This window comes from Brevundimonas huaxiensis, from assembly GCF_014218725.1.
GTDB classification, from domain to species: Bacteria; Pseudomonadota; Alphaproteobacteria; order Caulobacterales; family Caulobacteraceae; genus Brevundimonas; species Brevundimonas huaxiensis.
The window spans coordinates 111,638-166,845 of the sequence record NZ_JABBJE010000006.1; the positions used below are offsets into that span (position 1 = coordinate 111,638).

Below are 55,208 nucleotides of genomic sequence, written 5' to 3' on the forward strand. Positions count from 1 at the left end.
AGGTCGTGCGTCCGCCCTGTGAGCGCGGGATGACGTGGTCGAAGGTCAGTTCGGCCGACTGACCGCAGTACTGACAGGCGAAACCGTCGCGCAGAAAGACGTTGAAGCGAGTGAAGGCGGGGCTGCGGTCCTGATCCACATAGCTGCGCAGCGCGATCACGCTGGGCAGCTGCATCTCCATCGATGGCGAGCGGACGACCTTGTCATACAGGGACACCACGTCCACGCGGTCCTGATAGACAGCCTTGACCGCCTCCTCCCACGGCCACAGCGACAGCGGATAATAGGACAGCGGCCGGAAGTCGGCGTTCAGCACCAACGCGGGAAAACCGGAGGGCGGTCGATGGAGAACCTGCATCAGGCCCTCCCGCTCAGACGGGGGGATTTTGAGGCGACAGAGGTGAGGACACGTCTCCTTCCCTAGTCTTGGCCTTGGTCTTGTCGATTTAACCTAACCCTGATTCCCGCTCATCGCCATGACCAGTGTGCAGCGTTTTCGTGACGTCTTGTCTCAGACCCCGCGCGCGTGGGTTGGAAACCCCGGCAGGGTCCAGCCCCAGCGCAGGGCGGCCGCGCGCAGCAGGAAGCCGGACAGCGCCGCGACGATGGCGGCGGGCCAGACGCCGACGCCCGGCGCCCTCAGCACCATATAGACCGTCGCCGCCAGGATCGCGGCTGTGACGTTGATCTCTCGCCGCAGCAGGATCGACGGCTGGCCCGCCAGGGTGTCGCGCACCACCCCGCCGAAACAGGCCGTCAGCGTGCCCATGACGATGCAGATCAGGGCCGGCGCCCCGGCCGCCTCGGCCTTGGCCGCGCCCATCACGCCATAGGCCGCCAGCCCCACCGCATCCAGCCACAGCAGGGCGCGGAACCGCCAGTCGCGCTGCCCCACCAGCCACAGGGCCGTCGAGGCGAACAGGCAGACCGCCAGATAGCGCCAGTCCTGCACCCAGAAGACCGGAAGGCCCAGCAACAGGTCACGCAGCGTCCCGCCGCCCACGCCGGTGATGGCGCCGAAGAAGGCGAAGGTGACCACATCGTGCTTCTCGCGCGCGGCGGCCAAGGCGCCGGTGGCGGCGAAGACCGCCACGCCGGCGAAATCCAGCGCGGTCAGCACGGTCTGCGGATTGCGCAGCGGTTCGGTCAGAGCCGGATCGAGCGGGGTCATGCCTGCGCATCCAGCGCGATCTCGCCGCGCTTCACGCCCGTGTACCAGGCCCACAGCAGGTGCGTGGCGACCGCACGATAAGGCCGCCAGACCTCGGCGCGGGCATAGGCGCCCTTCTGATCGGGTCGCACCTCTGCGCCGTCCGCCCAGCGGATCGCCTCCTGCAAGGCCACGTCGCCGCCGGGAAAGACATCCAACCGCCCCTCGCACATCATCAGATAGGCCTCGGCCGTCCACAGGCCCACGCCCTTCAGCGCCGTCAGGGACGCAATCGCCGCCTCGTCATCGAGGTTGGCCAGATGCTCCAGATCGATCTCGCCCGCGATCTGCGCCCGCGCGATCCCCTGACCATAGGTCGCCTTCTGTCGCGACAGGCCCATGCCGCGCAGTTGGTCCAGATCGTGCGCCAGCAACAGCTCGGGCGTGATCCCGCCCATGCCTTCGCGCAGTCGCGCCCAGACCGAAGCGGCCGAGGCCACCGACACCTGCTGCTCCACGATCATGCGGAACAAGCCTTCGAACCCGCCCACTCTCAGCCGCCATTCCAGCGGCGGCGTCTGCGCGTCCACGCGCACGAGCGCCGGATCGGCGGCGACCAGCGCGCGACGCGCGGCGGCGATGTCATCAGGCGTGGGGGCGAACGGCATTCGCCATGCTTACGGCCCGTCGCGCTTGTCGGAAAGAGCGGGGGCGCCGTTGAGGGCCGCAAACCGCTAAGGAGCGTCTTGATGTTCGCCACCCGCTTCGCCCCCTCGCCGACCGGCCGCCTGCACAAGGGCCACGCTTTCTCGGCCCTGACCGCCTGGACGGCGGCGAAGACGGCGGGCGGGCGGTTCGTGCTGCGCATTGAGGATATCGATCCGACGCGATGCCGACTGGAACATGAGGCGGGCATTCTGGAAGATTTGGCCTGGTTGGGTCTGGACTGGGACACGCCGGTCCGGCGCCAGTCGGATCATCTGGACGACTACGCCGCCGTGATCGAGGGCCTGCGGGCGCGCGGCTTGCTCTATCGGTGTTTCCGCACGCGCAAGGATATCCTGAACGCCATCGGCGGCGCGCCACACGGGGCGATGGAGGCGGCGAGGCCCGGCCCGCATTCAGCGGACGAGGAGGCGCGTCTGCTGGCCGCGGGTGCGGCCTTCGCCTGGCGGCTGTCGCTGGACCGGGCGCGGGAGGCCTTGGGCGAGGCGACCTGGAACGGCCTGAGTTTCGTCGAGGAGGGCGAGGGCCCGAACGGCGAAACCGGCGTCATCGCCGTCGATCCCGAGGCGGCGGGTGATGTCGTCCTGGCGCGCAAGGATACGGGCGTCGCCTATCATCTGGCCGTGGCCCACGACGACGCATTGCAGGGGATCACCCATGTCATCCGGGGCCAGGACCTGTTCCAGGCGACCCATGTGCAGCGGCTGATACAGACCCTGATGGGCTGGCCGGCGCCGACCTATCGTCACCACGCCTTGCTGACAGGGCCGGACGGGCGGCGCTACGCCAAGCGCGATCGCTCGATCACTCTTGCCGAGCTGAGAGCCAGCGGACTAACGGCCGAAGGCCTGCGCGCCGAGTTGGGATTCAGCTCCGCCGGCTGAAGATGCGCGAGGCGCCGTAGCCGGTCAGGGCGGCCAGCACGACGCAAAGCACGCCGTACAGCCACGGCCGACGGTGGGCGAACTCATAGATGTCGCGCTCCAGCCCGACCTTTTCGACCGTCAGGGTCAGGTTCGACACCGACTGCGGCTCGCCGTCCTGAAACAGCCAGACCTCGGCGTAGTATTTGCCGGTGGGCGCCACGGTCGGCAGTTTGACCTCGGCGCGGAACAGGCCCCGGTCGACGAACTCGACCCCTTGGGAATCGGTGTCATAGAGGGCGGCGGCCTCCTTCAGCCGGATCACGGCGCGGCGCCAGTCCAGATAGTCGTCGCCCAGACGGCTGACGACCACGTCGCGCACGCCGTAGCGGGTGACGGTGCGGCTTTCCTCCGGCGCATCGATGCGCAGGTGATCGACGCCGACACCCAGGCGGCGCAGCTGGCCGAAGTCGGCGATGTCGCTGAGCGGGCGGGTCGAGGCCGTCATGTAGAAGCCGGGCGCGCCCTCGAACAGCACGGGCCGGCTGTTCAGCCAGACACCCGAGGTGCGCGTCTTCTTGACCAGGCGGATCGGCGCGTCCGGCCCCCGCACCACGACCACCACATCCGCCGGTTCAGGCGTCGGATTGAATACGGCGCCGTAGAGGACGATCGACGCGCCCCGGAAACTGCTGTCGACCCGGACCTGGGCGTCGGTCAGGGCGGCGGCGACGCGCAGGTCGCCGGTCGTCGCTTCGGACCGATCGAGCGGCGGGGCCGCAACAGCGGGCGGAGGGGGAGGAAGCGCCTGCATCAGTCGGCGATCCCCGGCGCGATCATGAAGATGTCGTTGGGCCGCACGAACAGATCCAGCCCCATCTGGATCCCGACCAGAAGCACGATCAAGCCCAGCGCCGCGCGCAGTTCCTCGGCGCGGAACCGCCCGGCGAACCGCGCGCCGACCTGGGCGCCGACGACGCCGCCGAGCAGCAGGATGGTGGACAGGACGATGTCGACCGTTTGGTTCCGCCCGGCCTGAAGGATGGTGGTGATGGCGGTGGTGATGATGATCTGGAACAGACTGGTGCCCACCACCGCGCCCGCCCGCATGCGCAGGATATAGAGCATGGCCGGCACCAGGATGAAGCCGCCGCCCACCCCCATGATGGCCGAAAGCACGCCCGCAAAGACGCCCAGGCCGAACGGCGGCAGGGCGCTGATATAGAGGCCTGACTTGGGGAACTTCATCTTCAGCGGCAGGCCATACAGCCACATCGGCCGCCGACGCTGCTTGTGCGGCGCGGGCAGCCCCCGGCGGCGGCGCAGGATTTCCGTCAGGCTCTCGTTCAGCATCAGAATGCCGATGGCGCCCAGGAAGACGAGATAGGACAGGGCCACGACCAGATCGGCCTGGCCCAGCAGGCGCAGGTAGCGAAACAGCTCGACCCCCGCCAGGGCGCCGGCCGCGCCGCCGGCCGCCATCACCGACCCCATCTTGAAATCGACCGAACCCGCCCCGGCATAGCGGATGACGCCCGACGTCGAGGAGGCCACGACATGGCTGGCCTGGCTGGCGACGGCGACGGTCGGCGGGATGCCCAGGAACACCAGGATCGGCGCCATCAGGAAGCCGCCGCCGATGCCGAACAGGCCGGACACGAATCCGACCACCGCCCCCAGAATCACCAGGGTCGGCCAGTTCACCGAAACCTCGGCGATCGGCAGATAGATGTCCAAAGGACGCGCCTTCGGCTGGAGCGGACACAAGAATCGCCGTCAGGCGGGCGAGGTCGGGGACGACCGGGCGACCGATAGCCGCCCGGCGCCTGGGAATCTAGCCTGTCGCTTGAGTCTGGGCCTGCGACTGGGCCACGAAGGCGTCGGCGGCGGTGCGGGCTGCGCGCTGGGCCGTGGCGCTGGCCGTCGGGCGCAGGCGCGTCACGGCGGCCTGGGCCTCCGCATCGCCGCCGCGTGCGGCGATCATGTACCACTTCAGCGCTTCGGTCGGATTCTTGGCCACGCCGTCGGCGCCGGTCTCATAGATGCGCGCGACGTTGTACTGGCTGTCCGGCAGGCCGCGCTCGGCCGCGTTCAGCAGCCAGGTCAGGGCCTCGGCCTGATTGGTCGCGCCGCCGTCGCCTTCATAGAGCTGCATCCCATACAGATGCATTCCGCGCGGATCGCCGCCCTCGGCCGCGCGACGGCCCCACTGACGGCTTTGGACTGGATCGGCGGGCACGCCATTGGCGCCGTCCAGATACAGCTGACCCAGATAGGTCTGGGCAGGGGCGTAACCCAGGTTGGCGGCGCGCTTCATCCCTTCCAGGCCTGAGTTGTCGCCGGCCTCCAGCTTGCCGATCGCCGCCTCATAGTCCGCCGCACCGGGGCCGCCGATGTCGAAGGTCGCCTTCGGGCCGGTCGGCGTCACAGCCGACGCGGCCAGCGGCACTGCGCCGTTTGTCGTCGAGCCGCCGCCGAAGCTGGGCATCTCGAAGTCCGGGGCGCCGCCGTCGGTCAGGGACAGATAGCCATAGACGCCCCCGGTCAGGGCGACCGCCGTGACCGAAGCCAGAAAGGTCTTCTTGACCGTCGAGCCGTCTTTTGACGCCTGCCGGTCCAACCGCTCCTGCAGCTTGGACTTGCCGCCGCGCTTCAGGCCGAAGCCCGACCGGGGCGCAGGTTCCGGCTCGGACGGCGCGGTGATCGCGGCGCGGGCGGCGTCGATGGTGCTGCGGGTCGAGGCGGCGCGGCCGGCGGCGGCGGCGGCTTCCATGCTGGAGCGCAGCCGGCGCGGATCCACGAACTCGGTCTCGCCGCCGAAATCGTCATCGTCCGCGTCCAGGGCAGCCGCGCTGCGCTTTTCGGCCGGTGCGGTCGAGAAACCCGGCGACGTGGCCTCCAGCGCATCCTCGACGTCGGCGCCGCCGAAACCGCTGAAGGGCTGGATGATGGGCTCGACGCCGTCGGGATCGACCTGGCGCATCGGCATGTCGTCGGCCAGCGCCTCGACGGGCTCGGCCTCGGTCTGGGCGACGGGCGACGAGGGGAAGGGCGCGGCGGTCGCGACTTCGGGCGTCACCGGATCGCTGGACCAGGCGTCCTGGTCGGTGAAGGTTTCATCGGGGAAGGCGGCGGCGCGCCAGTCGCCTTCGATGGATGCGGACTGGATCGGCGCCGAGGCGGCGCGTTCCAGCACCTGTCGCGCCGGGGTCCACGCGGGCTCATTGTCCAGCGGCTTGTCGCGGATCGGCGTGGGCGCGCGGGCGTCGATGCTTTCGCGGGCCTCGGCCAGCAGACGGGCGGTGCGCTCCTCGCTCAGACGCATCCGCTCGGCCAGTTCGCCGGAGGCGCGGTCGTAGCGCTGCTCGATCTTGTCCGAGCTTTCCGACAGGCGTCGGCCGATGTCTTCCAGCGCCTGCTGCGAGCGGCGCTCGGACTGGGCGATGCGATCGCTCAGCTGGTCCGAGATGCGCGTGATCTCGCCGCCCAGCTTCTCCAGGGCGATGGCGTGGCGATCGTCGCTCGCGGTCAGGCGTTGGTCGACGCGGTCGACGTGGCGGGCGAACTCCTGGTCCAGACGCGCGGCGCGGCGGGCGACCTCGGTTTCGATAGTCTGGCTGACGACGTCGGCGGCGGCGCGGGCGACGGCTTCGGTGCGACCGTCGTTGTCCGTCTCGACCTTCTTGACCCGCGCATTCAGGTTGCGGGCAATGCGCAGGACCTCGCGGCCCATGGCCTCAAGGCCAATGGCGCCCTTCTCTTCGGACGCCTTCAACTGATCGCCGACGGCCTGGACGGCGCGTTCGATACGGTCGATGCGCGCGCCCGTTTCGGCGGCGTCCAGGCGCTGCATCATCTCGGCGCGATTGTTGTCGATCTGACGCGACAGGCTTTCGGCCAGTTTCTCGAAACGGGCCAGGTCGCGCGTGCCTTCCGGCTCGACGCGGCTTTCGGCCGTCCGCATGCGCTGGTCCAGGGCGGCGAACGAGCGTTCCAGCGTCTTCAGGGCTTCGGTCGTGCGGTTCTGGGCCTCGTCCAGACGCGCGCTGACCTGGGCCAGCATTTCCGTGCCGACGCCGGGGCCGGCGGCCTTCTCGACCGCCTCCATCCGCTCGCGCAGATCGCTGACGCCCAGACGCTGGCGTTCCTCGATGTCGTACAGGCGCCCGGTCAGCGCGCCCAGGGAAGTCTCGATCTTGCCGAAGGCTTCCCGGGTCGATGGGCCGGTGTCGCGTTCGAAGGCGCGCAGGCGGCGATGCCCTTCGCGCAGTTCCTCGGCGATGTCGTCGATGCGGCGGGCGGCGCCCTGGGCCTCGGCCTCCTGGCCGTCCAGCCGGCGCATCAGGCCCGCGACGGCCTGATCCACGCCCTGAATGGCCACGGTCGAGCGACGTTCGGCGGCTTCCAGCCGCGCGGCGATCACGTCGATGGAGGCGCTGATCCGCTGCTGGCTGTCTTCGACCTCATAGGCGTCGTCCAGACGGCGGCTGCGGTTGCGGCGTTCGTATTCGGCGGCCTGGGAGCGACGCGGCAGGGTGGCGTAGCCCTCCTCCTCGTCTTCCATGATCATGGAGTTGAGCCATTCGCCCAGAGTCATGCCGGACCGGCGCGCCAGATCCTTGGCGACCTCGCGTGCTTTGGGATCGATTCCCTTAACGCTCCACGGCGCTGCAGCGCTCACTGATTCGTCTCCCAGCCCATGCGACGAAGGCTATACCGTCAATATCGAGGGTGTAAACTGATGGTTAACCGCAATATCTAGCAGCGATATTCCAATCCTGTGGACATCGCGCCAGACAGCGGGATTTGTGAATCATCTCGGTTAACGCGGCATGAAGATTAACCTCCCGGCAAGGGTTCGCTTGCCAAGCGGCGCGGCTTTCGCCACCTGCGGCGCATGAGCCTGACCACCACCCTCGTCCTGCTGGGCGTCGCCCTCGCCGTCATGGTCTTTTGCGGATGGCGCGGCGCCCGGCCGCCGGATCCGTTCAAGGGGCCGCGCCTGATGCCGTGGCGGTTCCTGATGGTCGGCGCGGCGGCGATCGCCATGCTGCTGCTGATCCACCTGGCGACGCTGTTCGGCGCCGAGCGTGCGCCCTGGATACCTGGCGCCTAGAGACGGGAACCCGATGACGGCCGGTCGGTTGAACCTTGCGAACCACTCAAGGAGAGACCGCGTGTCCGACAAACTGACCCCCGCCGAGGCCGAGAAGGAATTCTGGAAGAGCCTGAAGGAGTCCAACACCGGCATGCTGGGCATCGATCGCCCCGGCTATCACCACCAGCCCATGACCGGTTTCGGCGAGGACGAGACGGGGACTATCTGGTTCTTCACCCGCGATGATACCGATTTCGCCCGTGACATCGCCGGCGGCGGCCAGAACGGCATGTTCTGTTACCAGGCCAAGGACGGCAAGGTTCAGGCTTGCATCCACGGCCGTCTGGCGATCGATCAGGACCGCAGCCGCATCGAGAAATACTGGAACCCCGTCGTCGCCGCCTGGTATCCGGACGGCAAGGACGATCCCCACCTGACCCTGATCCGCTTCGACGCCGACGACGGCCGCGTCTGGGTCTCCGACAAGGGCGCTCTCGGCTTCGGCTATGAAGTTCTCAAGGCCAACCTGACCAAGAGCGTCCCGGATGTCGGCGGCGTGTCGGACGTGAAGCTCTAGCAGACTGATCACTAGTCCGTGGTGATCTGGAAAGGCCGGGGAGCGATCCCCGGCCTTTTACAGTCAGCAGCCAGATACCCGCTCGACTCTGGATATTCGCGAGCGGTCCACTCCCAACGCATTGAGCCGATCGGCACACTCAAGAAATACATGATCGTTCGAGGCCAAGCGGACGATCGCGTCTTCGGCTAACGGCCAGAACTTGGCTCTTATAAATCCGACGCTGACCTGCTGGCCTTGGCGCAGCCCTCTGACCAGCGCCAAATCAACGCAGGCCTGGTCACGAGCATAAGGGTTGCATCGCGACGCATGATTGCGGCCCACTCCGTCAGTGATCACGAGCACCGGCAGCGCCTTGTAAGACGATATGCTGACGCGACCTTCGATGGTGACGGCTTCATACGAGAACTTGCCGGGATCAAGCGTCGGCGCCGCCGCGGTGAAGAGCGCGAAGGCGCCAACCGAAACAGCCAGCAGCATTACAACGACAAACCAGAAGCGCGACGCGGTCGACATCGCCTTCCAGTCATCCAACGTCATCCCCCGAAGCACCAGGCCAGGACGGCCTTCTGGGCGTGGATGCGGTTTTCGGCCTCGTCCCAGACCAGAGAGCGCGGCCCGTCGATGACGGCGTCGGTGACTTCCTCGCCACGGTGGGCGGGAAGGCAATGCAGGAAGACCGCTTCGGGATCGGCGAGATTCATAAGGGCTTCGTCGACGCCGTAGTGTTCGAACGCCGCCAGCCGCGCCTCATAGTCCTGGTCCCCCATGGAGACCCAGGTGTCGGTGACGACGACGTCGGCGCCCTTGACCGCCTCGCGCGGATCGCTGGTCAGGGTGACGGCGTCGCCGCCCTTGGCCAGGTCGCGAAGGTCGGGGTGGTATTCCGCCGGGCAGGCGACGTTCAGATGGAAGCCGAACTTGGGCGCCGCGTGCATGAAGCTGTGGCAGACGTTGTTGCCGTCGCCGATCCAGGCGATCGTCTTGCCGGCGATCGGCCCGCGATGCTCCTCGATCGTCTGCAGATCGGCCAGGATCTGACACGGGTGCGACCGGTCGGTCAGGCCGTTGACCACCGGCACGGTGGAGACGCGGGCGAACCGCTCGACATCCTCGTGATCGTTGGCGCGGATCATCACCGCATCGACCATGCGTGACAGAACGCGGGCGGTGTCCTCCACCGGCTCGCCGCGCCCCAACTGCATGTCCGAGGCCGTGGCGATGATGGACGAGCCGCCCAACTGGCGGATCGCCGCGTCGAAGCTGAAACGGGTGCGCGTCGAGTTCTTCTCGAAGATCATCGCCAGAACGCGGTCCTTGCCGGGCGCATCGGCGTCGGCGCGACCCTGGGGCCAGCCCTTTCGGGCGGCCTTGCGGGCATGGGCGTCGTCCAGGATGGCGCGCAGATCCGCCGCGTCCAGCCGGTGGATGTCGAGGAAGTGCCGGACCATATGTCTAGCTCCGCTCATCCCCGCGAAGGCGGGGATCTAGTGCTGTGGGCGACACCCGCCCGTCGGGTGGTTCATCCGCCGACCCCGCGTTCTCGAAAGAACTGGGTCCCCGCTTTCGCGGGGATGAGCGGATGTCGGGCTCAGGCCGCCAGCTTTTCGCGGGCGACCTCGCAGGCCGCTTCGAAACGGGCCACGGCTTCGCGGGCTTCGTCCAGCGTCAGGTTCAACGGCGGCAGCAGGCGCACGCAGTTGTCGCCGCCGCCGGCGATCAGCAGCCGTTGCGTGTCGCGCGCCAGGGCCATGAACTCGCGATTGTTCGGCACCATCTTGATGCCGATCAGCAGACCCTTGCCGCGGACGTCGGCGATCACATCGGGGAAGCGTTCCTGAAGGCCGGCGAACTGCTGCTTCAGATAGCCGGCGACCTCGTTGACGTTGTTCAGCGTCTCGGGACTGTTGATCAGGCTCAGCGCCTTTTGACCGACGGCCATGGCCAGGGGGTTGCCGCCGAAGGTCGAGCCGTGCGCACCGACCGTCATGCCCTTGGCCGCCTTGGCCGAGGCCAGGCAGGCGCCGATGGGAAAGCCCCCGCCGAGGGCCTTGGCCACCGCCATGATGTCCGGCGCCATGCCCGCCCATTCATGGGCCCACAGCTTGCCGGTCCGGCCCATGCCGCACTGGACCTCGTCGAAGATGATCAGGACGCCGTGTTCGTCGCACAGTTCGCGCAGACCCCGCAGGCACTGTTCGGGCATGGCGCGGCAGCCGCCCTCGCCCTGCACGGGCTCGACGATGATGGCGGCGGTCGTGGGCTTGGCGATGGCGGCCTTGATCGCCTCGTGGTCGCCCCACTTCAGCTGGTGGAAGCCCTGCATCGGCGGGCCGAAGCCCTCGGTGTAGCTGGGGTTGGCGGCGGCGTTGATCGCGCCATAGGTCCGACCGTGGAACGAGCCGTCGAAGCCGTAGATGTCGATCCGCTCAGGCGCGCCGTTGGCAGAGTGATATTTGCGCGCCGTCTTCAGCGCGCATTCGACGGCTTCGGTGCCCGAGTTGGTGAAGAACACCACGTCGGCGAAGCTGGATTCGCACAGGGCGTCAGCCAACGCTTCCTGACCCGGAATGCGGAAGATGTTGGAGACGTGCCACAGCTTCTCGGCCTGATCCTTGACCGCCTGGACCAGTTCGGGGTGGGCGTGGCCCAAGCCGTTGGTCGAGATGCCGGCGACGCAGTCCAGATATTCGGTCCCGTCGGTCGCCCACAGACGCGCGCCTCGGCCGCGTTCCACTTCCAGCGGCGCGCGATTGTAGACACCCATCAAATGCTCAGTGGACACGGGACCAAGACCTCCAAAAGCGAGACGGCCCCGCCGCGTGTGCGACGGAGCCGGATCAATACGGTCAGGCGTTGTCGGATTAGTGACGGTGTTAGTCAACACCGAGCACCAAGCCGCTTAAGGGTTGCCGGCGTCCGGCGCGGGCGTGCTGGCCGCAGGGGCGTCCGGCGCCGTTTCGGCGGCGACCGCTTCGTCCTTGGCCTGGATTTCGACCAGCTTCTTGTCCAGGGCCAGGCCCAGGTCGGCGATGAACAGGCCGAAACGAGCGACGTCGACGCCCTTCAGATAGGACAGCTTGTCGTCAGTCGTATGGATGCGCTGGAAGACGGGCGGGACGAAGCCCTCCTTCAGGCCGTTGTCCTTGCCGCCGTTGAAGGCCAGCCACATCTGGTGGGCGCCGACCGCATCCTGGGTGCCCATCGACACCACCGTCACGCCTGCGGCCGAGAAGGCGCGGTCGTCGCTGGGCGGATAGGTCGGATAGGGCATGCAGTCGAAGCCGCGTTCGGCGCACAGGCTGCGCAGCGTCTCCAGCACGAAGGCCGATTGCGGCCCGTTGTTCTCGCCATACATGACCGTCTGGCCATAGGCGGCGACATCGGCGTTGATGACGGCGGCGATCCGGTCCTTGCCGTGTTTCGCCAGGAAGGCCTTGACGCCCAGAAGGCCCAGCTCTTCCTGGTCGGTGAAGACGAAGACGAAGCGGTGAGCGACCGGCTGGCCTTCCAGCGCCATGTCCAGCGTCTTGGCCGCCTCCATCATCGCCATGACCGAGCCGACGTTGTCGACGATGCCCTGGGACAGCGTCCCGTCGCGCAGTTTCACCGCGTCATAATGGGCGGTCAGGACGATGTCCTTGTCGCCCTCGCCCGCCGTAACGACGACATTGGCGCCTTCCATCGGGCCGGTGGCCTGGTTGCCGCCTTCAAAGGTCTGGATTTCGGGCGTGAAGCCCAACGTCCTCAGGAAACCGACCAGAACCTGGGTCCGTTCGGCGTTGGTGGGCTTGATGAACTGGGCGGCGCCGGCGGCGATGTCGGGGCGATCGCCGGCCTGGGGCGTCGCTTCCTGAGCGAAGGCGGGACCAAAAGCGGATGTGGCGGCGAACAGGGCCGTGGCGGCGACGAGCGAACGAAACAGCATGAAGCGGACCTCTCGGGGGAGCGATCCGCAACAGGTAGCGATCTAGCTCTTAAGACGCCAGCCCGAGCGGAACACCAGCCAGCAGACCACGCCCATGACCGCCATCAGCACGGCCGACCCTATGACGCCGACCGTCAGATTGCTCTCGGCATGGCCGATGAAGCCGTAGCGGAAGCCGTCGATCAGATAGAAGAAGGGGTTGTATCGGCTCAGCGCCCGGAACGGCTCGGGCAGGTTCTCGACCAGATAGAAGGTCCCCGACAGGAAGGTCATCGGCATGACGATGAAGTTCTGGACCGCCGACAGGTGGTCGAACTTCTCGCTCCACAGCCCCGCCAGCACCCCGGTCATGCCCATGATGAAACAGGCGGCCAGGGCGAACCAGACGATGGCGAAGATATTGGCGATGCCCAGCGGCGCGAACGGCAGCACGCAGATCGCCGTCACCAGACCGACCGCCAGGCCGCGCGTCGCGGCGCCCAGCGTAAAGCCCAGCGTCAGCTCCAGCGGGCTGAGCGGCGGGGTCAGGAAGTCGGTCGCCGTGCCCATGATCTTGGCCTGGATCAGGCTGGACGAGGCGTTGGCGAAGGCGTTGTTCAACATGGCCATCATGATCAGGCCGGGCGCGACGAACAGGGCGAACGGCGTGCCGTGCAGCGGCGGCCGCGCGTTCTGAAGCGCCACCACGAACACCAGCATATAGAGCAGCGTCGTGACCACCGGCGCCGCCACCGTCTGTGCGCCCACCTTCCAGAAGCGACGCACCTCGCGCAGATACAGGGTCTGCACCCCGATCCAGTTGATCCCCGGATAGCGACGCGGCTGCGGCAGGCCGGCAGGCCGGGTGGAGATCAGATCGGGCGTATCGGTCATGGCCCGCCAGATGCGCTCGACCGCCGCGCTTCGCAAGGCCGAGGTGATTGATGAATCGTGACTGTCCTGCGCAGTCGTCCTGACTCACCAGTCACGCGTCGCCATTCACCAATCCGCCTTAACCTTAACGATGATTCAATATCTGGTTTCTGTGGACAGGATGATTCGCACATCTTGCGTCTCTTAACGGCTGGTTTACGATTAGTTGTAGGTCAAGACCCCGGAGGGGGAGCCTGGACCTAGATATTGAATCCAAACTCGCTGGAGGGTGGCATGACCGCAGGCTGGACCGACGACCGCGTAGGCGCGCTAAAGAAGCTCTGGCTTGAGGGCCAGTCCGCGAGCCAGATCGCCAAACAACTGGGCGGCGGGGTCACCCGCAACGCCGTGATCGGCAAGGTGCACCGTCTGGGCCTGTCGGGCCGGGCCGCCCCGTCGCAACCGGCGCGCACCGTCGCCGCGACCTTCCGCACCGCGCGTCCGCGCCCGGCGCCGGCCGCTCCGGCGCAGCAACCTTCGGCCCCGCGCCGTCTGGAAGCCGTCCAGCCCAAGCCGGTCGAACCCGCAGCCCCCGTCCCCGCCCCGATCCCGGATTTGCCGGGCACGGCGACCGTGATGACCCTGGGCGCCCACATGTGCAAATGGCCGATCGGCGACCCATCGTCGCGCGAGTTCAGCTTCTGCGGCCGCCGCTCGTCGGAAGGCGTCTATTGCGTCGAACACGCCCGCGTCGCCTACCAGCCGCAAGTCCGTCGCGGCTCCAAGGAAAGCGGTTCCGACCTGGCCCGCAGCCTGCGGCGTTACATCTAAAGAGCGCTACGCTCACGACGCGGTCGCTCGCGACTTGAGCGCGGCGCTTCGCGCGGGTCATGCCCGCGTCACAGATGCTCTCCATTGAGCTCACTTCCCCCTCGCCGGTTCGCGCAAGCGGCCGGCGAGATTTCAGGGGCGGGGCTGCGGTTCATCCGGGTTGACGCAGCCCCATCCGCCCTTCGATCAGTTCAGCACCCGCCGCGCATCCGGCGTATCCAGCGAAAACGCCGGGATCTGCGCCTTGAAACTGCGCCCGTCCGCATCCGTCATATAATAGGCGCCCACCATCGACCCGCTGTCGGTGCCCAGCGGACAGCCCGAGGCGTAAGCGTAGCTGCCGCCCGGTTCGATCACCGGCTGTTCGCCGACCACGCCGGGACCGCGCACCTCCTCGACATGGCCGTGGCCGTCGGTGATGGTCCAGCGTCGCGCCATCAACTGCACCGTCGATCCCGTCAGGTTCACGATCTCGATCTGATAGGCCCAGACCCAGCGCCCTTCGTCGGGATCGGACTGGCCCGCCAGATAGCTGGGCCGGACCCGGATCAGGATGCCGTTCGTCTCGGCGGTATAGGCAGGACCCTCGTGCATGGGCTATATGCTCGCCCCGCCGCGCGCGGGCTGCAAGCGCGACTTGGAGATAAGTCGTGAAAACCGTGTGAGACAGACGCCATGAGCTCCTTCCAAGCGCCCCGTCCCGGCATCCTGCCCGCCCAGTCCATCGAGACGTTGATCGCCGCCGGCGCCGTCACGTCCGACACGCCCTTCGACCACGACCAGGTCCAGCCGGCCAGCCTGGACCTGCGGCTCTCGGATCAGGCCTGGCGGGTCCGCGCCTCCTTCCTGCCCGGCCGGCGCAAGGTCGAGGACCGCATCGCCGACGTGGCCATGCACGCCATCGAGATCACCGAGGCCGGCGTCGTGCTGGAAAAGGGCTGCGTCTATATCGTGCGCCTTCAGGAGCGGCTGAAATTGCCGAAAGGGTTGATCGCCCGCGCCAATCCGAAAAGCTCGACCGGCCGCGTCGATGTCTTCGTGCGTCTGCTGACCGATCAGGGCGCCAGTTTCGATGATGTGGCCGAGGGTTATGACGGCCCTCTCTATATGGAGGTCGCGCCCCAGACCTTCTCCATCCTGGTCCGCCCCGGCACGCGCCTGAACCAGCTACGGCTCAAGGCCGGCGATCCGCCCAAGCTGGAGACCCGCTCGGTCGGCGTCGATCTGCAGGGCGGCGACATCGTCGGCTTCCGCGGGCGTCGCCATGCGGGCGTGGTCGATCTGGACCACATCGACGGCCACGACCCGCGCGACTTCTGGGAGCCGTTGAGCCTCCGCCGTGGCGAACTGCTGCTGGATCCGGGCGAGTTCTATATCCTGGCCTCGTCCGACGACGTCGAGATCCCGGTCGATCAGGCCGCCGAAATGACCCCCATCGATCCGTCGGTGGGCGAGTTCCGCGTCCACTACGCCGGCTTCTTCGACCCCGGCTTCGGCACCGACGAGGCGCATGGCGCCGGCTCGAAAGGCGTGCTGGAAGTCCGCACCCACGACACGCCATTCCTGCTGGAACACGGCCAGATCGTCGCCCGCCTGGTCTATGAACCCCTGACCGAACGCCCCAGCCGTCTGTATGGCGAAAGCGGCAGCCACTATCAAAACCAGGGCCTGAAGCTGTCGAAGCATTTCAAGGCGTGGTGACTGGCGTGAGTTGTGAATCGTGATTGGCGAACTCACGATTCACCGCTCACGAGTCACGTCAACTTGTCCGCCTTCCTCAGCCCCGGGAACATCGTCGCCCAGGCCCCGGTCGCGGCCAAGGCGCCGAACCCGCCGAACACCGCCGCGCCGACCGCGCCCAGCAGCCGGACCATGACGCCGGAATAGGCCTCGCCCAGTTCGTTCGAGGCGCCAATGAACAGCATGGACACCGACGACACCCGCCCGCGCATGTGATCGGGCGTGGCCAGTTGGATCAGGGTCTGGCGCACATTGACGCTGATCATGTCCGCCGCCCCGCCGACGAACAGCGCCAGACCCGACAGCCAGACGATGCGCGACAGGCCGAAGGTGATGGTGCACAGGCCGAACACCGCCACCGCCGCGAACATCCAGCGCCCGCCGTTCTGGCGGATCGGATAGCGGCTCAGGTAGATGGCCATGACCATGGCCCCCACGCCGAACGACGCCCGCAACAGGCCGAACCCTTGGGGCCCGACATGCAGGATGTCGCGCGCGAAGATCGGCGTCAGCAGGGCCACCCCCGCCAGCAGCACCACCACCAGATCCAGCGAAATGGCGCCCAGCACGATCTTGGTCTTCCAGACATAGGCCAGCCCCTCCTTGACCGAATCCACCGGCGACAGCGGATTGGCCTGGGGCGCAGGTCTCCCGCTGGTGCGGATCAGGATGAAGGCCGCGACGGCCAGCAGGAACATGCCCAGCGACACCGCATAGGCCAGGGGCACGTTCACCCCCACGATCACCCCGCCCAGGGCCGGGCCGGCGATGGCCCCGGTCTGAAACGCGATGGACTGGGCCGCGATGGCCGGCGGCAGGGCCTTGCGCCCCACCACCATCGGCAGGAAGGCCTGGCTGGCCGGCGCCAGAAACGCCCGCGCCGCGCCGAACAGGGCGGCCACCGCCAGCAGCCCCCACAGCGGCGGGTTGCCATGCAGGGCCATGGCCAGGAACGATCCCGCGCAGGCCGCCTCGACCAGGATGGAGATCCACACCGTGCGCTTCCTGTCGCGCCGGTCCGCCATCGCCCCGGCGGGCAGGGTGAAGGCCAGCAGCGGCAGGAACTGACACAGCCCCACCAGCCCCAGATACAGACTGGCCTCCTCGATCGGATGATCGCGCCGGGCGATCTCATAGACCTGCCACAACAGGGCCGACGACTGGATCTGGATCGCCAGCACCGCCACCACCCGCCCGAACCACAGCAGGCGGAAGTCGCGAATGCCCCACGGGCTGGACGGCCCTTCCGGCGGCGCAGGCGGAACGGGCGGGGCGGCGGGGCCGGCAGCGATGGATTCTGTGGTCAAGGTCTCGGCTTCAGCAGGGGCGCACCGTCTTCTCGCAGACGCGGATTATCCCTAAAGCATAGCCGCATGAGCCGCGCATCAACTCCCGTTATCGATCCTGTCGAACTGACCCGCGACCTGATCCGCATTCCCTCCGTCACGCCCGCCGACGAGGGGGCAATGGATGTGCTGGAACGGCACCTGACGGCGCTGGGCTTCACCTGCCGCCGCCTGGCCTTCGAGGGACCGGGGGGCGAGGGCGTCCATGCGCGGATTGAGAACCTATATGCTCGTCGCGGGACCGCCTCGCCCAACCTGTGTTTCGCCGGCCATACGGATGTGGTCCCGACCGGCCCGTCGGAGCAGTGGTCGTCGCAACCCTTTAACGCCGAGGTCAAGGACGGCGTTCTGTACGGTCGCGGCGCGGTGGACATGAAGGGCGGGATCGCCGCCTGGGTCGCCGCCGTGTCCCAGGTGCTGGCGGACGGCGAACCCGCCGGCTCCCTCTCCTTCCTGATCACCGGCGACGAGGAAGGCCCGGCGCTGCACGGCACCAAACGGGTGGTCGAGGCCCTGGCGGCCGAGGGCGAGGTCATCGACGCCTGCGTGGTCGGCGAACCCTCGTCGTCGCAACTGCTGGGCGACATGATCAAGGTCGGGCGGCGCGGCTCGCTGAACACCTGGATCACCGTCCAAGGCAAACAGGGCCACGTCGCCTATCCCGAACGCGCCGCCAACCCGGCCCCGGTGATCGCGAAGCTGATGGCCCGCCTGAACGATTACGTCCTCGACCAAGGCTACGAGAACTTCCCCCCGTCGAACCTCGAAATCACCACCATCGACATCGGCAATCCGGCGACCAACATCATCCCGGCCCAGGCGACGGCGCGGCTGAACATCCGCTTCAACCCCAGCCATACCGGCGACGTCCTGATCGACTGGCTGAACCGCGAGGCCGGCGCCATGCAGGCCGAGACCGGGCTGCAGATCACCTTGGAGCACCTGTGCTCGGGCGAGGCCTTCCTGACCGAGCCCGGCGCCTTCGTGGAGGCGGTTCAGGATGCGGTCGAGGCCGTGGCGGGCCGCCGCCCCGAGGCCTCCACCACCGGCGGCACCTCCGACGCCCGCTTCATCCGCGCCCTGTGCCCCGTGCTGGAACTGGGCCTGGTCGGCCAGACCATGCACCAGATCGACGAACGGGTGCCAACGGCGGAGTTGGAGACGCTGACGGCCGTCTATCGCCGGGTGATCGAGACGGTGTTCGAGCGGTTGTAGGTGCGGTCGTGGATACTCAATCTAGCCCATTTGGCTCACCTCAAACCGGACCCGCCGATAAGCCCGAAATGGGTGGATAGCTGACCTCCCGGATGCAAATCTATCAGCATGTGGAAAGCACAACGCACACCGCAAGACGTTGCCCGATATCTACGGGACTTCATCGAAGGCACTGGCGGCGATTGGGATTGGGACGACTTCACAAGCGTCACGATCAAAGATCGAGCGCTTGAAAGCATCCGCCAGCGGGCCACTCGAACTGAGCCGATGAAAGCTGACATTCAGCAGCTTCGGCAACTATTGGCTGAAGCTGAGGCGCTCTGTGAGAGGCCTTCTGATGTCCAATAAAGGTCGGTTTTCGACATCTCCGGACGCTGCAATCGCCATCGCCTAACTCCGCTCCAAGAACCGCAATGCCGTCAGCACATGCGTCTTCACGCCCAGCGGCAAGACCTTCTCGTTCGGCGAGAATTCCGGCGAATGGTTGGGCGCCGACTGGGCCGGGTCCACGCCGTCGGGACTGGCGCCGAGATGGTAGAAGACGCCGGGGACGACCTGCTGGAAATAGCTGAAGTCCTCGGCCACCGTGGTTGGGGGCGTGGCGGGGTTGACGTTGCCCTCGCCCGCCGCCTCGGTCAGGACCGGGGCCAGCCAGACGGACAGGCCGGGGTCGTTGAACACCAGGGCCGCATTCTGTTTGACGCCGAACTCGGCGGTGGCGCCGTAGGCTTCGGCGACATGGTCGATGGCGGTCTCGGCGCGGGCGACCAGGGCGTCGCGCTGGGCCGTATCGAAGGTGCGCAGCGTGCCCGACAACGTCGCACTGTCGGGAATGATGTTGTAGCGGACGCCGGCGTTGATCGTGGCGATGGTGAAGACGGTCGGGGTCGTGGTCGGATCGACCGTGCGGGCCGTCAGGGTGTTGACCGTCTCGACCACCTGGCCCGCCACCGCGATCACATCGACCCCGCGCCAGGGCCAGGCGCCATGCGTCTGCTTGCCCTTCAGGCGGATGTCAACGCGGTCGGAGGCGGCCATGAAACCCTCGGGCCGATAGAAGACGCTGCCCGGACGGCCCGGCACGACGTGCAGGCCGAAGATGGCCTCGGGCTTGGGATCATTCAGCGCCCCTTCGGCGATCATCAGGGCCGCGCCGCCCTTGGGCTCTCCCGGAGGCGCGCCCTCCTCGGCCGGCTGGAAGACGAAGACCACCGTGCCGGCGATCCGGTCCTTCATCCCCGCCAGCACCTCGGCCGCGCCCATCAGCATGGCCATGTGCATGTCGTGGCCGCAGGCGTGGGCCACCGGCACGGTGTTGCCCATATAGGTCCCGGTCGCGCTCGAGGCGAAGTCGAGGCCCGTCGCCTCCTGCACCGGCAGGGCGTCCATGTCGGCGCGCAGGGCCACCGTCCGACCCGGCCGTGCGCCGCGCAGCACGCCGATCACGCCCGTCTTGCCGACTCCGGTGCGGACCTCCAGTCCCAGCGACCGCAGATGCTCGGCGATCACGCCGGCCGAGCGGGTCTCGGCGAAGCCCAGTTCGGGATGCTGGTGAAAGTCGCGTCGCCAGGCGACGACCTCGGGCAGGACGCGCTGGACGGCGGCGTCCACGCTGGCCGTATCGACCTGAGCCTGAGCGGCGCCGGCGGCGAGCAACAGCGCCAGTGTGGAGGCGGCGAACAATCGGCGCATGTGAAGGTCCCGTGAAATTTTCAGCCCGACGACAGGTGACGGCGCCGCACCCGCTTGTGCAAGCCGTCGCGAACGCCGATTTCTGTCCGCATGGGTGAGAAGGCCTTCAAGAGCGCAAAGACCGAATGGCGCGACGTCGTTCTGGTCTGCCGCAAATGTTCGAAAAAGCTGGACGGCGGCTTTGGCCCCGGCGGCGATCTGACGCTGAAGAAGGCGTTGCGAAAATATCTGCACCTGAAGAAGGGCAAACAGGGTCGCAAGGGCGAGCTGACGGTCGTCGGCGCCGACTGTTTCGACATCTGTCCCAAGGGCGCCGTCGTCGCCGTCAACACGGCCCAGCCCAAGAAGCTGCTGATCATTCCGGCCGGCGCCGACCTGTTCGAGGTCAAGACGCGGCTGGCGCTGGATGACGGGCGGCGGCTGAAGCGGATCGACGCCGCCGACTGAGCCTCGGCGCCTTTCTTCCGGCGGCCAGCCGTGTCAGAGCAAAATCATGGATGACACTCGCATCGAAAAACGCGTCGGCGTTCAGGCGACCTCGGACCGCATCTGGGATCTGGTCGCCGACCTGTCCGGCTGGGGCGCCTGGAACCCGATCGACAGAGACGTCGAGGGCGCCATCGCCTATGGCGGCCGTCTGAGCATGACCGAGGCGTGGCCCGATATGACCGAACGCCAGTCGGCGGCCCAGGTGGTGGAATGGCAGCCGCGCGCGCGGCTGGTCTGGGCCGAACGGCGCGGATTCCTGTTCCAGAGCCTGCGCTACATCCAGATCGAGGAGCTTGCCCCCGGCAACTGCATCGTCGCCATCGGCATCCGCTTTTCGGGCATTCGCGGCGAGCTGTTCCACGACAAGCACCGCCCGTCGATCAAGGCGGCATTCGAAAGCGCCGCCCATGGACTGAAGGCGGCGGCGGAGCGCGCCTAACGCCCGTCCTTCATCATGTCGATGACGTTCAGGATCGCCGGTCCCAGGATGACGATGAACAGCACCGGCAGGAAGAACAGGATCATCGGCACGGTCAGTTTGGCCGGCAGCGCCGAGGCCTTTTTCTCTGCGGCGGACAACCGCAGATCGCGATTTTCCTTCGCCATGACGCGCAGAGCGGTGGCCAGCGGCGTGCCATAGGTCTCGGCCTGCGTCATGGCGGTCGCGACCGACTTCACACCCGGATGGTTGGTGCGTTTGCCCAGATTTTCGTAGGCCATGCGACGGTCCGGAAGATACGAGAGCTCTGCGGACAGCAGCGACAGTTCCTCGGCCAGATCGATCGAGGACGGCCCCATTTCCTGGCTCACCTTGGCGATCGCCGCCTCGATTGACATGCCCGCCTCGACACAGATCAGCAGAAGGTCCAGCGCGTCGGGGAACGCCTGCATGATCGAGGCGCGGCGCTTGTCGATCCGATTTTTTAAATAGATGTTCGGCGCATAGAAGCCGGCCACCGCCGCCGCCATCGTCGCGGTCACCTTGTTCATCGTGGGCCAGTCCACGACCTTGATCACGAACAGATAAAACGCCGCCACGATCATGAAGATGAAGGGCGAGGTGAAGCGGAAGAAGTAGAAGGTCGTCAGCGGACGCGGCCCGCGATAGCCCGCCTGCACCATCTGACCCGCGACCTTGGGATCTTCCAGAAGCTTGGACAGATTCAGCCGATCCACAATCCGCTTCTTGAATCCGTCGTCGGTGTGACGCAGCGCCCCCTGACCGCCGGCCATGTTCGCGCGTGACCGGCGTTTCAGGTCGTCGCGGCGTTCCGCGACGGCCTTCATTCGCTTGTCCAGCGCAACCCCGCCCGTCATCGACGACAACAGGGTGACGACTGTGGCGAAGACCAGCACACCCACGCCGATGCTGAGCAGGTTCTGCGGGTCGGTGATGAAACGGATGAAGCTTTCCATGATCCCGGCCTCAGAACTTGAACGAGATCATGCGTTTCATCACGAAGATGCCGGTCGCCATCAGCAGCGCCGCCATCAGCAGCATGAAGTTGCCCCGGAAATCGGTGAACAGCGGCATCATGTAAGAGGGGGTGGTGAACATGACCATCGTCATGACCGCAGGCGGCAAAGAGGCGATGATGCCCGCCGAGGCCAGCGCTTCGGACGACAACGCCTTGATCTTCTCGCCCATCATGCGACGGGCGCGCAGCACGGCCGACAGATTGCCCAGCGCCTCGGCCAGGTTGCCGCCGGTCTTCTGCTGGATGGCGATGACGATCGTGAAGAAGCGCAGTTCGGAGGTCGGCATCCGGCCGTACATCTTCTCCAGCGCCTGCTCCAGGGTCAGGCCGACGCCCAACCCCTCGACCAGCGTCTGAAACTCAGGCCCCAGCGGCGCCGGGCTCTCGCGGGCGATGATCTTGAAACATTCGTGGACCGGCAGGCCCGACTTGATGCCGCGCACGATCACGTCGACGGCGTTGGGGAACTCCAGCGAGAACTTCTTCATTCGTGACTTGCCGAGGAAGCCCACGATCCAGCGCGGCAGCCCCAGACCGAAGATCAACGCGATGCCGATGACCACCAGGATCGGCAATCCGAAGATCAGCGCGCCCAGGCCGGTCACCAGCCCGACCACGGCCGAGATGATGTAGAAGGTCGTCACGCTCAGGTTCAGGCCGGCCTGTTTCAGGCGCGACGCCAGCGTCGTGCGCGCCTTGCGCTCGCGCCGGTCGGCGTCCTGCAACTGAACCAGAATCTGCTTGCGACGCGCCTCGGGCGTATTGGCGGCGGCGGCCTTGCGGGCGAGCGCAGGGTTCTTCTTGCCCTCACCCATGCTCTGGGCGCGCTTGACGGCCTGGGCCGAGGAATCGTCTCCGCCGACGAAGACCCAGCCCAAGCCGCCAATGGTGATGAAGGCCAGAACGGCGGCAAGAATCGGAAGCATCGTCCTACTCCGCCGCGTCCAGGGCGTCGGCCAGCTCGCGCTCCAGCCCGTAGTATCGGGCGCGGTCCCAGAAGCGGGGACGGGCGATGCCGGTCGAGCGGTGCCGGCCGATGATCTTGCCGTTCTCGTCCTCGCCGGTGATGTCGTAGACGAACAGATCCTGCGTCACGATCACATCGCCTTCCAGGCCCACGACCTCGGTGATGTGGGTGATGCGGCGCGAACCGTCGCGCAGGCGGGCGGCCTGGATGATGACATCGACCGAGCCGACGATCATCTCGCGAATCGTCTTGGACGGCAGGCCGTAGCCGCCCATGGTGATCATGGACTCCATCCGGCTGATGGCTTCGCGCGGGCTGTTGGCGTGCAGCGTGCCCATCGAGCCGTCGTGGCCCGTGTTCATGGCCTGCAACAGGTCGAATGCCTCGGGTCCGCGCACCTCGCCGACGATGATCCGCTCGGGACGCATCCGCAGGCAGTTCTTGACCAGATCCCGCATCGTGATCGTGCCCTGGCCTTCCAGGTTCGGCGGGCGGGTTTCCAGACGCACCACGTGCGGCTGCTGCAGTTGCAGTTCCGCGGCGTCCTCGCAGGTGATGACGCGTTCGGTCGGGTCGATGAAGGCCGTCAGGGTGTTCAGCAAGGTCGTCTTGCCCGAGCCGGTGCCGCCCGAGATGACCAGATTGCATCGCGACGCGCCGATGACGCCCAGGACGCGCGCGCCCTCGGGACTGATGGAGGCGTACTCCACCAGGTTCTTCATCGTCAGCTTGTCTTTCTTGAACTTCCGGATCGTCAGCGTCGGGCCGTCGATGGCCAGCGGCGGGGCGATGACGTTGACGCGCGAACCGTCCGGCAAACGGGCGTCGCAGATGGGGCTGCTTTCGTCCACGCGCCGGCCGACCTGGCTCACGATCCGCTGGCAGATGTTCATCAGCTGGGTGTTGTCGCGGAAACGGACATTGGTCAGCTGGACCTTGCCCGCGACCTCGATGAAGACGCGTCCGGCGCCATTGACCATGATGTCGGCGATGTCATCGCGGCTCAGCAGCGGCTCCAGCGGACCATAGCCCAGGACGTCGTTGACGATGTCCTGAACCAGATGCTCCTGTTCGGCGACCGACATGGAGACGTTCTTAATCGCCACCAGTTCGGCGACGATGTCGCGGATTTCTTCCGATGCCGCCTTCTGGTCCAGATGCGCCAGCTGGGCCAGGTCGATGGTGTTCATCAACGCGTTGAAGATCGTCGTCTTCGTGGCGTGATAGTAGTCGCTCTGTTCGCGGACGATCTCGGCGACCGCCTGAGCCTTCTTCAGCTGCTCGAGACCCGCCGTGGCCTTCGGGCCCGTGCCGGCGACGTTGCCGGTGGGACGCGGCGCTTCAGGCGCCGGCTTGGGCTTGGGACGCGAGGCCAGGGCATCCAGACGATCGGCCGGAGCGGGCTGGGTCGGGGCAGACGCGCGGTCGAAGGCGTCGGCCGCCGGTTCCAGATCCTCGTCGGCATAGGCAAAGGCCGATGCGTTGGTCGTCGTCGCCATCGGCGCGGCGGCCGCCTGCGTGCTGAACACGGACACAGGTTCGCCGCCGGGCGCAGAGGCCGGCGCGGGGGCCGGGGCCGGCCGCAGCGGCGCAGGGGCGGCGCCGGGCTGACCTGTGCGTTTGCCGAACATGCGTCAGCGCTTCTTGAACATATTGGCGAACAGGGATTTCGACGCACCGTCCGCCGGCTTGGTCTTCTCGGCCTTGCCCGCCTTGGCGGGTTTGGCCTTGGGTCCCGCCACCATCGGCAGCTCGCGGCGCGACACGATCTGGGCCAGGGTCTGGAAGGCTTCGGCCGACTTGGTCTTCGCGCCGGCGTCCAGGATCATCTGGCCATTGTTGGCGGCCGCGCCAAAGGTCTTGGCGTCGAACGGAATGATCAGGCTGGGATGCACGCCCAGCGCCGCGCCGAAGTCCTTGGCCGGGATCTCGGGGCGACCCGGCACCCCGACCTGGTTCAGCACCAGGCGCGGCGGCGCGTCATTGGGGCGGCCCTGACGGATCAGGTCGATCATGTTCTTGGCGTTGCGCAGAGACGCCAGGTCCGGCGTCGCCACGACCACCACCTCGTCGGCGCTGATCAGGGTGCGGCGCATCCACGGCGACCACAGATGCGGAAGGTCCAGCACGACGAAGGGGGCCGTGGCGCGGATCTGGTTGGTGACCTCCTCGAACGCCTCGGTCGAGATGTCCCAGTCCGTGTCCAAGCTGGCGGGCGCCGCAAACAGGCTCAGCTTGTCGGTGCAGCGGACCATCATCCGGTCCAGCAGCGTCGAATCCAGCCGGTCGGGCTGGCCCAAGGCGTCAGCGACGCCGTTCAGCGGATCCTGATTGAAGTCCAGACCGGCGGTGCCGAACGGCAGGTCGTAGTCGACGATGACCGTATTGGCGCCGATCCGCTCGGAAATCGCATAGGCGGTGTTGTGCGCAACGGCCGAAGCGCCGGCCCCGCCCCGCGCGCCGACAAAGGCGATGGTGCGCCCAACGAAAGGCTGGGCCGGATCGTTGAACAGGCCGCCTATGGCCGCGATCAGCTGCAGCGGCTGTACCGGCGCGACCAGATATTCACTGACCCCGCGCCGCATCAGTTCGCGGAACAGGATGATGTCGTTCGTCGCGCCGATCACCACGACCTTGGTGCCGGCGTCGCAGACTTCGGCCAACTGATCGACTTCCCACAGCAGAGTCTGGGGGTCTTTCAGGCACTCGACGATGATCAGCGGCGGCGTCGGCTCATGCTGATAGGTCTCGACGGCCGCGGCGACGCCGCCGACACGAATCTGGGTCGTGGCGCGCGACAGGCGCCGGTCCTGGGCCGCTCGCTCGGCCGAGGCCAGGGTGTCCTGCCGTTCGGCGAAGACATGGATGGCGATGCGCGGCACCGACACTTCGCCGATGTTGCTGGCGGGGGCCAGACCGGTGAAGGCCAGACCCGTGTCCATCAGACTGGCCTGCGCCTGGGCGACCACGTCACCGACCGGATTGAAGCCGGCGGCGTCGGGCGCATAGGCCGGGGCGGCCGGGACCGGCGCCAAGGGCGCAGCATGAAGCGGCGATTGGGGCTGAGGCGCCGCCCCGGCCGGTTGCGCCGAAGCCGCAGGCGTGAACTGAAGCGGGCTGCGCGGCGCGGCGACGTCGTCAACCGGAGGCGCGAACTCCATATCGACATCGAACGCGTCGTCGAAGGTGTCGAACTCGCGGGGGGCGGGGGCTGTGCTCATGGGTCAGTTCACCGCACGGGATACCGAGTTATCCCTGATCAGTTCCTCACGCTCGGCCGACGTCGGCTTGCCGGTGCGATAGAGATCGAACACCACGGTACGGCGCCCGGCATCCGCCGGCGTCATGGCGCGTGGGCGCTGGATATCGCGAGGATCCTCGATCTGGGCCGCCAGATTGGCCGTGACGGCGCATCCGAAGTTCGAAGCGGACTGATTGTCGCCCGTCCGGCTCAGATTGCCCCAGTTCGCGCCGCACCGCGGCACCGCCGCGCGGATCGTTTGATAGCCCACGACCACAGGCGCGCGCGGATCCGGCGCGGCGTAGCTGACAAGCGTGATCCGGTCCGGCGATACGCCATAGGCTGCCAAGGCCGATTGAACGTCATAGGCGGTCTTCAGCGCCACCGGATCGTTTCCGGCCGGGGCTTCGATCACCATCGGCACGGCATCGACGTAACGATAGCGTCTGACCAACTCTTGCAGTGCGCCATTCTGCGCTGGGGACAGACCGGTTTCGTGAACCGCGAGCGCGATCCGGTCGAGATCCGGCTCGACCTGAAGCTGGTAGCGTGAGGTCGGCGTCAGCGGCGGCTCGCCGCCCAGGCTGGCGGGCCCGCCGACGCAGGCGCCCAACGCCAGGGCCGTGGTCGTCAGAAGCGTGGCAATCAGGGTGCGAGTCATGGATGTGCTCACTCGATCACATAGCCCACTGAACCCGCCGGGGGCGCATTCGGCAGCCCATAGACCTGGTTCAACTGGCCAAAGAGAATGGTCTGGCTGTCCTCGGCGATCCGCAGGCCATCGGCCGGGGTCTGCATCCGCGACGGCGAGGTCGGGCTGACGATATAGGGCTCGACGATGACGACCAGTTCGGTCTCGCCCATGAGGTAGTCGCGCGAGCGGAACAGCGATCCAAGCACCGGCAGGTTCGTGACGCCCGGTAGGGAGTCCACCGTCTGGCGGCTATTTTCCTGAAGCAGGCCTGCGATCATCATCGATCCGCCCGAGGGGATTTCGATCGTGTTCTCGCTGCGGCGAACCGTCAGACCCGGCAGGGTGATCGACGAAGGCGTCCCCGCGCCAATCGTCAGCCCGCCTTGCGACGACAGTTCGGACACCTCCACCTTGACCTGCAGGCTGATGCGCCCCCCGGACAGAACCACCGGGCGGAAAGACAGGCCAACCCCATAGGGTTTGTACTGGACGGTGATCTGACCCTGCGAGTCGCGGCTGGCCGGCACAGGGAACTCGCCCCCGGCCAGGAAGCTGGCGGCTTCGCCGTTGACGGAAGTAAGGTTTGGCTCGGCCAGGGTGCGCAGCAGGCCCACACGCTCAAACGCCTTGAGGGTAGCCTCGCCCTTGTTCAGGCCATCCGATCCAGGCCCCGTGCCAGGTTGAGCGGTATCCCAGTTCACAGAATCCTCCGGGCCTCTGACCGTGAACGGGCACAGGGCTCCGGGCTGCCAGCCCGCTCCAACGCATGGACGCTGCATCTGATAGTTTTTCGTCGTGTCTATCGACGTTCCGGCGCTGATGCCGCCTAGCAGGGCGCCGTTGACGCCCCAGGTCGCCGCATTGCCCAAGAGCCACTGTGCATCACCCAACTGCCCCAGCACCGCCGAGGTATTGAAGCCCAGTTGCTTGATGACATTGCGCTGCACCTCGACCACACGCACATTCAAGGTCACCTGATCCGAGCCCGGCACGGTAATCAGGTTCAGAACCTTTTCCGGCGCCGAAACGAAGGCGGCGGCGATGCGGCTGGCCTGGGTCGATTGGGCCGGATTTTCGGCGACCCCGCTCAGGATGATGCTGTCGTTGACGGCCTCGGCCCTAACGCCGCCCCCTGGGATCATGCGATCCAGAGTGTCCTGGAGCGCGCTGGTGCCGGCGTCCACCCGAACCCGCAGGCTCAGGATGGTGCGGCCGGCTGCGTCCAAGAAGACGGCGTCGGTTTCTCCTGGCGCGATGCCGATGACGGTGATGCGGCGCGGCGAGTGCAGCATGGCCTCGGCCACCTGCGGATTGGACACGATCACGTCGCGCGCGTCAGCGGGCAGATCCACCGCGAACGAGGTGCCGCGCGGCAGATTGATCAGACGCTGCGCCGCACCCGTCGATACGGCGGCGCGGGTCTGGGCGACGCCGACCGGGGCGGCGGCCAAGGTGGCGAGCAGGGCGCAGGCGGCTGCGGCGGCGGCCTTGCGCATCGTGGATCGGCGCATCGGTTGGGTCCTCATGGCACGGCCACCACTTCCGGCGCGCCGCCGCGATAGATGCGCACGGCCTGGGGTTGGGAAACGGCTGCAACGGGGCGGCGCGTGGCGCCGGACGGTCCGGCGGTGTCGGCATAGGATCGCAGTGACAGCGACAATTCGCCCTCGGACTTGGCCTGGGCCAGCAGCACCGAGTCCTGCGGTCGGACTTCCAGGGTCGCGGTGGCGCCCACGACGGCCTGGGCGTCGTCGCCGACGCGGGTGGCCTGGTCGATGGCCAGGACCTTGATGTTCTGCAGCACAACGCCCGAGGCGAACTTGGACTTGGTGGCCCCCTCGACGGCGCCGTCGCGGTTGGTTTCGGCGGTCAGCACCACATCGACGCGGTCGCCCGGCAGGATGAACCCGCCGGCGGCGGATTCCACCGTCACGGCGATGGCCATCGCCCGCATGCCCGGCTCCAGATAGGCGGCCAGATAGCCGCTGTCGCCGGCCCGCACGATCTTGCGCGACACGATCGGTTCTCCGGCCAGAATGGGTTCGCGGACCACCGAGCCGATATAGTCGGACTTGGCGCCGGTCGTGGCCAGCTCCGTCGCCGCTTTGGTCACGCGGTTCACGGCGTCCGTCGCCTTCTCTGCCGCGCTTTCCGCAGCGGGCTTGGCCGGAACCGGGGTGGAGCCATCGGTGATGAAGACGGGATTCACTTCATCGACGGGCCAATCTTTCCATTCGAGGTCAGCCTCAACCAGACGCTTGCCGGGTTCCAGGTCTTTGGCGGCGACCAGCACCTTGGCCATCGGACGGACTTCGACGGGCGCGGCGGCGGCGGGTGCAGCGGGTTCGTTCGACGACGACCCCATGGCCCGGACCACCAGGGCCAGACCAATGGCCGAGACGGCGGCGATGCAGATGACGACGATGCGGGCGGGCTTCATCCAGGATGTCTCCAGCAGGCGCTGTGTTTCGGATTCATCCCCCGACGCCTACCGTTAACGATCATGGGCCTTGCGGGTTAACGCTTCCTAAGCGCCGCGAACGCCGGTCAACGGGGTGTCAGCGACCCGAGGCGAAGGTCAGCAGCAGCCCGCTCTCGGGCAGGGCCAGCAGGGCGCCGATGGCGATGGCGACGCCGTAAGGAATATCGCCCTTGGGCTGCATCAGAGTGATGACCCAGCCCTGCGACACCGACGGGGCGACCATTGGAAAATACTGACGCGCGGTCATCAGCAGCAGGCAGAAGGCGCCGCCCGCGATGCCGGTGTAGACCAAGAACGGCGCGACGCCGCTCATCCCCATCCACAGACAGCTCGCGGCCAACAGCTTGGCGTCGCCTCCGCCGATCCAGCCGGCGGCGAACATGCCCATGCCGACCAGCAAGGCCGCGAACCCGATGCCGACATGGACGGCGACATCGATCGGCGCGGCGCCGATCAGAAAGGCGATGGGGAAGAAGGCGCCGATCAGAGCCAGCGAAATCCAGTTTGGGATCTTCATGGTGATCAGGTCGTGCAGACCGCCGACGATGACCAGGGCCGGAAAGACGCCGAGCAGGGTGAGCAGCAGAATATCCATGACCGGCATCTTATTCGACAGGACTTAAGGTTGGGTTTCCACAATGCAAGAAGGGCCGGGACTTGCGTCCCGGCCCTCGCAATGTCGCAGTATTCGCTGTTATGCAGCGTTGTTTGCGTCGTTCAGCTTGGTCGAAACCTTCGTAAAGGTGTTCTTCAGGCTGCCACTCATGGTGCCAAGGACGCTGATCAGGGCGACGGCGATCAGAGCAGCGATCAGGCCGTATTCGATGGCGGTGGCACCCGATTCGTCTTTGGCGAAGCGCGAGATGAACTTGGTCATGGGTTGTTCCTTTTTCAAATGGTCTAGCGAGCAACTTGGCGGGGGGAGCCGGTAGCCCGCTTGACCCCCAAACGCAGGATCAAAATGCACGAGGCCCGTTAAATCTGAGTCACGAGGTTTGGTTACGCGCAGATTTACCAAAGAAAATTCTCATACCTGCGCTTCAGCCTTTGTTGAGGATCACGGCTGCATCATGCGCGCGTTCGCGTTAACACGCGCCACTATCAAGAGCCGCCGATGTCTCGCATCCCGTCCTTCCTGATCGCCGCCGCCCTCATCGTCGCTCCCGTCGTCGCCAGCGCCCAGGACGGCGCGCTGAATGTCGAGATCGATCGCTCGACGCGTGTCCAGCTTCGCGGGGCCGCCGCCTCTATCATTGTCGGTAACTCTCAGATCGCCGATGTGTCACTGGTGGACGCAAACACCATGTTCATCGTCGGCAAAGGTTATGGCGTCACCGAGGTGGTCGCTGTCGACGGCGTGGGCCGCACCCTGTTTAAACGCGAAATCGTAGTGACCGGCGGCTCGACCGGTTCGGTTCGGGTCTGGCGCGGAGCCCAGGCGACCGAAATGGCCTGCGGCGCCTCCTGCACGACCAGCGTCCGATCCTCATCCTCGTCGGCCGCCGCCGCTTCGACCGCGCCCTGACTTCTGTCATGCCGGCCTGGAGATCATCGACATCGCATCCGGCGCGCTCGAAGCGCAAACGCGAAGGCGCGGCTGCGGTCGAGTTCGCCATGGTCGCCATTCCCTTCTTCCTCATGATCTTTTCGATCCTGGAACTGGGCGTCGTCTTCATTCTGGATTCCGTTCTGGAAACGGCGACGATGGAGAGCGGTCGCCTGATCCGAACGGGACAGGCCGAGGCGAAGGGGTTCGACAAGGCGGCGTTCAAGACCGAACTTTGCAATCGCATGATCCTGTTCAAAAACGATTGCACCAGCCGCGCCACCGTCGATGTGCGGGTCATCCCGGCGTTCTCGAAGCCGGACACCACCGATCCGGTTGCGAATGGCGGCCTGGACGACACCAAAACTATCTACAATGGCGGCAAACCAGGAAACATCGTTCTGGTGCGAGTCTGGTATGTGCATCCCCTCGCCACACCCTTCGTTAGCCAAGCCGTGTCGCGCGTTGGCACCGGCAAAGTTTTGCTGACGGCTGCTACCGCTTTCCAGAACGAGCCGTGGAATGCGTCCTAAACCCAGCAGGCAGTTTGGCTGGCGTATGCTAGCGCTCGATACCCGCGGTGTCGCTGCAACCGAATTCGCCTTCCTCGCCCCGATCCTGATCATCATGTATTTCAGCATGGTCGAATACTGTCAGGCCTATATGGCGCTGAAACGTACTGACCACGTCGCGGCGATGGTCGCCGATCTGACATCGCAGAATGACAGGATTACTAAGGCCCAGATGGGTGACGTCTTCGCCATCGGCAATGTGATTATGTCGCCCTTTGCTGCAACGACCCTGAGGCAGAGGGTGAGCAGCGTCACCCGCGTAGACACTAACAGCTACCGTGTCGATTGGAGCATTGGGGACGGGATTGCGAACAAATTGACAGTGGCGGAGGCGAAGATCCCCGCCGACATGCTGGCCGCCAACGAGTCGGTCATCATCGCCGAGGCCAACTACGATTTCGACTCGCCCTTCGATCAAATCGCGCCCTCAGCCACTCGCTTCAAGCGAATGGCCTATTTGCGTCCTCGCACCACAGATTTGATCGTCTGCACTGACTGCTAGGCTCAAAAGCCGACCAGCGCCTGTCGCATCGCTGACATCTTGACGTCCGTCTCAGCCTCCTCGGCGGCCGGATCGCTGTCCGCGACGATGCCGGCGCCGGCGAGCGTGCGATAGTTCCAGACGCCGTTTTTCCGTTCGAAACCGGCGGTTCGGATCAAGACCGATGCGGTCAGGGCGCCGTTGTCGCCGATCAGGAACAGCGACCCGCACCAGGGTCCGCGCGGCGGCTCGTGCGCGGCGATCACCTTCATCGCCTGGTGTTTCGGCGCGCCGGTGATCGAGCCGGGCGGAAAGGTCGCCTCCAGCAAGTCGGCCGGCCCCATCGCGGGCTGGGCCTCGCCCGTCACGGTCGAAACCAGATGATGCACCGTCGGGTGGTGTTCGACGTCGAACAGCGCCTCCACCTGGACCGATCCGGGCCGTGACACGCGCGCCAGATCGTTGCGCATCAGATCCACGATCATCAGATTTTCCGCCCGATCCTTCGGGCTGGCCCGAAGCTCGCTCGCCAAGGCCTGGTCCTGATTAGCGTCGTCCCCACGCGGGCGCGTGCCCTTGATCGGGCGGGCTTCGATGCGGCGGCTGGCGGGATCGAAGGCGAGGAACAGTTCGGGGGAGTTCGACACCAGCGCCCGATCCCCGACCCGCCAATTGGCGCCGAACGGCGACGCCCGCTCCTTTTGCAGCCGCAGGAAGACCTCGAACGGATCGCGGCCAGGGCTCAACTCCCCGGACCAGGCCCGCGCGAGATTGGCCTGAAACAGCTCCCCCGCCCCGATGCGCTGAACCACATCCGCGACCGCGTCGCGATAGGCGCTCGCCGGCGCCTCGGCCTCGAACCGGTCGGCCGGGGCGGATGGGATCACGACCGGTGCGGCCGTCGCCAGCCAAGCCAGAGCCCGCTCGGCCGCCGCCGTCGCCTGCTCCGCCGTCGCACCTCTTCCTGTGGCGCTCACCAAGCGCTCAAGATGATCGAAACTCAGCATGGCGGGATAGCGCGCCAGCATAAGGTCGGGCCAGACCATCTCGCGCGGTCCGGTGGCCGGCCGGGCGCCCGCGTCATAGGCGGCCAGGCCTACAACACCGGCGGCAAACAGCGGATCCCGCAGCGCCTCGAACGGCGCGGCGTCATCTACCGGGCCAATCCGCACCACGTCCGGCGCCTGGGCGACGTGGGACCACCGGCCGCCCGGCCCGCCGTCAGACAGCAGGGCCAAGGCGCCGTCGCCGCCGCCGAGACCCGCCGCCACTTCGACCGGATCGACCCATAGCGCGTCGCGCGTGACGGTGTGGCTGAAAACCTCGCTCACGCGGTCAGCTGCTCCACGATCCGATCGCGACGCGCCGTATCGACGCCCAGCGCCTCGCTCAGATAGGCGTCCACCGAGCCATGCCGCGCCTCGACCTCGGCGAAGGCGGCGTCCATATAGGCGGCCTCGACCCCCAGGAAGGCGACGATCGCGTCGTCCGACGCGACCCGACCCGTCATCTTGTGCAACTGTTTGGCGATGCCGGGCGCCCGGCCCGCCAGATCGACGGCGGTGTTGGTCAGCAGATAGTCCTCGACCATGTCGTCGCGCGACACGCCCAGCAGGTGGTGGGTCAGGGCGGCGAGAAAACCCGTCCGATCCTTGCCCGCCGCGCAATGGATCACCACCGTCCGGTCCTGATCCGCCAGGGCCTGGAAATAGCGGCCGAACACGTCCTGATGCGAGGCGTCGAACGGCAGGCTGCGATAGGTCTGGGTCATGAAGCGCCGCCCGGAGTCCGGCGTCAGGTCGGCGGTCTTCAGAAAGGTGATGTGCGGCGCCTCGGCGCCGTCGTCCACGCCGCCTTCGATGATCTGCCCGCTGAAGCCGTCGGGCCGGCGTGATGGCTGGTCGCGGCGCTCGCCGGGGCGGCGCAGATCGACCACGGCTCCGATGTCCAGCGCCTTCAGCCGCTCCAGGTCCGCCTCGCTGGCCCGGGCGTGGTGGGCCGAACGCAGCAGTCGACCGGGCTTTATGCGCCGCCCGGCCGCCGTGGCGTAGTCGCCATAGTCCCGAAAGTTGTCGATGGCCTCGAAGGCGTGAAGGCGGTCGGTCATGACCGCGCTTCTAGCCTATGTTCACCGCTGTGGCAGCAGGCCTGCCATCGCGTCCAGATAGGCGACGAAGGCGTCGCGTCCCTGATCGGTCAGACTGGCCTCCGTCAGCGGCTTGCGACCGTTGAAACTTTTGGAGACGGCGACGAACCCCGCCTCTTCCAGCTTTCGCAGGTGGACCGACAGATTGCCGTCCGTGGTCTGCAACCGGGTCTTCAGGGTGGTGAAGTCGGCCGATCCGGCCCCGGACAGATAGGCCATGATCCCCAGCCGGATGCGCCCGTGAATGACGTCGTCGATCCGGCTGATGTCGAAGTCGTCGGCCATGCTCAGACCACCTCCGACGGTTCCTGACGCATCAGGACGATGCCGGGGACCAGGGCCACGGCCAACAGGATCACGGCGAAGACCGGATAGATCGTGGCGCTGCCCATGAACCAGGCGACGGCGACGGCGCCGACGTAGGAAGCCAAGGCCGTGTAGGACATCCAGCGCGTTTTGGTCATGGCCGCGCCGATCATCCAGGCCGAACCATAGGCGACCAGAACCACTGTGGGCATCACCGCCATCCAGGACCACTGGCCGGTCTTTAGGGATAGAGCGACAAGCGCCAGCCAGGTGACGAAGATCCCGTAACCCACGCCCTCCCACGCCGCTCCGACCGCCTTGTTGCCGGCGGAGTTGACGCCGGGCTTGGACTTGATGCGGCCGATCAGGACGGTCAGGGCGATGGCGAACACCACGCCGGCGACGATCCAAACCCACAGTTGGGACCAGGGGTTCAGCCGAATGAGGCCCGACTGGATGGCCCATTGGATCAGACTGGTCGCTCCGAACACGATGCCGGCCGTCACCAGGATCGGGCCGGCCAAAAGCGGTGCGTGCCGCCCTTCGTGGGCCAGGCTGCGCATATAGGCGATGTCGTCCTGAATGGCTTGGGTCTCGCGGGTCATGATGCTCTCCTCCTCGAACCGTTGAGACAGGATCGCCCATTTGCTTTGTGTTGTAAAGTTCTTTCTTTCGCGTCCACGCTGCGCATGAAAAAGGGGCGAAGCCTTCGGCTCCGCCCCTCATTCGACTTCGTGTCTGCAGCCTAAAGTCGTGGTGCGCCGCGTCCACGCAGTCCGCCGGCCACCAGGGCGATGACGAACAGGATAATGGCCACGACGGCGACGAACTTGGCGATCTCGAACGAGAAGTTCGCAATGCCGCCAAAGCCGAGAACGGCCGCGACTAGGGCCACGACGAGGAAGATAATTGCCCAGCGCATCATGGGTTTAGCTCTCCTGAGTTGATGTTGCCGTCGGCGACCCGGGAGCCGTTCGTCGGTCTGTATCATCAACGCCAGGGTCGCCCCACCGTTCCATCGCCTATCGACGGCGACGCCGCGAATAGCCGCCCTGATCCATCTTGCGATCCGCGACCATGCTGGCGACGATCGCCGCCAAGGCCGGGTTGCGTAGCAGCAGGAAGGCCGCGCCCAAACCGCCCACGGCGCCCACGACCGGACGCTCGCGCACGATGTGGATGATCTTGCCTAGCAGACCTTCCGGCTCGTCCTCTTCGTCCGCCTCGTCGCGCTTGTCGCCCTTCAGGAAGACCAGCGCCACGATCAGGGCGACCAGGGCGAACAGACCGAATGTCACCGCCGCCGCGCCGAGCGGCGTCAGCGCCAGGCTGAGCGCATAGAAGATAGCCACGCCCAGAAACACGACGGCCAGAAACACGCTGGCGGCGACGACAGCCGTCGCCACCAGCTTTTTGACGATGCTCTTGAACATCAGCGGCGGCGGCCGGCCAGCAGCATGCCGAGGATGACGCCGACGCCGAGCGCCACGGCGGTCGATTGCAGCGGACGCTCCTGCACGCGTTCGACGACATAGCGTTGCGCCTCGTCGAAGCGTTCGGCCGCGTCGTCGTAATACTCGCGACCCTTCACGCGGGCCTCGTCGTAATAGCTGCGGGCCTGCTCGCGGACTTCGTCGCTCTTGGCGCGCAGCTTGGCTTCAGCCTCGGCGGCCTTGTCGCGCAGGCGTTGGGTCTCTTCGCGGGCGCCGGTCTTCAGATCCTCCTTGAGGGTCTTCAGGTCGGCCTTGATATCTTCTCGGGCCTTGGTGGTGGCCATGGTGCGCGCTCCGTTGAAAGCTTGGCGGTAGAATAGAGAACCCCGTGTTGCAACGCCACATGCGCAACGAGGTTCCTTTAGTTGGGTCGGACGTGCGCCTCTCGCCACGGGCTTTTCGCCGCACTAGAACGGTCGCCATGACCAAATGGCTGTTCGCGCCCCGCCCCGCCCCGTCCTTGCCGATCGTCGGATCGGACCAGCGCTTCCCCGTTCGCCGCATCCTGTGCGTGGGCCAGAACTACGCCGCCCATGCGCGCGAAATGGGGTCGGACCCCGACAAGCAGACGCCCTTCTTCTTCACCAAGCCGGGCGACGCCATCGTCTCGGACGGCGCAAACCCGTCCTATCCGTCTGCGACCGCAAACCTGCACTACGAGGCCGAACTGGTCGCCGCGATCGGGCCGAGTGAAGACGGCGGAGTCGCCATTATCGGCTGGGCCGTCGGCTGCGACCTGACCCGCCGTGATCTTCAGGCCGAGGCCAAAAAGACCGGCCGGCCCTGGGACGCCGCCAAGGGGTTCGATCAGTCCGCGCCCTGCGGGTCCATCACCCTGGGCGCCCTGCCGTCGCCCGACGGCGCCATCCGCCTGAGCGTCAATGGCGAAACCAGACAGGACAGCGTCCTGAACGACATGATTCTGAACCCCGACCGGATCGTCGCGGCCGCCGCCGCCCTGTGGTCGCTGCAACCCGGGGACCTGATCTTCACCGGCACGCCGTCCGGCGTCGGCCCGGTTCAGGCGGGCGACCGCGTCGTTGTCACCATCGACGGTCTGGAGACGCTCAATTTCGAGATCCAGCCATGATCCTGCACGGCTATTGGCGGTCGGGGGCCAGCTACCGCGTTCGCATCGCCCTGAACCTTAAGGGGCTGGCCTTGGACAACGCCGCTCACGACCTGCGCAAGGGCGAGCAGAAGGCGGCCGACTATGTGGCGCTGAACCCGCAGGGCATGGTCCCCGCGCTTCAGGATGGCGATCTGATTTTGACCCAAAGCCCGGCCATTCTGGAATGGCTGGAGGAAACCCACCCCGCACCGGCCCTGCTGCCGAAGGGGGCGAACGACCGGGCGACCGTGCGCGCCATGGCCGCGCTGATCGGCTGCGACATTCATCCGCTCAACAATCTGCGCGTGTTGAAGGCCATTCGGTCTGAGTTCAACGCCGATCAGGCCGCCGTGGACGCCTGGGCCGCAGGATGGATCGCACCGGGCTTCGACGCACTGGAGGCGCTGGTCGCGCGTCACGGCGCCGGCTGGAGCTTCGGCGACGCCCCGACCCTGGTCGATTGCTATCTGATTCCACAGATGTATTCGGCGCGGCGCTTCAACATGGACCTGTCGCCTTGGCCGCGCCTGCTGGCGGTCGAACAGACCGCCTTGGCTCACCGCGCCTTCGCCTCGGCCCACCCGGACGTGCAGCCTGACGCCGACGCCTGATTTTCGCCTCAGTGCGCATATCAGCGGTGGATAAGTAGGGTTCGCTTAAGGTCTCGCTCAGCGTCCCTTAAGCATTGGCGATCATAGTGTCGGGCGTGTCGTATTCCCCCGCCACACCTTCGGCGTCGTCGCCCATCCATCGCCTGGCCCTCGCCGTGGTGACCGAGCCCGAACGCGCGCCCGGCGCCTTCATGAGCGCGCCCTCCGGCGCCCGCGAGGAAGCCATGCGTTTTCTGCTGCAAACCGGAGCCGACGCCGGGGTCAAGCTGATCGCCACCCGGCCCGAGGGCGACGGCGAACGCCTGCTGGGCCAGGCCTGGCCCTTCCCCTCGCCTTTCCAGGTCACGGTCCGCACCGTTGCGCTCAGCGAAGGTCTGGACCGGGTCGAGGCCCGCGCTCGCCGCTCGCTGGAGCGGATGGGCCTGCCGCGCGGCGATGTTCTGCTGATTTCCAACGCCGCCGATCTGGCCGGCGCCGAGGGCCGCGCCCTGTGGGACCGGGCCCGCAGCCTGAAGGATCGCGGCCTGTTCCGCCGCATTGGCTTCTGCGCCACGATCGAGGACGGCCCCGCGCTTCTGGCCCGCCGTCTGGAAGCCGATGTGGTCCAGGTACCGTGCAGTCTGCTGGACCAGCGCGCGGCGCAGGACGGCGTGCTGGAAGCCATCGCCGACACGGGCGCCTCGGTCCACCTGTCTTCGGTCTTCGCCGGCGGCCTGCTGTTCGCCGGCGGCGACGATCTGCCGGCCGAACTGGCCAGCTATGCCCAGGCCCTGTCTCGCACGCGCCGGCGTCTGGCCGAGCAGCGTTGCGATCCGATGCAGGCGGCCTTGGGTTACGCCCTGGCCCTGCCCGGTGTCGACAAGGTCGTGGCCAGCGTCGCCTCCGCCGCCGAACTGCGCGCCATCCTGGCCGCCGCCCACGCCCCCTGTCCGAATCTGGACTGGGCGGCTCTGGCGCTCGAGGCGCCGGCGGCCTTCACCGCCGACGCCCGCGCCCGGATCAGTAGCGCAGCCTGATCCCGACATAGCCGGACCGTCCCGGCTCGCCGTATCCGAACACCTGCTGATAGTGTTCGTCGCCCAGGTTCTCGATCCGCGCCGTCAGGGTGACCTTGTCGGTCAGTTCATAGGCCGCGTTCAGATTGGCGGTGACGAAACCGTCGCGCGCCACGGTCGAGAAGCCGCCCGAATCGTCCTGATCGCCTTCCGCCCGCACGGTCAGGGCGCCGGACAGACGGTCGCCCGTCCAGCCCAGGGTCGCCGAACCGGCGTGTTCCGGCACGCGCAGCAGGCGCGCGCCTGTCGTGCGGTCCGTCGCGTCCGTCCAGGCATAGGCCAGCGTCAGGTCGAACCCGCCGCCCAGCAAAGCGCGGCCTTCCAGCTCGAACCCGTCCGAGCGCGTCTTGGCGACGTTGATGTAGCGACCGGCCGAATAGGTGATCTGGTCCTCGACGTTCAGGCGATAGAGGGTCGCCCGCCCATCGAACCGACCGCCGGCCGACGCCCAGCCCAGGGCGATCTCGACGCTGTCGGCCGTTTCCGGCTTCAGCTCGGGATAGGGCCGCGGCGCAAAGCAGAAGTCGCAGACCGCCTGGCTCACCGTCGGCGACTTGAAGCCCGTGCCGTAGGCGCCCGACAGGATGAAGCCCCCGGCCAGATCATAGGCCGCTGACACCCGCCCCGTCGTCTTCGAGCCGAAATCGTCGGTGTCGTCATAACGCAGTCCGCCGGTCAGGTTCAGCGCGCCGACATCGTATTGGGCCACGCCGAACACCGAGGTGATCGACAGATCGCGCGACAGGCCCGACGACAGGGCCGCCGAGGCTTCGTTCCGCTCCACGCCGAACGCATAGTCGATGTCCTGCGCCTGGCCGTTCGCCTGCCAGCGATAAGCCTGACGGTCGCCGGCGAAGGTCGAGCCGAAGCCGCCGCTGACCGAGCTGCGATCCAGATCCGACGCCGAGACGCTGAACTGATGCGTCAGGCCGAACGCCTTGGCCGTCACCCGGCCAAAGCCCGACCATTGCTCGCTCTCCTGGGTGTCGTCAGTGTCGGCCAGAGTAAAGTTCGGCGCCGGGAAGCCGTCGATATCGGCCTTGGACTTGTTCCAGCGCACCGATCCATCGACCTTGACCGCATCGGACAGGACATAGCGACCCTTGGCGCCGAGCGTCGTGCTGCGGAAACCGTCGGCTTCGGTGTTGCCGTCCGCCTCGTCCGCCGCCGAAATCCCGTCAGTGTCGAACCGCGAGGCATAGGCGCTGAAGGCGTAGGTCTCGTTGGCGACGCCCGCCGATACGCGGCCGCGCACGGTGTCGAAGCTGCCGGCCTCGGCCTCGGCGCGCAGGCCGTCGATCTCTTGGGTCGTGAAGGAAATCACCCCGCCGATGGCGTCGGAGCCCCACAGCGACGACTGCGGGCCGCTCAGCACTTCGATCCGCGCGATATCGGCCAGTTCGAAGCTGGAGAAGTCATAGGCGCCGTTCGGCTCGGCCGCGTCGTTGACCGGGGCGCCGTCGACCAGGACCAGGGTCTTGCCGGGCGTCGCGCCGCGCATCCGCACCTGGGCCACGCCGCCGAAAGCGCCCGAACGCGTCACCGACAGACCCGGCACATCGGCCAGGATGTCGGCCGCGAAGATCGCGCCGCGCTGTTCGATGGTCTTGCCGTCGATGACGCGGGCGCCGGGCGTGTCGGCGACAATGGCCGGGATGCGGGTGGCGGTGACGATCACCTCGTCCAGCTGGGTCGCGTCCTCGGCGAAGGCAGGCGCGGCGAAGGCGGCCGCAATCGCGGCCGTCGAAAGAAGAATGGAACGCTTCATTGAGCGATACCCCCGTGTTCGGTCCCGCGAATGCGCGCGAGAGACCGTCATGAGCGAACCGACCCGCCAGACCGCTTGAGGGTCTGGACGGCGCAAGGTCGGGTCGCTTCCACGGAGAAACCGCGCTGCTGTCTGGTCCCGGACAGGAGCGAGCGACGTCGGCGGCCAGGTCTCCTGGCTTGCGGGTCGTAAACCGCCGTCCTCGCCTTCCCAGCTTCCCAGTGGCGCCGGGATTGAAACCCCGGACGGACGACGCTCTCGCCGCCTACAGTTGCGGGCACAGCCACGGCGTCACACCGTGTTCCCTTAACCGCCTGACGCGGCCTATCGCAGGGCCGACAAGTCTGTGCAAGAGCCGGTCAACGGCCTTGAGCCGCCGGGCGCGATCCGTCACCCTGCCGCCACATGAATGCGCCCGTCTCCCACCCCCCTGAAATCGCCGCCTCGCTGGAGGGCGCGACGCCGTTCATGGCGCAATATCTGACGGCCAAGGCGGGCCAGCCGGACGCCATCCTGTTCTTCCGCATGGGCGACTTCTACGAGCTGTTCTTCAAGGACGCGGAGGTCGCGGCGGCGGCGCTCGGCATCACCCTGACCAAGCGCGGCAAGCATCAGGGCGAGGATATTCCGATGGCCGGCGTGCCGGTCCATGCGATGGAGGGCTATCTCGCCCGCCTGATCCGCATCGGCCACAAGGTCGCCATCTGCGAACAGCTGGAAGACCCCGCCGAGGCCAAGAAGCGCGGCGGCAAGGCCGTGGTGCATCGCGGCGTGGTCCGGGTCTTCACCCCCGGCACCCTGACCGAAGACAGCCTGCTGGACGCGCGCGGCGCCAATCGTCTCGCGGCGGTCGCGGTGCGTAAAGGTCGGGCGGCCGTCGCCGTGGTCGAGCTGTCGTCCGGCGCGGTCGATAGCGTCGCCTGCTCTATCGAAGATCTGGGCGCGGCCCTGGCCGCCTTCCGCCCGTCCGAAGTCCTAGTCACCGACCGGATGTATTCCGACGAGACCACCCGCGACGCCCTGGACGGCTCGGGCGGCGTGGTCCAGGCGCTGGCCTCGGCCATCGCCGAAGTCCAGGCGGCGCGCGCCCGCGTCGAACGGCTGTACGGCGTCTCGGCGCTCGACGGCTTCGGCGCCTTCGAGGAGGCCGAGGTCTCGGCGCTGGGTCTGATCGCCGCCTATCTGGAGACGACCCAGGCCGGCAAGGTTCCCGCCCTGGCCCCACCCCGCCGTCTGGGCGAAAGCGGCTTTCTGGCCATCGACCCGGCGACCCGCGCCAGCCTTGAGATCGACCGCACTCAGCGCGGCGAGCGCGAGGGCAGCCTGCTCGCCTGCATCGACCGCACCGTCACCTCGGGCGGCGCTCGGGCCCTGGCCGAACGGATCGCACGGCCCTTGCGCGATCCGCTGGCGATCAACGAACAGCTCGACGCCGTCGAATGGCTCTTGGAGCGCCGCGACCTGCGCCGCGACCTGCGTGAGGCGCTGAAAGCCTCCTCCGACATCGCCCGCGCCGTCGGACGATTGGCGCTGGGTCGGGGCGGCCCGCGCGACCTGGCCGCCGTGCGCACTGGCCTGTCGATCGCCGAGGGTGTCGCCGGGCTGTTCGTGGGCCAGGTCGATCCCCTGACCGGCCAGCCGCGCCGCATCGCCTCGGCGCTGGACCGCCTGACCCTGTCGCCCGACGTCTCACGGCTGAAGGCCGACCTGATCGCCGGCCTGGTGGACGAGCCGTCCCATCTGGCGCGCGACGGCGGCTATGTGCGCCCCGACTATCGCCCCGAACTGGACGCCGCCCGCACCCTGCGCGACGACAGCCGCCGCGTCGTCGCCGATCTGGAAGCCCGCGCCGTCGCCGAGTCAGGCGTGCCGTTCAAGATCAAGCACAACGCCGTCCTGGGCTATTTCCTCGAAACCAGCGCCAAGGCCGCCGAATCCTTGCTCCGCGCCGGGCCCGACAGCCCCTTCATCCATCGCCAGACCCTGGCGACCCAGGTCCGTTTCACCACCGTCGAACTGTCGGAACTGGATGCGAAGATCAGCCAGGCCGGTCACCGGGCGCTCGCTATCGAAGGCGAGACCTTTGAGGGCTGGCGACGCGAGGCCGCCCGCTTGGCCCAGCCGCTGCAGGCCGTCGCCGAGGCGCTCGCCGAACTGGACGCCCACGCCGCCCTCGCCGAATGGGCCCAGGAAGTCGGCGCGACCCGCCCGATCGTGGACGACACCCTGACCTTCTGCGTCGAGGCCGGCCGCCATCCGGTGGTCGAGGCGGCGGTCAAGGCGGGCGGCGATCCCTACACCCCCAACAACGCCCGGCTGGACGGGTCGGGACAGGACGGCTCGCGTCTGGCCATCGTCACCGGGCCAAACATGGCGGGTAAATCGACCTTCCTGCGCCAGAACGCGCTTCTGGTGATCCTGGCCCAGGCCGGCGCCTTCGTCCCCGCCCGTTCGATGCGGCTGGGCGTCGTGGACCGGCTGTTCAGCCGCGTCGGCGCCGGCGACGACTTGGCCCGCGGCCGCTCCACCTTTATGATGGAGATGGTCGAGACCGCCGCCATCCTGACCCAGGCCACGCCGCACAGTTTCGTCGTTCTGGACGAGATCGGGCGCGGCACCGCCACCTATGATGGTCTGGCCATCGCCTGGGCGACGGCCGAGGCCCTGCACGAGACCAACCGGGCACGCACCCTGTTCGCCACCCACTATCACGAGCTGGCCCAGCTGGAGACGCGGCTGGACCACGTCTGCAACCTGTCCATGGTCGCGCGCGAGTGGAACGGCGAACTGGTCTTCCTGCACGAGGCGGCGCCCGGCGCGGCCGATCGCTCCTACGGCGTTCAGGTCGCGAAACTGGCCGGCGTCCCCGCCTCCGTCGTCGCCCGCGCCCGCTCGGTGCTGAACCGGCTGGAAGGCGAAAAGGCCGCCGCCGCCCGCCTGGACGACCTGCCCCTGTTCGCCGTCGCCGAACCGGAACCGATGCGCGGCCCCTCGCCCGTAGAACTGGCCCTTCGCGACGTCGATCCTGACGACCTGACCCCGCGTGAGGCGCTGGAGGCGCTTTATCGGCTGAAGGGTCTGGCCTGATGTGACGAAGGCCCGGACGTCGCCGTCCGGGCCTCGCTCAGAGTGTTGATCCGTTTCGGATCAGGCCTGCATCATCCAGCCTTCAACATCCATGGCCGCCTGGCGGACGGCTTCCGAACGGGTCGGGTGGGCGTGGCAGGTGCGGGCGATGTCTTCCGACGCGCCGCCGAAGCTCATGGTGATGGCCGCCTCGTGGATCATTTCGCCGGCCTGCGGGCCCATGATGTGGACGCCCAGCACCTTGTCGGTCGCCGCGTCGGCCAGAACCTTCACGAAGCCGTCGGTCTCGTGATTGATCTTGGCGCGGCTGTTGGCGGTGAAGGGGAATTTGCCCTTCTTGTACTGAACGCCGGCCGCCTTCAGCTGGTCCTCGGTCTGACCGATCCAGGCCACTTCGGGGAAGGTGTAGACGACGCTCGGCACCAGGGCATAGTCGACGTGGCCGTATTTGCCGGCGATCGTGTCGATCACGGCGACCGCGTCTTCTTCCGCCTTGTGCGCCAGCATCGGGCCGTGGGTCACGTCGCCGATCACCCATACGCCGTCCGCGACCTTGAAGTGGTCATGGTCGATGAAGCCGCGCTTGTCCGGCGTCACGCCGACGCTCTCCAAGCCCAGACCGTTCGTGTACGGACGACGACCGATAGCGACCAGCACCACGTCGCCTTTGATCGTCTCGGCGGGGCCGCCGGCCGACGGCTCGACGGTCAGTTCCACCCCGTCCTTGCCCGACTTGGCGCCGGTGACCTTGGCGCCCAGTTTGAAGCTCATGCCCTGTTTGGTCAGGGTGCGCTGGAAGGCGGTGGCGACCTCGGTGTCCATGCCGGGCGTGATCCGGTCCAGGAACTCCACCACCGTGACCTCGGCGCCCAGACGACGCCAGACCGAACCCAGCTCCAGGCCGATGATGCCCGCGCCGACCACGATCAGCTTCTTGGGCACGGCCGGCAGCGACAGGGCGCCGGTGGAATCGATGACCTTGCCGTCCTCGAAGGCGACGCCGGGCAGCGGGGTCGGCTCCGAGCCGGTGGCGATGACGATGTTCTTGGCGTCCAGCGTCTGGACCGAACCGTCGACGGCGGTCACCTCGACCTTGCCTTTGCCGACGATCTTGCCCTTGCCCTTGATCCAGTCGGCCTTGTTCTTCTTGAACAGGAACTCGATCCCCTTGGTCAGGGCCGTGACGCTGTCGTCCTTGGCCTTGTGCATCTGGTCCAGGTGCAGCTTGGGCTGGACCTCGATGCCGATCTTGGCGAATTCGGTATTGGCGGCGTTCCACAGTTCCGAGGCGTGCAGCAGGGCCTTGGACGGCATGCAGCCGACGTTCAGGCAGGTGCCGCCCAGCGTCGAACGCATCTCCACGCAGGCGACCTTCAGGCCCAACTGGCCCGCCCGGATCGCGGCGTTATAGCCGCCAGGGCCTCCGCCGATGATGACGACGTCGTAGGCGGCGGTGGCTTCGGCCATGGTATCCTCTGGTCTTCTGGCGCGCGGGGAAAGGCGCGCGGACACTAGCGCCGACCCCGCACGGGTCAACCGCTGGAGCCCATATGGGGCCGCGTTTCGACCATTTGCAGAGGCGGAAACCACGAAAAAGGGCCGGACGTCGCCGCCCGGCCCCTTCGATCACGTCTTATCGCCGCGATCAGAGCTTGAAGCGCACGCCCAGGAAGACGTTGTAGCCGAACTTCTCGTATTCGTAGGTCCGCTCCTTGACGCCGTAGTAGCGCACGCCCGCGCTGTCGGTCAGGTTCTTGGCCTCGCCGAACACTTCCACCCCATTGCCGAAGTCGTAGCTTGCGGTGAAGTCCAGCTGGCCGCGCCCCTCGACATAAAGATCCTTGCCGGGGTTGGTCGCGTCGATCGCTTCCAGGAAGTCGCTGCGGTGCGTGTAGGAGACGCGCGCGCTGAAGCCGTACCGTTCGTAGAACAGGGCGGCGTTATAGGTCTCGTCCGACTGACCCGGCAGCACGAAGGTGTCGCGACCGGCGAAGGCGCGGCTGGTTTTGATCTCCGCGTCCGTCAGCGTGTAGTTGGCGAAGACGCCGAAGCCCGAAGCCCAGCCCGGGAGGAAGTCGAACGTCTGCTGCCAGTTAAACTCGATGCCGGCGATATGGCCGTCACGGGCGTTGCGGGCCTCAGTGACCTGGGCGATCGTGGTGGTCGGGGTGACATAGGGCACGCCGTCCGTCACCAGGGTGAAGCGGTAGTTCGACAGGTCCTTGTAGAAGGCGTTGGCCGAAATGACGCCCAGCGGACGCAGATAGTATTCCAAGCCCAGATCGACGTTGTTCGACAGGGTCGGCTTCAGATCGGGATTGCCGCGCGTCACCGTCGTGCGGCCGCTGTCGGTGGTTTCCAGAACGCGCGGCACGATGTCGGTATAGTCCGGGCGCGAAATGGCGCGGGTCAGGGCGAAACGACCGACCAGCTGATCACTGAAGCTGTGGCGCAGCGTCAGGTTCGGGAAGAAGTCGGTCTGGTCGCGATCGACCTTGACCGGGCTCTGGGCGCCCGACAGGGCCACACTGATCGCCGCCCCTTCGAAGTCGGTCTTCTCGACACGCAGGCCGACCAGCACATTGGTCGCGCCGATATCGAACCGGGCCTGGCCGTAACCCGCCAGAATGTCTTCCTGCGCCGTATAGTCGGCGGTGATCGATTGCGGAATGCGGCGCACGCCGGCGGCCGGGTCGGGATTGGTCGAGCCCGCGCGGACGCGGTCGAAATAGTCCGTCACCAGACCCGCATCGAACTTGAGACCCAGATTGTAGTCGTAGTTCTGCGACGGACGATCGCTCAGCAGCGGCGCCAGGGCGCCGGCGCTGGCAGCCGCGCTCCGGTCGCGGAACCGCTCTTCATCCGCCGTGACGTCGCGGGTGCTGTATTTGGCGCCGAACTTCAGCTCGACCTCGCGGCCGCCGATCACGGTCGGCAGCGACAGATTGGTCTTGAACGCCACATCGTCCTGCTCGGTCGTGTTCGAGCGGAAGGTGTTTTCCCGGAAGCTGTAGTTATTGGGGTTCAGATAGAAGCCCGTCGGCTCGCTGAAGGCCGAATAGGTCGGATGATAGTGGTCGGCCGTGTTGTAGGACAGGGTCGTCGCATTCGAGCGATAGACCAGCTCGTCGCGATGCGGATAGGTCTGTTTGCTGTTGGCGAACGACAGGGCGCCGTCCCAGACCGCCCCATTGCCGAACGTCTGCTCGCCGCCCAGCACCAGGGTGGAGATGTCGTTCTCCTGGGTGCGGTGACGCAGCTGCTTGTAGATGCGGGCGTTGGTGAAGGTCGCGCTTGTGTCGGTCGACCCCGGCTGCAGCGTTCCGTCGCTATAGGTGAAGTTCAGCGTGTTGCGGAACTCGTCGTCGCGGAACTGGGCGTAGGAGCCCTTGACCCACAGACGGATCGCGTCGCTGGGCCGCCATTCAAGCGCGCCGGTCACGGCCTTGCGGGTTCATTCGGTCTCGTAATCCTTGAACAGGGTGTTCTCCAGACCCCAGATCTGGCCGCCGCCCTGCGCGGCGTTGCGATTGATCAGGACCCAGCCATTCTCGACGTTGTCCGGCCGGCGGTTAGTCTCGGAGAAGCTGACCGACACCAGGGCGCCGAAGGTCTGATCCGGGCCGAAGACGTTGGAGACGTTCGCGCCCGCACGATAGTCCTGGCCGCCGTAGTCGTTGTAGCTGCCGCCGGCGTAGCCGCTGACAGCCAGGCGGCGCTTGTCGAAGGGCGAACGGGTCTTGATGTCCACGGCGCCGGCGATGGAATCGGCGTCCTGGGCGGGCGTCAGGGTCTTGGACACCTCGACGCTGGAGACGATGTCCGAAGGCAGGGTGTCCAGATCGACCGCGCGGGTCGTGGGCGACACGGCCGGAATGGCGACCCCGTCCACCGACACGGCGGTGAAGGCGGCCGGCGCGCCGCGCACATTGATATATCGACCTTCGCCCTGGTCGCGTTGGATGGCGATGCCCTGAACGCGCTGCAGCGATTCCGCCACATTGGGGTCGGGGTAGCGGCCGATGGCGTCGGCCGACAGGACGTTGACCGTGCCGTCGGCGTTCTTCTGCTGGTTCAGCGAGCGGGCGACGCCGTCGGTGATCACGCCGGTCACGATCACGTCGGCCACGTCGGTCGCAGACTGGGTGCCCAGGACGATGGCGACATTGGCGTCTTCGCCCGGCGTCGTCACGACCGTCTGGCTGGTCGAGGGCAGGCCCAGATAGTTGACGTCCAGCACCATGGAGCCGCTGGCGGTCGGCAGGGTGAACTCGCCCTGGGTGTTGGTCACGGCCCGCTGGCTTGTGCCGCGCACCAGAACCTCGGCGCCCGGCAGGGGCGCGCCGGCGGCGTTGGTCACCCGGCCGTAGATCACGTCGCCGGCGACCGCAGTTGAGGCCGAGGCCACGGCGTCGACATCGGCATGGGCGGGCATGGCCAGCGGCGCCAGGATCATCGGCGCCAAGGCGGCGCCCATCAGCAGGTTCAGTTTCATGTCAGGTCCCCTTCGGCGAGCGACGTTTCGCCTCAGCCGATGGAGGGGCCGCTTAACCTTCGGCGGCGACGCGACCGCGACGATTCCACGACGCGCAGTTCGCGGTTTTCCGACGAAACGGCGACGCTTGATCCCTTGACGGAACATCAGTCATCGAACCGACGCCGAACCGTCACGCCCGCGCCGTTGACCCACACGCGGCTTGGCCACAGGGACGCGTCCAGATCGTACGGAGACCGACATGCGCCCTTCCCTCGCCCGCTCGCTGAGCGCCTGCGCCGCCTTGGCCCTGCTCGCCGCCTGCGCCACGCACGAGGTCGATTATCAGGGCGAGGGCGCGGGCCTCGTCGGTCCGGGCGCCCCGGTCCAGGCCGTGCTGGAAACCCCCTCAGTCGGCACGGCGGGTCAGGACGCCGCCGACGACCCCGCCGTCTGGGCCAGCGCGACGCCGGTCACGATCATGGGCCAATCCACGCCCGGCTTCGTCGCCGGCACGGACAAGAAGTCCGGCCTCTATATCTACGGCTTCGACGGCCAAATCCTGCAGTTCCTGCCCGAGGGCCTTCTGAACAACGTCGATGTGGTAGAGGGCCTGTCGGTCGGCGGCCGTCCGCAGGTGGTGCTGGGCGCCAGCGACCGCACGCCGGGCAAGACCGGCATCTCCCTCTATACCTTTGACCCGGCCGGGACCGGCCAGAACGGCGTGCGCTATTGGGGCGCCGTCGCCACCGATGTGGTCGAACCCTACGGCTTCTGCCTCGCGCGTCGCGGGGCTGAGGTTCACGCCATCCTGGTCGGGCACGAGGGCGAGCTGCGCCAGTTCGTCCTGGGCGTGGACGCCGCTGGCCAGCCCACGGCGCGTCTGGTCCGCCGCGCCGAGATCGGAACCATCTCCGAAGGCTGCGCCGCCGACGAGGCCACAGACGCCCTCTATATCAATGAGGAAAACGTCGGCCTGTGGCGCTATGGCCTGAACCCGGCGTCGGGCGGGACCCGCACCCTGATCCAGCCCATCGCCAAGGACATTCTGGTCGCCGACGCCGAAGGCCTGACCACGATCAACGACGCCTCGGGACGCTACCTGATCGCCTCCAGCCAGGGCGATTCCACCTTCCCCGTCTGGCGCATCGACGGCGCAGCGCCCGCATACAAGGGCCGGTTCAAGATCGTGGACGGCGCGGTCGACGGCGTCACCGGCACCGACGGCCTGGCGGCCGCCAGCGGTCAGGTCGGCCCCTTCCCCGACGGCCTCGTCGTCATCCAGGACGACGTCAACGATATCGGCACGCAGAACTTCAAATACGTCGACTGGCGCGACATCCGACGGGCGCTGGGGCTGTAGCGGCTCGGCGGCGGTCGCCCTCGATCACGTCTCTTTCATCAAGACCCTGCGGCGTTCAACGCCGTGCGCGTGCAGTCGGCCATGTCCCTGACGACGTGTCGGCCGATGCAGAACATGTCTTCATAGCTGGGCTTGGCGGCGGCCAGACACTGAAACAGGTTCAGCTTGGACATCTGCAGGCAGAAGGTGGCGTTCGGATCCTGCAGGACACCGTCGCTTCCATCGTCCTTAACGCTCTCGCCCAGCAGCGCCCGCGCGGCGACGGACAGGGACCGGGCGACCGCCGGTTTATAGGGAGCCGCCAGAGGCGACCTCGGGACCCGAGAGGGTTCGGCGTGGGCAGCCTTCAGAAGCGTCTCGCTCTCGACGTCCGACGCCAGCTGCATTCCGGCGGAGGCGGCCTTCGCACGCTCCAGCCGCCCCTGTCGGTCCGCGACGGGCTGGCCCGCCCATCGACGGCGCGGATCGCTACGCGCCTGGATCGTATAGGCGTCCGCCTCCACCCGATCCGCTGCGGCCTCGATGGCTGCGGCGCCCTCCTCCATGACCTCGGCGATCAGCCCGGCCGCCGCGTCTGCGCCAGGCAGGGTCACGGCATAGGCGGGGTCGGCCGCCAGACGGTCCAGGATTTCGCGTCGCTGCGCGGGATCGGCGGCATAGGCCCGCACCCCCGCCACGAAGTCTGGCGACTGCATCGCCAGCACCGCGCCATAGGCCACCAGACCCCGCGCCAACTGCTCGGCGTTGGAGGTCGCGCCGCGTTGCAACGCCGCCTGCACCGCCTCCGCATCGACGAAGCCGCCCCCGAATGCGGCGACGTCCCGCATGAAGACCAGATAGACCGACGCCGTCCGCGCCACACTGTCGTCCAGCTGAATCGAAGGTGGCGGCGGCGGGGGCGGCGCAGGCGGTTCGACCGGCTTGGCGCACCCCGCGATCAGCGCGATCAGGCTCGCGGCCGCCGCAACCCGCGCCCGATGCCTATCCCTGCGCTTCACAGCATCGCCAGGATGAACACGCCACAGGCGGCCAGCACGGCGACGTTTACGGCGGTCATGGCGGCGACGAAGATCTGGTGGGCGCTGAACTTCATTGGATCCTGGAGGCGGTTTCGGTTTGGGGCCGCTTCGCATGGGACCATGGGGCCTGGGTGTGGACTTGATGGAGAAATCGTGGAGACACCCCATCTGGTCTGGATCGCCGTCCATCGCTGGGCGATGTCGTGGAGACACCATGAGCGCCCTGGTCATCATCGCCGAAGACGAACCCGAGATCGCCGCCGTGCTTGACGCCTATCTCGTGCGCGAGGGGTTTCGCACCGTCCGCGCCATGGATGGCCAGATCGCGCTGGACCTGCACGCCGCCCTTCGGCCCGATCTGGTCCTGCTGGACGTACGCATGCCGCGCGTCGATGGCTGGGGCGTGCTGGGCGAACTGAGGCGCCGAGGCGAGACGCCCGTCATCATGCTCACCGCGCTGGATCAGGACATCGACAAGCTTCAGGCGTTGCGCATCGGCGCGGACGACTATGTCGTCAAACCGTTCAATCCGGTCGAGGTCGTGGCGCGCGCCCACGTCATATTGCGACGCAGCGGCGGCTCGGGCCAAGGCGGCGTGATCCGGCTGGGTCCGCTCGAGATCGATCTGGAGGCGCACATCGTCCAGTGGTGCGGGCTGGACAAGCCGCAGCGCCTGCCCCTGACCCTGACCGAGTTCCGCATGCTGGCCCACATGGCGCGCTATCCGATGCGGGTCTTTTCTCGCGCCGAGCTGGCCGACGCCTGTTTGAAGGGCGATGAGGTGCTCGATCGCACGGTGGACAGCCATCTCAGCAAGCTGCGGCTCAAGTTACGAAACGCCGGCGCCGATGGCGTCCTCGTCGGCGTTCGTGGCGTGGGTTATCGCCTCGAGGTCCTGACGTGAGGGCCGCCCGCGCGCTCGGCCGTCGCATCGCCGTGCGCACGGCTCTGGTCATCCTGGGCGTGCTTGGACTGAGCGCCGCCGGCGCATTCGCCCTGTACGGCTGGGTCTTCGAGAATTACCCCGATGCGGTGGCCTCGCCCCAAGCCTGGCGACCGCAGTCGGTGGATTATGTCGCTCTGGCGTCCGCCGCCGTCGTGGCCCTGATCGGCGCGACCGTGGCCGGGCTGCAGTTGGCCCGACGCATTGTCATGCCTCTCACCTCCTTGTCCGGCGCCGCGCGTGCGATCGCCGACGGCGACCTGTCCGCGCGCGCCATGGCTGGCGATCGGTCTTTTTCGGAGACCGCCGACCTGGTGGACGACTTCAACCTGATGGCTGCGCGGCTTGAGACGCTCGCCGCCGACATGACGACGTGGAACGCCTCGATCGCGCACGAACTGCGAACGCCCGTCACGATCGTGAAAGGCCGTCTGCAAGCGGCCGCCGATGGCGTCCTGCCGCTGGACCGCGAGATGATCCTGACCCTGCTCAAGCCGGTCGACGCCCTGGGCCGCCTGATCGAGGATTTGCGCGTCGTCAGTCTGGCCGACAGCGGTCGTTTGCAACTGCGCCTGACGCCCCAGGACCTGGCTCAGCGATTGGACGATGTCCGCGCCCTCGTCGGCGCGGAAGCCGAGGCGGAGGGCTATCCGATCACCTGGACGACGCCGGCCACTGTGGTCGTTTGCGACGGCGACCGCATTCAGCAGGCTGTTCTGGCTTTGATCGACAATGTGCGCCGCCACGCCGATCCCGGCCCTGTCTCGGTCAGCTTGACGGCCGATGAACGCTTCGCCGTCATCGCCGTGGAGGACAGCGGTCCAGGCCTGCCCGACGCCATGACCCAATCCGTTTTCACCGCCTTCAAACACGGTTCAGGCGAGAATGGCGGGACCGGCCTGGGCTTGGCCGCCGTGCGCGCAATCGCCGAGGCCCACGGCGGATCGGCGCGTTACTTGACCGGCGCGCGCCTGGGATCCCGTATTGAGATCCGTATCCCCGCCGTCTCGTAGGTGCGTTTTCAGATCACCCGCGCGGCGATGGACCTCTCAAAAATCGAAGCGGTTCCAAGTCCGGGGCTGACGACGCCCTACTGATCCTCGTCGAACTTGCGCGCGACCAGGTCGGTCAGGGCTTCCATCGCCTCTTCCGCGTCCGGCCCTTCGGCGGACACGTCGATGCTGCAGCCGATGCCGGCGCCCAGCATCAGCAGGCCCATGATCGAGCGGGCGTCCACCGTCACGCCGTCGCGGGTGACGTGGATCTCGCTTTCGAAGCTGGAGGCCAGTTTGACGAACTTGGCCGAGGCGCGGGCGTGCAGGCCGCGCGTGTTGCAGATGTTCAGGGTCGCGGTGACGGTCATTTTTCGCCTGCGAGCACCCAAGACGCGACGGAGATGTATTTGCGCCCGGCGTCCTGCGCATGGGCCACGCAGGATTCCAGCGTCTCGCGCCCGCGCACGCTTGCCAATTTGATCAGCATGGGCAGGTTCAGCCCGGCGATGACCTCGGCGCGCGTCTGTTCCATGACAGAGATGGCCAGATTCGACGGCGTGCCGCCGAACATGTCGGTCAGCAGGATGACCCCTTCGCCGTCGTCCACGGCCGCGGCCGCATCGACGATGTCGCGACGTCGACGCTCCATGTCGTCGTCGGGCCCGATGCAGATGGCCGCGACGCCGCGCTGCGGGCCGACCACATGCTCCATGGCGGAGAGAAACTCGGACGCCAACCCGCCGTGGGTGACGATCACCAGACCGATCATGAGGACTTCACTCGCATCCCGCCCCGAACCGTCCCAGGCATTCCCCCGCCCGGCAAGGGAGGCCGGACGCCGCCCTCTATGGACCGCAAGGGGCGTGTCATAGACCCGTCTTTCGGGGTTTCAAAGCGTCTCCAACGCCGATGCGACCACATCGACGGCCGAAGCCGGTCGGGGATCCAGCGCCAGCAGGGGCAGATCGACCCCCGCGAAAGCCCGTGTCTGCGGCTCCGGAAGCCGTTCGACCCCTTCCGCCAAACAAACGACGGCCAGCACCACGCGACAGACCGGGCGTGTTCTGGCCGCCACGATTCCGAGGCCGCGCACCTCGATCCGACCGACGATGGAGGCCGGCGCTGACGCATGAACGGCCCCGTCGGAGGCCCAGACCTGGGTGTAGTCGTCGCTGACCAGCAGCCAGCCGCGCCCGATCAGCCGCAGCGCCAGATCGCTCTTGCCCGCGCCCGACGGGCCCAGGATCATCACCCCCTGCCAGGCCCCGCGCCGGCGCACGGCGACGGTGGTGGCATGGATCGGTTGGCCGGGGCTCACGACCAGCGGCCGACCGCCGGGAAGACGATCTCGAACCGCGCCCCGCCTTCGGCCTTGTTTTCGGCGTGGACGCGACCGCCATGCGCCTCGACGATCTGACGCACGATGGACAGCCCAAGGCCCGAGTTGGAGCCGAACACCGCCCCCTTGGGCCGCGAGGTGTAGAACCGCTCGAACACCGTCTCCAGGTTCTCGGCCGGAATGCCCGGCCCCTGGTCCTCGACCCGCACGCGGATCGGCAGATCGTCCCCGATGTCCTCCAGCGTCACCCGCACCACGCCGCCTGGGGGGCTGAACGAGCGGGCGTTGTCGATCAGGTTGCGGAACACCTGCCCCAACGGCCCGTCGCGCCCCATGACCCGCAGGGCCTGTTCGGGCGCCGTCAGCACGACCGGAATGTCGCCCGGCTTGGCCGTGGTCTCATAGACGCCGACGATATCGACCAGCAGCCGGTTCAGATCGACCGGCCGCGGCCGATCGCGCGAAAGCTCCGCATCCAGCCGCGAGGCGTTGGAGATGTCGGTGATCAGCCGGTCCAGCCGACGCACATCCTGCTGCAACAGCGCCGTCAGCTTCTCGCGGTGCGCATCGGTCTTGACCAGCGGCAGGGTCTCCAGCGCCGACCGGATCGAGGTCAGGGGGTTCTTGATCTCGTGCGACACATCGGCCGCGAATCGTTCGATGGCGTCCATCCGCGTGGACAGGGTGTCGGTCATGGATTCCAGCGACCGCGCCAGATCGCCGATCTCGTCCTTGCGATCCTCCAGATCCGGCAGAGAAATGGCCCGCGCACGTTGCAGCTTCACCTGATCCGCAGCCGCCGACAGGCGCATGATCGGCCGCGCCACGAACAGATGCAGCAGCAGCGATCCCAGCAGATTGACCCCCAGCGCCACCAGGGCGAACGGGAACAGGGCCTGCCTCTGAGCGCCCAGGATTTCGTCCACGTCCCCGGATTCGACGGTCAGCACGCCCAGCACCTGGCGCACATGGCGAACGGGAATGGAGACGGAGACGACGCGGTCGCCGGATTCATTGCGACGCAGAGTCGATTGGGGCGAGCCGTCCAGCGCCGCGGCGACCTCGGCCGCCAGTTCGCTGTCGGCGCGGGCGACGCGGCGCTCTGACAGCAGATTGGCCTTGGCGGCGTCCTCGGTCGCCGCCCCCGCCGGCTGCGCGTCGGGCAGGGGCCGCCCGCCGATGGCCTCGGTCACCTGATAGCTGTCGACCAGCGGCAGGCCGTTCCCATCATACAGTCGCACCCGCTGGCCTGCCGGGATGAACCGGTCGGTCAGCCAGATCGATGCACGGATGGGGTCCAGTTCAGGCGTCGGTTCGCCCCGCGTGACGCCTTCTTCGCGCAACACATTGGCCAGCAGCTCGGCCTGGACCGTCAGCGATTCCTGACGCGCCTCGATCAGGCCGGGACGCCATTCGTTGATCGCCAGCGCCCCGCCGAACAGGATCAGCAGGCTGAGCAGATTGAGCACCAGGATGAAGCCGCCCAGCCGCGATCCGCCGAAGCGTAACAACGGCCGGCGCTGGGGCTCC

57 protein-coding genes and 1 riboswitch (2 of these 58 running past the window's edge) are annotated in these 55,208 nt (G+C 67.2%); of the genes, 18 read left to right on the forward strand and 39 right to left on the reverse strand.

The window, feature by feature from the left end:
• From HF680_RS12240 to HF680_RS12250, 3 genes are all read right to left on the reverse strand, one after another.
• Positions 1-358: the 5' portion of an HNH endonuclease gene (locus tag HF680_RS12240; RefSeq protein ID WP_026108602.1), read on the reverse strand. Its footprint begins 203 nt before the window's first position; 358 of the gene's 561 nt are visible here — the first part of the coding sequence; its start codon is at positions 356-358; the stop codon falls past the left edge of the window.
• A 153-nt stretch (positions 359-511) separates the two neighbouring features.
• Entirely contained in the window at positions 512-1,171 is a 660-nt protein-coding gene (locus tag HF680_RS12245) for a trimeric intracellular cation channel family protein (protein ID WP_039244011.1), read from the reverse strand.
• Positions 1,168-1,818: a DNA-3-methyladenine glycosylase family protein gene (locus HF680_RS12250; RefSeq protein WP_185225255.1), complete on the reverse strand. Its 651-nt coding sequence runs from the start codon at positions 1,816-1,818 to the stop codon at positions 1,168-1,170. The genes HF680_RS12245 and HF680_RS12250 overlap by 4 nt, the downstream gene beginning before the upstream one ends.
• A 78-nt stretch (positions 1,819-1,896) precedes the next feature.
• Between HF680_RS12250 and gluQRS the strand changes: the two genes are divergently transcribed.
• Positions 1,897-2,760, forward strand: coding sequence for a tRNA glutamyl-Q(34) synthetase GluQRS (gene gluQRS / locus HF680_RS12255; RefSeq protein WP_205196252.1), 864 nt, complete (start codon positions 1,897-1,899; stop codon positions 2,758-2,760).
• Here gluQRS and HF680_RS12260 read toward each other — a convergent pair.
• From HF680_RS12260 to HF680_RS12270, 3 genes are all read right to left on the reverse strand, one after another.
• The gene (locus HF680_RS12260) at positions 2,744-3,553 is read right to left on the reverse strand and encodes a TIGR02186 family protein (RefSeq protein WP_185225257.1); all 810 of its coding nucleotides are present in this window, start codon (positions 3,551-3,553) and stop codon (positions 2,744-2,746) included. The genes gluQRS and HF680_RS12260 overlap by 17 nt on opposite strands.
• On the reverse strand, positions 3,553-4,476 hold the full coding sequence (locus HF680_RS12265) for a sulfite exporter TauE/SafE family protein (protein WP_185225258.1): 924 nt from the start codon (positions 4,474-4,476) through the stop codon (positions 3,553-3,555). The genes HF680_RS12260 and HF680_RS12265 overlap by 1 nt, the downstream gene beginning before the upstream one ends.
• Before the next feature lie 97 nt (positions 4,477-4,573).
• The gene (locus HF680_RS12270; protein ID WP_317134061.1) at positions 4,574-7,420 is read right to left on the reverse strand and encodes a hypothetical protein; all 2,847 of its coding nucleotides are present in this window, start codon (positions 7,418-7,420) and stop codon (positions 4,574-4,576) included.
• 216 nt (positions 7,421-7,636) lie between these two features.
• On the opposite strand from HF680_RS12270, the gene HF680_RS12275 reads away from it, so the two are divergent.
• Complete coding sequence (locus HF680_RS12275) at positions 7,637-7,855, forward strand: hypothetical protein (protein ID WP_045810644.1); 219 nt, start codon at positions 7,637-7,639, stop codon at positions 7,853-7,855.
• 61 nt (positions 7,856-7,916) lie between these two features.
• Positions 7,917-8,414 carry a pyridoxamine 5'-phosphate oxidase family protein gene (locus HF680_RS12280; RefSeq protein ID WP_185225259.1) on the forward strand — a complete coding sequence of 166 codons (498 nt, stop codon included), beginning with the start codon at positions 7,917-7,919 and terminating at the stop codon, positions 8,412-8,414.
• 63 nt (positions 8,415-8,477) lie between these two features.
• Here HF680_RS12280 and HF680_RS12285 read toward each other — a convergent pair whose 3' ends face one another.
• The 5 genes from HF680_RS12285 to HF680_RS12305 form a co-directional block, all read right to left on the reverse strand.
• On the reverse strand, positions 8,478-8,954 hold the full coding sequence (locus HF680_RS12285) for a hypothetical protein (RefSeq protein ID WP_185225260.1): 477 nt from the start codon (positions 8,952-8,954) through the stop codon (positions 8,478-8,480).
• Positions 8,951-9,865, reverse strand: coding sequence for an ornithine carbamoyltransferase (argF, locus tag HF680_RS12290; protein WP_045810647.1), 915 nt, complete (start codon positions 9,863-9,865; stop codon positions 8,951-8,953). Before argF ends, HF680_RS12285 begins: the two co-directional genes overlap by 4 nt.
• 140 nt (positions 9,866-10,005) lie before the next feature.
• On the reverse strand, positions 10,006-11,199 hold the full coding sequence (locus HF680_RS12295; protein ID WP_317134062.1) for an aspartate aminotransferase family protein: 1,194 nt from the start codon (positions 11,197-11,199) through the stop codon (positions 10,006-10,008).
• Between the two features lie 117 nt (positions 11,200-11,316).
• On the reverse strand, positions 11,317-12,342 hold the full coding sequence (locus HF680_RS12300) for a M28 family metallopeptidase (protein WP_185225261.1): 1,026 nt from the start codon (positions 12,340-12,342) through the stop codon (positions 11,317-11,319).
• 42 nt (positions 12,343-12,384) lie between these two features.
• Positions 12,385-13,215 carry an ABC transporter permease gene (locus tag HF680_RS12305; RefSeq protein WP_045810698.1) on the reverse strand — a complete coding sequence of 277 codons (831 nt, stop codon included), beginning with the start codon at positions 13,213-13,215 and terminating at the stop codon, positions 12,385-12,387.
• A 273-nt stretch (positions 13,216-13,488) separates the two neighbouring features.
• On the opposite strand from HF680_RS12305, the gene gcrA reads away from it, so the two are divergent.
• Entirely contained in the window at positions 13,489-14,025 is a 537-nt protein-coding gene (gene gcrA / locus HF680_RS12310) for a cell cycle sigma 70 cofactor GcrA (RefSeq protein ID WP_017506617.1), read from the forward strand.
• A gap of 186 nt (positions 14,026-14,211) precedes the next feature.
• Here the strand turns inward: gcrA and apaG are convergent, their stop codons facing one another.
• A complete protein-coding gene (gene apaG, locus HF680_RS12315) occupies positions 14,212-14,619 on the reverse strand; it encodes a Co2+/Mg2+ efflux protein ApaG (protein WP_045810651.1) in 408 nt (135 codons plus the stop codon).
• 81 nt (positions 14,620-14,700) lie between these two features.
• On the opposite strand from apaG, the gene HF680_RS12320 reads away from it, so the two are divergent.
• Complete coding sequence (locus HF680_RS12320) at positions 14,701-15,726, forward strand: 2'-deoxycytidine 5'-triphosphate deaminase (RefSeq protein WP_045810652.1); 1,026 nt, start codon at positions 14,701-14,703, stop codon at positions 15,724-15,726.
• Between the two features lie 53 nt (positions 15,727-15,779).
• On the opposite strand, the gene HF680_RS12325 is transcribed toward HF680_RS12320, so the two are convergent.
• Complete coding sequence (locus tag HF680_RS12325) at positions 15,780-17,072, reverse strand: MFS transporter (protein ID WP_205196254.1); 1,293 nt, start codon at positions 17,070-17,072, stop codon at positions 15,780-15,782.
• Positions 17,073-17,138: 66 nt separating this feature from the next.
• Here HF680_RS12325 and dapE point away from each other — a divergent pair, with 66 nt between their 5' ends.
• Positions 17,139-18,326, forward strand: coding sequence for a succinyl-diaminopimelate desuccinylase (dapE, locus tag HF680_RS12330; RefSeq protein ID WP_185225262.1), 1,188 nt, complete (start codon positions 17,139-17,141; stop codon positions 18,324-18,326).
• 390 nt (positions 18,327-18,716) lie between these two features.
• Here dapE and HF680_RS12335 read toward each other — a convergent pair whose 3' ends face one another.
• The gene (locus HF680_RS12335; protein WP_185225263.1) at positions 18,717-20,018 is read right to left on the reverse strand and encodes an amidohydrolase; all 1,302 of its coding nucleotides are present in this window, start codon (positions 20,016-20,018) and stop codon (positions 18,717-18,719) included.
• Between the two features lie 90 nt (positions 20,019-20,108).
• On the opposite strand from HF680_RS12335, the gene HF680_RS12340 reads away from it, so the two are divergent.
• Together HF680_RS12340 and HF680_RS12345 are read left to right on the forward strand one after the other, a co-directional pair.
• The gene (locus HF680_RS12340; RefSeq protein WP_153922879.1) at positions 20,109-20,465 is read left to right on the forward strand and encodes a hypothetical protein; all 357 of its coding nucleotides are present in this window, start codon (positions 20,109-20,111) and stop codon (positions 20,463-20,465) included.
• Between the two features lie 46 nt (positions 20,466-20,511).
• Positions 20,512-20,946, forward strand: coding sequence for an SRPBCC domain-containing protein (locus HF680_RS12345; protein WP_185225264.1), 435 nt, complete (start codon positions 20,512-20,514; stop codon positions 20,944-20,946).
• On the opposite strand, the gene HF680_RS12350 is transcribed toward HF680_RS12345, so the two are convergent.
• The 9 genes from HF680_RS12350 to HF680_RS12390 form a co-directional block, all read right to left on the reverse strand.
• On the reverse strand, positions 20,943-21,923 hold the full coding sequence (locus HF680_RS12350) for a type II secretion system F family protein (RefSeq protein WP_185225265.1): 981 nt from the start codon (positions 21,921-21,923) through the stop codon (positions 20,943-20,945). The two genes, HF680_RS12345 and HF680_RS12350, sit on opposite strands and share 4 nt — an antisense overlap.
• Positions 21,924-21,933: 10 nt before the next feature.
• Positions 21,934-22,911 (reverse strand): type II secretion system F family protein, encoded by a 978-nt coding sequence (locus HF680_RS12355; protein WP_185225266.1) that lies wholly within the window; start codon positions 22,909-22,911, stop codon positions 21,934-21,936.
• A 4-nt stretch (positions 22,912-22,915) separates the two neighbouring features.
• The gene (locus HF680_RS12360) at positions 22,916-24,583 is read right to left on the reverse strand and encodes a CpaF family protein (protein ID WP_235968962.1); all 1,668 of its coding nucleotides are present in this window, start codon (positions 24,581-24,583) and stop codon (positions 22,916-22,918) included.
• Between the two features lie 3 nt (positions 24,584-24,586).
• A complete protein-coding gene (locus HF680_RS12365) occupies positions 24,587-26,173 on the reverse strand; it encodes an AAA family ATPase (RefSeq protein WP_185225267.1) in 1,587 nt (528 codons plus the stop codon).
• 3 nt (positions 26,174-26,176) lie between these two features.
• Positions 26,177-26,854, reverse strand: a complete 678-nt coding sequence (locus tag HF680_RS12370) for a CpaD family pilus assembly protein (RefSeq protein ID WP_161640000.1) — start codon at positions 26,852-26,854, stop codon at positions 26,177-26,179.
• Between the two features lie 8 nt (positions 26,855-26,862).
• Positions 26,863-28,398: a type II and III secretion system protein family protein gene (locus tag HF680_RS12375; protein WP_185225268.1), complete on the reverse strand. Its 1,536-nt coding sequence runs from the start codon at positions 28,396-28,398 to the stop codon at positions 26,863-26,865.
• 11 nt (positions 28,399-28,409) lie between these two features.
• A complete protein-coding gene (gene cpaB / locus HF680_RS12380) occupies positions 28,410-29,327 on the reverse strand; it encodes a Flp pilus assembly protein CpaB (protein ID WP_185225269.1) in 918 nt (305 codons plus the stop codon).
• Positions 29,328-29,445: 118 nt separating this feature from the next.
• Positions 29,446-29,964, reverse strand: a complete 519-nt coding sequence (locus HF680_RS12385) for an A24 family peptidase (RefSeq protein ID WP_185225270.1) — start codon at positions 29,962-29,964, stop codon at positions 29,446-29,448.
• Between the two features lie 99 nt (positions 29,965-30,063).
• On the reverse strand, positions 30,064-30,246 hold the full coding sequence (locus HF680_RS12390) for a Flp family type IVb pilin (RefSeq protein WP_185225271.1): 183 nt from the start codon (positions 30,244-30,246) through the stop codon (positions 30,064-30,066).
• Between the two features lie 237 nt (positions 30,247-30,483).
• Between HF680_RS12390 and HF680_RS12395 the strand changes: the two genes are divergently transcribed.
• From HF680_RS12395 to HF680_RS12405, 3 genes are read left to right on the forward strand one after another with little or no spacing between them, the layout of a single operon-like run.
• Complete coding sequence (locus tag HF680_RS12395; protein WP_185225272.1) at positions 30,484-30,894, forward strand: pilus assembly protein N-terminal domain-containing protein; 411 nt, start codon at positions 30,484-30,486, stop codon at positions 30,892-30,894.
• A gap of 8 nt (positions 30,895-30,902) precedes the next feature.
• Complete coding sequence (locus HF680_RS12400) at positions 30,903-31,448, forward strand: TadE/TadG family type IV pilus assembly protein (RefSeq protein WP_045810666.1); 546 nt, start codon at positions 30,903-30,905, stop codon at positions 31,446-31,448.
• Positions 31,438-31,989: a TadE/TadG family type IV pilus assembly protein gene (locus tag HF680_RS12405; RefSeq protein WP_185225273.1), complete on the forward strand. Its 552-nt coding sequence runs from the start codon at positions 31,438-31,440 to the stop codon at positions 31,987-31,989. Before HF680_RS12400 ends, HF680_RS12405 begins: the two co-directional genes overlap by 11 nt.
• Before the next feature lie 2 nt (positions 31,990-31,991).
• On the opposite strand, the gene HF680_RS12410 is transcribed toward HF680_RS12405, so the two are convergent.
• From HF680_RS12410 to HF680_RS12440, 7 genes are all read right to left on the reverse strand, one after another.
• The gene (locus tag HF680_RS12410; protein ID WP_185225274.1) at positions 31,992-33,299 is read right to left on the reverse strand and encodes an anthranilate synthase component I family protein; all 1,308 of its coding nucleotides are present in this window, start codon (positions 33,297-33,299) and stop codon (positions 31,992-31,994) included.
• Complete coding sequence (locus HF680_RS12415; RefSeq protein WP_185225275.1) at positions 33,296-34,075, reverse strand: tyrosine-protein phosphatase; 780 nt, start codon at positions 34,073-34,075, stop codon at positions 33,296-33,298. The genes HF680_RS12410 and HF680_RS12415 overlap by 4 nt, the downstream gene beginning before the upstream one ends.
• Before the next feature lie 21 nt (positions 34,076-34,096).
• A complete protein-coding gene (locus HF680_RS12420) occupies positions 34,097-34,399 on the reverse strand; it encodes a winged helix-turn-helix domain-containing protein (protein ID WP_045810670.1) in 303 nt (100 codons plus the stop codon).
• 2 nt (positions 34,400-34,401) lie between these two features.
• A complete protein-coding gene (locus tag HF680_RS12425) occupies positions 34,402-35,025 on the reverse strand; it encodes a hypothetical protein (RefSeq protein WP_045810671.1) in 624 nt (207 codons plus the stop codon).
• A gap of 140 nt (positions 35,026-35,165) precedes the next feature.
• On the reverse strand, positions 35,166-35,345 hold the full coding sequence (locus HF680_RS12430; RefSeq protein WP_039243970.1) for a DUF1328 domain-containing protein: 180 nt from the start codon (positions 35,343-35,345) through the stop codon (positions 35,166-35,168).
• A 97-nt stretch (positions 35,346-35,442) separates the two neighbouring features.
• Positions 35,443-35,853, reverse strand: coding sequence for a hypothetical protein (locus tag HF680_RS12435; protein ID WP_185225276.1), 411 nt, complete (start codon positions 35,851-35,853; stop codon positions 35,443-35,445).
• A complete protein-coding gene (locus HF680_RS12440) occupies positions 35,853-36,197 on the reverse strand; it encodes a DUF883 family protein (protein ID WP_017506144.1) in 345 nt (114 codons plus the stop codon). Before HF680_RS12440 ends, HF680_RS12435 begins: the two co-directional genes overlap by 1 nt.
• 137 nt (positions 36,198-36,334) lie before the next feature.
• Here HF680_RS12440 and HF680_RS12445 point away from each other — a divergent pair, with 137 nt between their 5' ends.
• The 3 genes from HF680_RS12445 to HF680_RS12455 all read left to right on the forward strand — a co-directional run bounded on the left by HF680_RS12445 (position 36,335) and on the right by HF680_RS12455 (position 38,651).
• The gene (locus HF680_RS12445; protein WP_045810673.1) at positions 36,335-37,003 is read left to right on the forward strand and encodes a fumarylacetoacetate hydrolase family protein; all 669 of its coding nucleotides are present in this window, start codon (positions 36,335-36,337) and stop codon (positions 37,001-37,003) included.
• Positions 37,000-37,635: a maleylacetoacetate isomerase gene (gene maiA / locus HF680_RS12450; RefSeq protein WP_185225277.1), complete on the forward strand. Its 636-nt coding sequence runs from the start codon at positions 37,000-37,002 to the stop codon at positions 37,633-37,635. The genes HF680_RS12445 and maiA overlap by 4 nt, the downstream gene beginning before the upstream one ends.
• A gap of 95 nt (positions 37,636-37,730) precedes the next feature.
• On the forward strand, positions 37,731-38,651 hold the full coding sequence (locus HF680_RS12455; protein ID WP_317134064.1) for an aldo/keto reductase: 921 nt from the start codon (positions 37,731-37,733) through the stop codon (positions 38,649-38,651).
• On the opposite strand, the gene HF680_RS12460 is transcribed toward HF680_RS12455, so the two are convergent.
• Complete coding sequence (locus HF680_RS12460) at positions 38,635-40,458, reverse strand: TonB-dependent receptor plug domain-containing protein (protein WP_185225279.1); 1,824 nt, start codon at positions 40,456-40,458, stop codon at positions 38,635-38,637. The genes HF680_RS12455 and HF680_RS12460 overlap by 17 nt on opposite strands.
• 146 nt (positions 40,459-40,604) lie before the next feature.
• A riboswitch (cobalamin riboswitch) is annotated at positions 40,605-40,813 on the reverse strand.
• Positions 40,814-40,863: 50 nt separating this feature from the next.
• Between HF680_RS12460 and mutS the strand changes: the two genes are divergently transcribed.
• The gene (gene mutS / locus HF680_RS12465) at positions 40,864-43,545 is read left to right on the forward strand and encodes a DNA mismatch repair protein MutS (RefSeq protein ID WP_185225280.1); all 2,682 of its coding nucleotides are present in this window, start codon (positions 40,864-40,866) and stop codon (positions 43,543-43,545) included.
• Between the two features lie 60 nt (positions 43,546-43,605).
• Here mutS and lpdA read toward each other — a convergent pair whose 3' ends face one another.
• From lpdA to HF680_RS16055, 3 genes are all read right to left on the reverse strand, one after another.
• Complete coding sequence (gene lpdA / locus HF680_RS12470; RefSeq protein ID WP_185225281.1) at positions 43,606-45,012, reverse strand: dihydrolipoyl dehydrogenase; 1,407 nt, start codon at positions 45,010-45,012, stop codon at positions 43,606-43,608.
• Positions 45,013-45,190: 178 nt separating this feature from the next.
• Positions 45,191-46,987 carry a TonB-dependent receptor gene (locus tag HF680_RS16050; RefSeq protein ID WP_317134065.1) on the reverse strand — a complete coding sequence of 599 codons (1,797 nt, stop codon included), beginning with the start codon at positions 46,985-46,987 and terminating at the stop codon, positions 45,191-45,193.
• A 12-nt stretch (positions 46,988-46,999) separates the two neighbouring features.
• Complete coding sequence (locus tag HF680_RS16055) at positions 47,000-48,040, reverse strand: TonB-dependent receptor (protein ID WP_235968963.1); 1,041 nt, start codon at positions 48,038-48,040, stop codon at positions 47,000-47,002.
• A 241-nt stretch (positions 48,041-48,281) separates the two neighbouring features.
• Between HF680_RS16055 and HF680_RS12480 the strand changes: the two genes are divergently transcribed.
• On the forward strand, positions 48,282-49,382 hold the full coding sequence (locus tag HF680_RS12480; RefSeq protein WP_185225282.1) for a phytase: 1,101 nt from the start codon (positions 48,282-48,284) through the stop codon (positions 49,380-49,382).
• Positions 49,383-49,420: 38 nt separating this feature from the next.
• On the opposite strand, the gene HF680_RS12485 is transcribed toward HF680_RS12480, so the two are convergent.
• A complete protein-coding gene (locus tag HF680_RS12485; RefSeq protein WP_185225283.1) occupies positions 49,421-50,380 on the reverse strand; it encodes a hypothetical protein in 960 nt (319 codons plus the stop codon).
• A 235-nt stretch (positions 50,381-50,615) separates the two neighbouring features.
• On the opposite strand from HF680_RS12485, the gene HF680_RS12490 reads away from it, so the two are divergent.
• Complete coding sequence (locus HF680_RS12490; RefSeq protein ID WP_091750759.1) at positions 50,616-51,305, forward strand: response regulator; 690 nt, start codon at positions 50,616-50,618, stop codon at positions 51,303-51,305.
• On the forward strand, positions 51,302-52,357 hold the full coding sequence (locus HF680_RS12495) for an ATP-binding protein (RefSeq protein ID WP_185225284.1): 1,056 nt from the start codon (positions 51,302-51,304) through the stop codon (positions 52,355-52,357). Before HF680_RS12490 ends, HF680_RS12495 begins: the two co-directional genes overlap by 4 nt.
• Before the next feature lie 77 nt (positions 52,358-52,434).
• Here the strand turns inward: HF680_RS12495 and HF680_RS12500 are convergent, their stop codons facing one another.
• The 4 genes from HF680_RS12500 to HF680_RS12515 form a co-directional block, all read right to left on the reverse strand.
• Positions 52,435-52,707 carry an HPr family phosphocarrier protein gene (locus HF680_RS12500; RefSeq protein ID WP_017506134.1) on the reverse strand — a complete coding sequence of 91 codons (273 nt, stop codon included), beginning with the start codon at positions 52,705-52,707 and terminating at the stop codon, positions 52,435-52,437.
• Complete coding sequence (locus tag HF680_RS12505; protein WP_017506133.1) at positions 52,704-53,108, reverse strand: PTS sugar transporter subunit IIA; 405 nt, start codon at positions 53,106-53,108, stop codon at positions 52,704-52,706. The genes HF680_RS12500 and HF680_RS12505 overlap by 4 nt, the downstream gene beginning before the upstream one ends.
• Positions 53,109-53,228: 120 nt before the next feature.
• A complete protein-coding gene (locus HF680_RS12510) occupies positions 53,229-53,657 on the reverse strand; it encodes an HPr kinase/phosphorylase (RefSeq protein ID WP_185225285.1) in 429 nt (142 codons plus the stop codon).
• On the reverse strand, positions 53,654-55,208 hold the 3' portion of the coding sequence (locus HF680_RS12515; protein WP_185225286.1) for an ATP-binding protein. 56 nt of this gene lie beyond the right edge of the window; only the last 1,555 of its 1,611 coding nucleotides appear in the window; the start codon falls outside the window, past its right edge; its stop codon occupies positions 53,654-53,656. The genes HF680_RS12510 and HF680_RS12515 overlap by 4 nt, the downstream gene beginning before the upstream one ends.

What these genes read in the sequence shown, in the direction of transcription:
- HF680_RS12245 (WP_039244011.1), bottom strand. Translation starts at nt 1,171, where the DNA reads ATGACCCCGCTCGATCCGGCTCTGACCGAACCGCTGCGCAATCCGCAG.
- HF680_RS12250 (WP_185225255.1), bottom strand. Translation starts at nt 1,818, where the DNA reads ATGCCGTTCGCCCCCACGCCTGATGACATCGCCGCCGCGCGTCGCGCG.
- HF680_RS12260 (WP_185225257.1), bottom strand. Translation starts at nt 3,553, where the DNA reads ATGCAGGCGCTTCCTCCCCCTCCGCCCGCTGTTGCGGCCCCGCCGCTC.
- HF680_RS12275 (WP_045810644.1), top strand. Translation starts at nt 7,637, where the DNA reads ATGAGCCTGACCACCACCCTCGTCCTGCTGGGCGTCGCCCTCGCCGTC.
- HF680_RS12285 (WP_185225260.1), bottom strand. Translation starts at nt 8,954, where the DNA reads ATGACGTTGGATGACTGGAAGGCGATGTCGACCGCGTCGCGCTTCTGG.
- argF (WP_045810647.1), bottom strand. Translation starts at nt 9,865, where the DNA reads ATGGTCCGGCACTTCCTCGACATCCACCGGCTGGACGCGGCGGATCTG.
- HF680_RS12300 (WP_185225261.1), bottom strand. Translation starts at nt 12,342, where the DNA reads ATGCTGTTTCGTTCGCTCGTCGCCGCCACGGCCCTGTTCGCCGCCACA.
- HF680_RS12305 (WP_045810698.1), bottom strand. Translation starts at nt 13,215, where the DNA reads ATGACCGATACGCCCGATCTGATCTCCACCCGGCCTGCCGGCCTGCCG.
- gcrA (WP_017506617.1), top strand. Translation starts at nt 13,489, where the DNA reads ATGACCGCAGGCTGGACCGACGACCGCGTAGGCGCGCTAAAGAAGCTC.
- apaG (WP_045810651.1), bottom strand. Translation starts at nt 14,619, where the DNA reads ATGCACGAGGGTCCTGCCTATACCGCCGAGACGAACGGCATCCTGATC.
- HF680_RS12320 (WP_045810652.1), top strand. Translation starts at nt 14,701, where the DNA reads ATGAGCTCCTTCCAAGCGCCCCGTCCCGGCATCCTGCCCGCCCAGTCC.
- dapE (WP_185225262.1), top strand. Translation starts at nt 17,139, where the DNA reads ATGAGCCGCGCATCAACTCCCGTTATCGATCCTGTCGAACTGACCCGC.
- HF680_RS12335 (WP_185225263.1), bottom strand. Translation starts at nt 20,018, where the DNA reads ATGCGCCGATTGTTCGCCGCCTCCACACTGGCGCTGTTGCTCGCCGCC.
- HF680_RS12340 (WP_153922879.1), top strand. Translation starts at nt 20,109, where the DNA reads ATGGGTGAGAAGGCCTTCAAGAGCGCAAAGACCGAATGGCGCGACGTC.
- HF680_RS12345 (WP_185225264.1), top strand. Translation starts at nt 20,512, where the DNA reads ATGGATGACACTCGCATCGAAAAACGCGTCGGCGTTCAGGCGACCTCG.
- HF680_RS12350 (WP_185225265.1), bottom strand. Translation starts at nt 21,923, where the DNA reads ATGGAAAGCTTCATCCGTTTCATCACCGACCCGCAGAACCTGCTCAGC.
- HF680_RS12355 (WP_185225266.1), bottom strand. Translation starts at nt 22,911, where the DNA reads ATGCTTCCGATTCTTGCCGCCGTTCTGGCCTTCATCACCATTGGCGGC.
- HF680_RS12360 (WP_235968962.1), bottom strand. Translation starts at nt 24,583, where the DNA reads ATGTTCGGCAAACGCACAGGTCAGCCCGGCGCCGCCCCTGCGCCGCTG.
- HF680_RS12365 (WP_185225267.1), bottom strand. Translation starts at nt 26,173, where the DNA reads ATGAGCACAGCCCCCGCCCCCCGCGAGTTCGACACCTTCGACGACGCG.
- HF680_RS12370 (WP_161640000.1), bottom strand. Translation starts at nt 26,854, where the DNA reads ATGACTCGCACCCTGATTGCCACGCTTCTGACGACCACGGCCCTGGCG.
- HF680_RS12375 (WP_185225268.1), bottom strand. Translation starts at nt 28,398, where the DNA reads ATGCGCCGATCCACGATGCGCAAGGCCGCCGCCGCAGCCGCCTGCGCC.
- cpaB (WP_185225269.1), bottom strand. Translation starts at nt 29,327, where the DNA reads ATGAAGCCCGCCCGCATCGTCGTCATCTGCATCGCCGCCGTCTCGGCC.
- HF680_RS12385 (WP_185225270.1), bottom strand. Translation starts at nt 29,964, where the DNA reads ATGGATATTCTGCTGCTCACCCTGCTCGGCGTCTTTCCGGCCCTGGTC.
- HF680_RS12390 (WP_185225271.1), bottom strand. Translation starts at nt 30,246, where the DNA reads ATGACCAAGTTCATCTCGCGCTTCGCCAAAGACGAATCGGGTGCCACC.
- HF680_RS12395 (WP_185225272.1), top strand. Translation starts at nt 30,484, where the DNA reads ATGTCTCGCATCCCGTCCTTCCTGATCGCCGCCGCCCTCATCGTCGCT.
- HF680_RS12400 (WP_045810666.1), top strand. Translation starts at nt 30,903, where the DNA reads ATGCCGGCCTGGAGATCATCGACATCGCATCCGGCGCGCTCGAAGCGC.
- HF680_RS12405 (WP_185225273.1), top strand. Translation starts at nt 31,438, where the DNA reads ATGCGTCCTAAACCCAGCAGGCAGTTTGGCTGGCGTATGCTAGCGCTC.
- HF680_RS12415 (WP_185225275.1), bottom strand. Translation starts at nt 34,075, where the DNA reads ATGACCGACCGCCTTCACGCCTTCGAGGCCATCGACAACTTTCGGGAC.
- HF680_RS12420 (WP_045810670.1), bottom strand. Translation starts at nt 34,399, where the DNA reads ATGGCCGACGACTTCGACATCAGCCGGATCGACGACGTCATTCACGGG.
- HF680_RS12425 (WP_045810671.1), bottom strand. Translation starts at nt 35,025, where the DNA reads ATGACCCGCGAGACCCAAGCCATTCAGGACGACATCGCCTATATGCGC.
- HF680_RS12430 (WP_039243970.1), bottom strand. Translation starts at nt 35,345, where the DNA reads ATGATGCGCTGGGCAATTATCTTCCTCGTCGTGGCCCTAGTCGCGGCC.
- HF680_RS12435 (WP_185225276.1), bottom strand. Translation starts at nt 35,853, where the DNA reads ATGTTCAAGAGCATCGTCAAAAAGCTGGTGGCGACGGCTGTCGTCGCC.
- HF680_RS12440 (WP_017506144.1), bottom strand. Translation starts at nt 36,197, where the DNA reads ATGGCCACCACCAAGGCCCGAGAAGATATCAAGGCCGACCTGAAGACC.
- HF680_RS12445 (WP_045810673.1), top strand. Translation starts at nt 36,335, where the DNA reads ATGACCAAATGGCTGTTCGCGCCCCGCCCCGCCCCGTCCTTGCCGATC.
- maiA (WP_185225277.1), top strand. Translation starts at nt 37,000, where the DNA reads ATGATCCTGCACGGCTATTGGCGGTCGGGGGCCAGCTACCGCGTTCGC.
- HF680_RS12460 (WP_185225279.1), bottom strand. Translation starts at nt 40,458, where the DNA reads ATGAAGCGTTCCATTCTTCTTTCGACGGCCGCGATTGCGGCCGCCTTC.
- mutS (WP_185225280.1), top strand. Translation starts at nt 40,864, where the DNA reads ATGAATGCGCCCGTCTCCCACCCCCCTGAAATCGCCGCCTCGCTGGAG.
- lpdA (WP_185225281.1), bottom strand. Translation starts at nt 45,012, where the DNA reads ATGGCCGAAGCCACCGCCGCCTACGACGTCGTCATCATCGGCGGAGGC.
- HF680_RS16055 (WP_235968963.1), bottom strand. Translation starts at nt 48,040, where the DNA reads ATGAAACTGAACCTGCTGATGGGCGCCGCCTTGGCGCCGATGATCCTG.
- HF680_RS12480 (WP_185225282.1), top strand. Translation starts at nt 48,282, where the DNA reads ATGCGCCCTTCCCTCGCCCGCTCGCTGAGCGCCTGCGCCGCCTTGGCC.
- HF680_RS12490 (WP_091750759.1), top strand. Translation starts at nt 50,616, where the DNA reads ATGAGCGCCCTGGTCATCATCGCCGAAGACGAACCCGAGATCGCCGCC.
- HF680_RS12500 (WP_017506134.1), bottom strand. Translation starts at nt 52,707, where the DNA reads ATGACCGTCACCGCGACCCTGAACATCTGCAACACGCGCGGCCTGCAC.
- HF680_RS12505 (WP_017506133.1), bottom strand. Translation starts at nt 53,108, where the DNA reads ATGATCGGTCTGGTGATCGTCACCCACGGCGGGTTGGCGTCCGAGTTT.